The following is a 56,248-nucleotide window of genomic DNA, read 5'->3' on the forward strand; positions in this document are numbered from 1 at the left end:
CGACGGTCTGCCAGTCGCCGTTGTCGGCGTCGCCTTCGAACTTCTGGAAGAAGCAGGAGTGGCGCCCGGTGTGGCAGGCGATGCCGTCGTTCTGGGTGACCTTGAGCAGGACTACGTCTTCGTCGCAATCCAGGCGCATTTCGTGCACCTTCTGCACGTGACCGGATTCCTCGCCCTTGTGCCACAGGCGCTTGCGCGAGCGCGACCAGAATACGGCCTCGCCGATCTCCGCGGTGCGCTGGAGCGCTTCGCGGTTCATGAACGCAAACATCAGCACGTCGTTCGAGCCGACTTCCTGGACGATCACCGGCACCAGGCCGTTGTCGTCCCACTTAACCTTGTTGAGCCACTTCTTTGCCATGTCGGTTCGCCGTGTTCAGATTCGCACCGGAATGCCCTCGCGGGCCATGAATGCCTTTGCTTCGCCAACGGTGTGCTCGCCGTAGTGGAAGATGCTGGCGGCCAGCACCGCGTCGGCGTGCCCCAGCTTGATGCCGTCGGCCAGGTCCTTCAGGCCGCCCACGCCGCCCGAGGCGATCACCGGCACCGACACCGCGTCGCTGACAGCCCGCGTGAGCTCGAGGTCGAAGCCGCTCTTGGTGCCGTCGCGGTCCATGCTGGTGAGCAGCAGCTCGCCGGCGCCGCGCGCGGCCATCTCGCGTGCCCATTCCACGGCGTCCAGGCCCGTGGCCTTGCGCCCGCCGTGGGTGAAGACTTCCCAGCGCGCCGGCTCGCCGGGCGCGGAGCTGCGCTTGGCGTCGATCGCGACCACGATGCACTGCGAGCCGTAGCGCGCGGTGGCGTCAGACACCAGCTGCGGGTTGGCGATGGCCGAGGAGTTGACGCTGATCTTGTCCGCGCCGGCATTGAGCAGGCGCCGCACGTCTTCCACGGCGCGCACGCCGCCGCCCACCGTCAGCGGGATGAAGACCTGGGAGGCAACCGCCTCGATGATGTGCAGGATCAGGTCGCGGCCGTCGCTGGTCGCGGTGATGTCAAGAAAAGTGATTTCATCAGCACCCTGCTCGTCGTAACGGCGGGCGATCTCGACCGGGTCGCCCGCGTCGCGCAATTCGACGAAGTTGACACCCTTGACCACCCGCCCGTTGGTCACGTCGAGGCAGGGGATGATACGTTTGGCTAGCATGGGATTCCTTGCCCGCCACGGCGCTGCACGCATGCACAGCGCCGGTGGCTGCAATTGTCGCGCGCGAGGCGCGTTGTCTTACTGCTCGGCGCCGAGCTTGTCGGCAAGCGCCTGGGCTTCAGCGAAATTGAGGTCGCCCGAATAGATCGCGCGGCCGCAGATGACGCCTTCGACACCATCCTTTTGCACGCGGCACAGGCGTTCGATATCGGCCAGGTCGGACAGCCCGCCGCTGGCGATCACCGGAATCGTCGCCGACTGCGCCAGCTTGACGGTGGCATCGATGTTGATGCCCTGCAGCATGCCGTCGCGGCCGATGTCGGTGTAGATGATGGCTTCCACGCCGTAGTCCTCGTACTTGCGCGCGAGGTCCGCGACTTCGTGGCCGGTCAGCTTGCTCCAGCCGTCGGTGGCGACCTTGCCTTCGCGGGCGTCCAGGCCAACGATGATATGGCCGCCGAACGCCGTGCAGGCATCCTTGAGGAAACCCGGATTCTTGACCGCGGCAGTGCCGATGATCACGTACGACAGGCCGCCGTCGAGCCAGCGCTCGATAGTATTCAGGTCGCGGATGCCGCCGCCGAGCTGGATCGGGATCTCATCGCCCACCTCGGCGATGATGGCCTTGATGGCAGCTTCATTGCGGGGCTTGCCCACGAACGCACCATTGAGGTCGACCAGGTGCAGGCGCCGTGCGCCCTGCTCCACCCAGTGACGTGCCATGGCGGCGGGATCTTCGGAAAAGACGGTGGCCTGGTCCATGTCGCCTTGTTTAAGGCGTACACATTGACCGTCCTTCAGGTCGATGGCCGGAATGAGCAACATAAGTGTGACGAGCGTGATTGAGTGAAAGAGAAAATTGAGCTAGCCACCGTGGCCGGCCAACTCGGTCCCGAAAAAGCCGCTATCGAGGTTCAAGGATTCCAGTGCACAAAGTTCCGGTACAGCTGCAAGCCCATGGCGGCGCTCTTTTCCGGGTGGAACTGCGTGGCAAAAATATTATCGCGCGCCACCGCGCTCGTAAATACGACACCGTAGTCGGTTTCGCCGGCGATATGCGCCGGATCCTGCGCATGCACGTAGTAACTATGCACGAAATAGAACCAGCTTTCATCAGGAATGCCAGCCCACAGCGGATGGGAGCGCGCTTGCCGCACCCGGTTCCAGCCCATCTGCGGCACCTTGTAGCGCGAGCCGTCCGGCTGGGTCATGCCCTCCAGCTCGAAGCGGATCACCTCGCCGGGCAACAGCCCCAGGCAAGGCGTGCTGCCGTCCTGCGCCCTACTTTCCTTGCTGAAGTCGAACAGCATCTGTTCGCCAACGCACACTCCCAGCATCGGCTTGCTGGCAGCGGCCTCGATCACCGCCTGCTGCAAGCCGGAAGCGCCCAGCGCGCCCATGCAGTCGGGCATTGCCCCTTGGCCGGGCAGCACCACGCGGTCCGCCGCGCGGATCGCCTCGGGCTGGTCCACCACCTGCACGTCCGCCTCAGGCGCCGCCGCACGCAGGGCCTGCGCCACCGAGCGCAGGTTGCCCATGCCGTAATCCACAATTGCTATGGTAGTCATGATTTCAAAACAGGCAACAATGTCTTAAGCCCGTCCACAATGAATTCCACGGCCAGCGCCGACAGGATCAGTCCCATCAAGCGCGTGCCGATATTGATGCCAGTGCGGCCGATCACGCGCGCGATCGGGTCCGCGGCGCGGAACACTATATATACCACTGCGCCCAGCGCGATCCCAATTCCGACCAGAATCAGCAACTGGTACCAGTGCTGGGTCTTGCCGGCATAGACGATCACCGTGCTGATCGAGCCGGGCCCGGTCAGCAAGGGCAGCGCCAGCGGCACCACCGCGATGCTGGCCTTGGCTTCCGCCTCGTCCTCTTCCTCGGGCGTCGCCTTGGTGCGACCGGTCTGGGCATTCAGCATGTTCATCGCCATCATGATCATGATGAGGCCGCCGCCCACCTGCAGCGAGGCCACCGAGATGTTGAAGAACTCAATGATCTGCTGGCCCAGCAAGGCGGAGATGCCCACTACCGTCGCCACCGAGATCGCCGCGATCTTGATGGTATGCCGCTTTTCTTCCTCGGTCTGCTGGGTAGTCAGGCTGATGAAGAACGGGATGGCCCCGATCGGGTTGATCAGCGCCAGCAGCGAGATGAACGACTTAAGCGTATCCATCGGGTTGGGCTAATGTCGCGCTAATGCCGCGTCGGTGCCGCATCGGCACCACGTTGATCGGAGGTTTGCCGCCGGCGGCGCAGAACGCGCCGCCATGCGAGGCTGGTGGACGCCGTTCAGGCTCAGCCGACGAGGGTGCCCTTGGTCGACGGAATCGTGTTGCCGGCGCGCGGATCCATTTCCACCGCCATGCGCAGCGCACGGCCGAAGGCCTTGAACACGGTTTCGCATTGATGGTGGGCATTGATGCCGCGCAGGTTGTCGATATGCAGCGTTACCGCGGCATGGTTGACGAAGCCGCGGAAGAACTCGATGGTCAGGTCCACGTCGAAGCTGCCCACCCGCGCGCGGGTGAACGGCACGTGGAACTCCAGGCCGGGACGGCCGGAGAAGTCGATCACCACGCGCGACAGGCATTCGTCCAGCGGCACATAGCTGTGGCCGTAGCGGGTGATGCCCTTCTTGTCGCCGATAGCCTTGGCAACGGCCTGGCCAAGCGCGATGCCGACGTCTTCCACCGTGTGGTGGTCATCGATATGGGTGTCGCCGCTGGCTTCAACCTCGAGGTCGAACATGCCATGGCGGGCGATCTGGTCCAGCATGTGGTCGAGGAACGGCACGCCGGACGCCAGTTTCTGGCGGCCGGTGCCATCGAGATTCAGCGAAACGCGAATTTGCGTTTCCGAAGTATTGCGGGTGACCTCTGCAACACGCATGGTGTTAATCCTGCAACGCCGCCTGGAAGGCAGCGAGAAATTGCGCGTTCTCTTCGGGAGTGCTGACCGTGACGCGCAGACAGTTGGCCAGCAATGGGTGCATTTTACCCACGTTCTTGATCAAAACCTTGCGCGCGAGCACCCCGTCGAACACATGGGCGGAATCGGCGACGCGCACCAGCAGGAAATTCGCGGCGCTCGGGTACACCGTCACGCCCGGCAAGGCAGCCAGGGCGCTGGCCACGGTGGCGCGCTCGGCGCGCAGTTGCGCAGCCTGCTGGTCCAGCACATCGACGTGCTCCAGCACGAACAGCGCGGTGGCCTCCGTCAGCACATTGACGTTGTACGGCGGGCGCACCTTGTCGAGCTGCGAGAGCCATTCCGGCGCGCCGGCCAGGTAACCCAGCCGGATGCCGGCCAGGCCCAGCTTGGACACGGTACGCATCACCAGCAGGTTGCCGAACTCGGCCAGGCGCGGCATCCAGGTGTCCTGGGCGAATGGCTGGTAGGCCTCGTCGACCACCACCAGGCTTTGGCAAACCTCGCCCTGGGCGGCACGCACGATGGCTTCCATGTCATCCGCATCGAACAGGTTGCCGGTGGGATTGTTGGGGTAGGCCAGGTAGATGATGGCCGGCTGGTGCTCGGCCATGGCCGCGAGCATGGCGGCACGGTCGAGCGTGAAATCCGCCTTGAGCGGCACGCCGACGAATTCCAGCCCGGCAAACTGGGCGGACATGGCGTACATGACGAAGCCCGGCACCGGTGCCAGCACCTTGGCGCCCGGCCTGGCGGCGGCCAGCGACAACATGCTGATGATCTCGTCCGAGCCGTTGCCCAGCAGCACGTCCATGCCCGCGGGCACGTCCATGACCGTTTTCAGGCGCGCGCGCAGCACTTCGCTGCTAGGCACCGGGTAGCGGTTCAACGCCACCTCGGCCAGCCGCGCGGCCAGCTTTGCGCGCAGCGCGTCGGGCAGCTGGTAGGGGTTTTCCATCGCGTCCAGCTTCACCAGACCGTGCGAATCCGGCACATGGTAGGCGCCCATGGCGCGTACGTCGTCACGGATGATGCGTTCGATCAGGGAAGGCTGCACTACGGACATTGGATTACCTCTTGGGTCGGTGGTCGGTGCGGATTGCGGGTATCTGGCCGGCTCCTGGACAAACCCGGGGGAGCCCGGCCGCTTTGCCTAAAGTGCGCTTCAGTTGCGCCTCAGGCGGTATTCGGCACTCCGGGCGTGGGCCTGCAAGCCCTCGCCGTAGGCCAGCTCGGCGGCGATCTGGCCGAGCATCTGGGCGCCCTGCTCGCTCACTTCGATCAGGCTGGAGCGCTTCTGGAAGTCGTACACACCCAGCGGCGACGAGAAACGCGCGGTGCGTGAGGTCGGCAGCACATGGTTGGGCCCGGCACAGTAGTCGCCCAGCGACTCGCTGGTGTAGCGGCCCAGGAAGATGGCGCCGGCGTGGCGGATCTTCTCGGCCCAGTGGCGCGGGTTCTCGGCGGAAATCTCCAGGTGCTCCGGCGCGATCGCGTTGGCGATCTCGCAGGCCTCGTCCATGTCGCGTACCCGGATCAGCGCGCCGCGCCCGGACAGCGAGGCGCGGATGACATCGCGGCGCGGCATGGAATCAAGCTGGCGGTGGATGCTCTCCTCCACCTGGGCCAGGTAGTTCGAGTCCGGGCACAGCAGGATGGATTGCGCGAGCTCATCGTGCTCGGCCTGCGAGAACAGGTCCATCGCCACCCAGTCCGGATCGGTGGTGCCGTCGCAGATCACCAGGATCTCGGACGGGCCGGCGATCATGTCGATGCCGACGGTGCCGAACACGCGGCGCTTGGCCGCCGCCACGTAGGCGTTGCCCGGGCCAACGATCTTGTCGACCTGGGGCAGCGAGCCCGTGCCGTAGGCCAGCGCGCCAACCGCCTGCGCGCCGCCGATGGTGAACACGCGGTCCACGCCGGCTATCTGTGCGGCGGCCAGCACCAGCTCGTTGCGCACGCCGCCCGGCGTGGGCACGACCATGATGACTTCCTTGACGCCGGCCACGCGCGCGGGGATGGCGTTCATCAGCACGGACGACGGGTACGCCGCCTTGCCGCCCGGCACATAGATGCCGACGCGGTCCAGCGGGGTCACCTTCTGTCCCAGCACGGTGCCGTCGGATTCGGTGTATTCCCAGCTGTGGCTGCCGCACTCGATCTTCTGCTTCTCGTGGTAGGCGCGCACGCGCGCCGCCGCAGTCTCCAGCGCCGCGCGGCGCTTGGGCTCGAGTTCGTCGAGCGCCGCTTCGAGCTTGGCCGGCGAGATCTCCAGCGCGGCCATCGAGGCGGCTTCGACGCGGTCAAAGCGTTGCGTGTATTCCAGCACCGCGGCGTCGCCGCGTGCCTTCACATCGGCAAGGATCTGCGCCACGGCGCGATCGATGGCGTCGTCTTCACCGGCTTCAAACGCCAGCACCTTGCGCAACTCGGCGGCAAAGCCCTGCTCGGTTGAATCCAGCCGGCGGATTTCGAGGTTTTCCATAGAATTTTCGTTCATGACTCCATTCCCCAGGCTCTCTCCTGCGCGGCATCAAGCCAGCGCGGCGGAGGCCCGTTCAAACGCGTCGAGAATCGGGGCAAGCCGCTCACGCTTGAGTTTGAGAGCAGCCTGGTTGACCACCAGGCGCGACGATATCTGCACGATCTCTTCCACTTCGACCAGGTTGTTGGCACGCAGGGTCCCACCGGTGCTGACCAGGTCGACAATGGCGTCAGCCAGTCCCACCAGCGGCCCGAGTTCCATCGAGCCATACAGCTTGATCAGGTCCACGTGCACGCCCTTCTTGGCGAAGTGCTCGCGCGCGGTCTGCACATACTTGGTGGCCACGGCCAGCCGCGCGCCCTGGCGCACCGCGCTGGCGTAGTCGAAACCGGCCGAGGTCGCCACCGACATGCGGCATTTGGCGATATTCAGGTCGATCGGCGCGTACAGCCCGGCCATGCCGTGTTCCATCAGCACGTCCTTGCCCGCCACGCCGAAGTCGGCCGCGCCGTATTGCACGTAGGTCGGCACGTCGGAGGCGCGCACGATGATGACGCGCACGTCCGGATCGGAGGTGGGCAGGATCAGCTTGCGCGAGGTTTCCGGATCCTCGGTGACATGGATGCCGGCCGCCTCGAGCAGCGGCATGGTTTCGGTGAAGATCCGGCCCTTGGAGAGGGCCAGCGTCAACTGGGTCGGGGAGGGGCTCATCTGCGTCCTTTTATCTTTTCGTGCGCTCAGGCGATGCGGCGGATCTTGGCGCCCACGGCCGACAGCTTGTCTTCCATGCGGTCATAGCCACGGTCGAGGTGATAGATGCGGTCGATCACGGTTTCGCCCTCGGCCACCAGGCCGGCGATCACCAGGCTGGCAGAGGCGCGCAGGTCAGTCGCCATCACCTTGGCGCCCGACAGACGGGGCACGCCGGTGACCACCGCGGCATTGCCTTCCACCGCGATGTCGGCGCCCAGCCGGTTCAGCTCCTGCACGTGCATGAAGCGGTTTTCGAAAATGGTTTCGGTAATGCGGGCCACCCCGCCGGCCACGCTGTTCAGCGCCATGAACTGCGCCTGCATGTCGGTCGGGAAGGCCGGGTATTCTGAGGTGCGAAAGCTCACCGACTGCGGGCGCTGGGCCATCTTCAGGCGGATCCAGTCCTCGCCCGTCTCGATGGCGGCGCCGGTTTCGCGCAGCTTGTCGAGCACCGTGTCCAGGATGTGCGGCGACACGCCGCGCAGCACCACGTCGCCCAGCGTCGCGGCGGCCGCACACAGGAAGGTGCCGGCCTCGATGCGGTCGGCGATCACGGCGTGGCTGGCGCCATGCAGGCGATCCACGCCCTGCACCACCAGGCGGTCGGTGCCGATGCCCTCGATGCGGGCGCCCATCTTGACCAGCAGGTTGGCCAGGTCGGTCACCTCAGGCTCGCGCGCGGCGTTCTCGAGCACGGTCTCGCCGTCGGCCAGCGTGGCGGCCATCAGCAGGTTCTCGGTGCCGGTCACGGTGATCATGTCGGTCACCACGCGCGCGCCCTTCAAGCGCTTGGCGCGGGCATGGATAAAGCCGTGCTCGATGCTGATCTCGGCACCCATGGCCTGCAGGCCCTTGATGTGCTGGTCGACCGGGCGCGCGCCAATGGCGCAGCCGCCGGGCAACGACACTCGCGCCTCGCCGAAGCGCGCCACCAGCGGGCCCAGCACCAGGATCGAGGCGCGCATGGTCTTGACCAGTTCGTAGGGGGCCTCTGGCGAGTTGACGTCGGCGCCGTTGAGCGTCACACGCGCGCCATCCTGCTCGGCCTTCATGCCCATCTGGCGCAGCAGCTTGAGCGTGGTGCCCACGTCCTGCAGCCTGGGAACGTTGTCGAGTGAGATGGTGTCCGCGCTAAGCAGCCCGGCGCACAGGATCGGCAGCGCAGCGTTCTTGGCGCCGGATACGCGGATCTCGCCTCGCAGCGGGCCATTGCCCTGGATCTCGAGTTTGTCCATGTTCTTTCAATTCCGGCCGGCCGCCCGCTGGCGTCCGGCATGGTTCATTACGGTCCGTGGCGGTGCGTCAAGGGCGCGCCGCCGCAGCATCTGGTACCCGTGGGCCGCCGCGCGTGGTGCGGGCCCTGTTTGTCATGTCCGGCCTGTCGGGCGGCCAGCTTGTTGGTCCGTATTTTTTTGTACGGGGCCGGCTGGTTCCGGCGCTTACTGCTTGCCCTCGCCCGCCTGCGCCTGCCATTCGGCCGGCGTCAGCGTCTTCATCGACAGCGCATGGATCTCGGCGCGCATGCGGTCGCCCAGCGCGGCGTAGACCTGCTGGTGCCGCTGGATCAGGCGCTTGCCGTCAAACTGGGCGCTGACGATGGTGGCAAAGAAGTGCTGGCCGTCGCCCTCCACTTCCAGGTGTTCGCAGGACAGCCCTTGGGCGATATAGTCCCTGACTTGTTGGGGTGTAGGCAGCATGATGGTCTTTTCGCGTTGATTCGCTTGCGTTTCCGGATCTGGATAGACGGGCTCTTGGCTTTCTGCTCTTGTGCTCTTGTGCTCTTGTGCTCTTGCGGGCGGCGTTCAGTGGCGCAGCTTGTAGCCGCTCTTGAGCAGCTGCAGCGCGACCGTGGCAAGCACCACGAAAGCCGTACCCACGACTGCGAGGCTGAAGGTCGGCGCCACGTCGGAGACACCGAAGAAGCCATAGCGGAAGCCGTCGATCATGTAGAAGAACGGATTGGCATGCGACACCGCCTGCCAGAAGGGAGGCAGCGAGTGGATCGAATAAAACACGCCGGACAGGAAGGTGGCCGGCATGATCAGGAAGTTCTGGAAAGCCGCGAGCTGGTCGAACTTCTCGGCCCAGATCCCGGCGATCAGCCCCAGCGTGCCAAGGATCGCCGCACCCAGCACGGCAAACACCAGGATCCACGCGATATTGGCGAAGTGCAGGTTGGCGAACCAGGCCGTCACCAGCAGCACACCCAGGCCCACGGCCAGGCCGCGCACGATGGACGCCACCACGTAGGCGCCGAACATCTCCCAGTGCGACAGCGGCGGCAGCATGATGAACACCAGGTTGCCGGTGATCTTGGATTGGATCAGCGACGACGAACTATTGGCGAAGGCGTTCTGCAGCACGCTCATCATCACCAGGCCCGGCACCAGGAAGGCGGTATAGCTGATCTGGTCGTACACCTTCACCCGGTTCTCCAGCACATGGCCGAAAATCAGCAGGTACAGGATCGCGGTGAGCACTGGCGCGGCCACGGTCTGGAAGCTGACCTTCCAGAAACGCAGCACTTCCTTGTAGAGCAGGGTGCGAAAGCCCACCAGCCCCCCCACCGCCATCGGCGCGAGGTGCGTGTTGATGGCCTCTTGCGTGCCGTCGAATTCAGTTGGCATCTTCATGCTGCAGCCTCCACCGCCGTATCCGGCAGCGCACCCGGCATATGACCTTCGCGCCGCATGATCTGCACGAACACGTCCTCCAGGTCTGCCTTGTTGATTTCCATGTCTTCGATCTCGCAGCCGGCCTCGCGGCAAGCGGCCAGGATCGGCTCCACCGCCGGATAGCCCGACAGGCGCAGGCGCACGGCACGCTCGCCCGGATTGGAGGACGGCATGCGCAGCGGCTCGAGCGCGGCCGGCAACGTGCCTCGGGAGAACGTCAGCGCCAGCTGCAACCCGGCGAACTGGCTCAGCAGGTTGCTGGTGCGGTCCAGCGCCACCACCTCGCCGAACTTGAGCATAGCGATGCGGTCGCACAGCGCCTCGGCTTCTTCGAGGTAGTGGGTGGTGAGGATAATGGTGTGGCCTTCGCGATTCAGGCGCGAGATGAACTTCCACAGCGTCTGGCGCAACTCCACGTCGACCCCGGCGGTGGGCTCGTCGAGCACGATGACCGGCGGCCGGTGCACCAGCGCCTGGGCCACCAGCACCCGCCGCTTCATGCCGCCGGAGAGCTGGCGCATATTGGCGTCGGCCTTGTTGGTGAGATCCAGGTTGGCCATGATCTCGTCGATCCAGTCGTCATTGCGGGTCAGGCCAAAATAGCCGGACTGCAGGCGTAGCGTCTCGCGCACCGTGAAGAAGGGATCGAAGACCAGCTCCTGCGGCACCACGCCCAACATGCGCCGCGCCAGCCGGTAATCGGACACCACGTCGTGGCCGAGCACGCTGACGCTGCCGGAATCGGCACGGTTCAGGCCCGCCAGGATGGAGATCAGCGTGGTCTTGCCTGCACCGTTGGGGCCGAGCAGGCCGAAGAATTCGCCCCGCTCGACGGTGAAGCTGACGCCCTTGAGCGCTTGCAGGTTGCGGTAGCGCTTGCGAACATTTTTGAGTTCGATGGCTTTCATGGCCGGATACTGTTTGGCAGACGCGTCGGGCTTTTGTGGGCTCGCACGCCGGCCTCCTTGAAATGGCGGGGACCGCCTGGGTGCTTCGACCGTGTCTTGTCCGAGCCTTATATGCCGGAACGGTCGAACAACCCGGAATTATAGGGGATGCGGGAGCAGTCCCGCTTTGAGCGCGAGGCGTGGCGCGAGCCATCGCCCGGGCATCGCGGTAGCAAGCGCAGATCAGCAGCTTGCCACGGATGCCGGTTCAATGTCGGTGGGAAACGGTGTCTTGCGCGCCCCGCGCGCCCGTGGCGCCCGCCTGGGCGCCAACTTGCAGCAGGGAATCGACGCCGTACAGCGTGGCCAGCTCAGCCAGCTGGGCCGGTACGCCAACGAACGCGAGCGACTGGCCGCGGCTGCCGGCATCGCGCTGCCAGGCCAGCAGCACGGCGACGGCGGCGGAGTCGACCTGGGTCAGCTTGCTGCAGTCCACCTGGGCTTCGCCCTGGGCCAGGCGTGCCAGCCCGTCACGCAGCACGGTGGCGGCGTTGCGGTTGGTCAGCGAGGTGTCGAGCGAAAGCATCTGGCAGCGGTCCGGGGATGCGGGTCTGGAAAAAAGCACTCCCGCGAGTACGGGAGCGCTCATTGTAGAACACTTCGGCCAGCCATGCTGCGCCGCGGCCTGCCCTGCAGGCAGGCAAGCAGGCTCAGTTCTTGGCGTTGGCGAGCTGGCGGTTGCGGTCCTGCAGCGTCTTGATCACGCCGTCCACGCCCTGCTGGCCCACGATGGTGTTGAAGCTGCCCTTGTAGGCTTCGGTCAGCCAGGCGCCCAGCACGTTGATGTCATAGACCTTCCAGCCTTGCGGGGTCTTCTCGAGGCGGTAGTCGAGCTGGATCGGCTCGCCCTTGTTGATGACCTGAGTGCGGATGGTGGCGTCGGTATCGTCCGGGCTGCCGCGGTACGGGCGGAACTGCACGGTCTGGTCGCGGATCTGCGCGATGGCGCCCGAATAGGTCCGGATCAGCAGGGTCTTGAACTCGTCGGCAATCTGCTTTTGCTGCTCGGGCGTGGCCTTGGACCAGTTGCGGCCCATGGCGATCTGCGTGGTCTTCTGGAAATTCGCGTTGGGCAGGATCTTCTGCTCCACCAGCGCCGAGATCTTGCCGATGTTCCCGGCCTGCATGTCCTTGTCCGCCTTGACCGAAGTCATCACGTCGCCGACCACGGCCTTGACCAGCCCGTCGGGCGTGCTGGCATCCTGCGATTGGGCGTGGGCGGCACCGGCAAAGGCAACCACGGTAAGAAAAGGCAGCAACAGTCGCTTCAGCATATCTTGTCCTTATCAATTCGATAACGCAGGGGCACCGCAGTATGGCAGCCTTGCGCGTCCCGGCCCCAAGGCCGGTAATGGTCATGCGCCCAGTTGGAGTTCGGGCGAGGCCTGCGAGTTCGCGGCGCCGGAGCTTCCGGCGCCACATCTTCATACTTTGTTGCACCGCTCACAGCGGCGACACGAGCTGCAACAACGCCCGCTCAACGCAGGCGGAAATTGCCCATATTGCCAGGCATCTGCACGGGCGGCGTGGGCAGTGACTGGTTTTCCTGCGTGGCGTCCGGCGGCGGGCTGGTCGGCACGGTATCGTCATGCTTCGGCGGGTTGCCATCATAGATCTGGTACTCGCGGCGCTGCAGGTACGCGTCGCGCATGAAGGCGTACTTGTCGAGCGCCGCCATTTCGATCAGGCCCGTGGCGCCAAGCAGCGAGGCCCGGGCGTTGATGACACGCACCCCGAACAGCGAGTTGCGCAGCCACACGGGATCGATATACGCCGACGGATCGATCTGGCGGTCGACCAGCATGCCGGCAGTATCGCGCACCGTGCTCGGCCCGAACAGCGGCAGCACCAGGTACGGGCCTGCCGGCGCCCCCCATACGCCCAGCGTCTGGCCGAAATCCTCCTTGTACTTCGGCAAGCCGGCCGGCGTGGCGATGTCGATCAGGCCGCCAATGCCCAACACGCTGTTGATGACCACGCGCATGGAGTCTTCCGCCGCGCGGGTGGGCTTGCCCTGCAGCAGGTTGTTGACGGCCGAGTAGACATCGCTCACGTTGGAAAATGCGTTGTCGATCGCGGTGCGGATCGGCGACGGAACGTAATCGGCGTACACCTGGGCGACCGGGCGCAGCACGGTCCTGTCGACGGCGTCGTTGACCTTGAAGACTTCCCGGTTGAGGGGCTCGAGGGGATCCTTCGGGTTGGCCGTCGGGCCGGTTGCGCAACCTGCCGCCAGCCATGCGACCGACGCTGCCAGCAACCAGTTTCGTCCCGCACGCCAGCGCGCAGCAGCACGCTTGCCGGTCATTTCAATCCCCCCGCTGCACCGCTGGCGGCTCCGGCTCCGGCTCCAGCGGCAGCGCCGCCGGCGCTGTTGCCACCGGCCCCTGCATCGGCGGCCTTGTTGTACAGGAACTGCCCGATCAGGTTCTCCAGCACCACGGCCGATTGCGTCATGGTGATGCGCGAGCCTTCCGCCAGCATGGCGGTATCGCCGCCCGCCTCAAGGCCCAGGTACTGCTCCCCGAGCAAGCCGGAGGTCAGGATCTTGGCCGAGGTGTCCTTGGGAAACTGGTAGCGCTTTTCCAGGTTGATGGTCACGGTCGCCTGGTAGGTCTTGTCGTCGAAGCGGATATCGGCCACCCGGCCCACCACCACGCCGGCACTCTTTACCGGGGCGCGCGGCTTCAGGCCGCCGATATTATCGAAGCGCGCCTGCACCGAATAGGTCTCCTGGAACGACAGCGTACTCATGTTGCCGGCCTTTAGTGCCAGAAACAGCAGCGCCACGAAACCCGCCACAACAAACAGCCCAACCCAGAAATCGAGTGTATTTCTTTTCATCTGCGTCTCTTCTTCAAGTACTCCGGCTCCGGCGACCGCACCGGCCAAGTCAGCTGAACATCAGCGCAGTCAGCAGGAAATCCAGCGCCAGCACCGCCAGCGAGGCAATCACCACGGTGCGCGTAGTGGCGCGCGACACGCCTTCCGGTGTCGGCTTGGCCTGATAACCCTGGTACAACGCTATAAACGTCACCGCGATGCCAAAAATGAAGCTCTTTATGACGCCATTGAGCACGTCATTGCGAACATCCACCCCATTTTGCATCTGCGACCAGAACGCGCCCGCGTCCACGCCGATCATCTGCACCCCGACCACATAGCCGCCCAGGATGCCAACGGCGCTGAAAATCGCCGCCAGCACCGGCATGGCAACCACGCCAGCCCAGAAGCGCGGCGCGATCACGCGCTGCAGCGGGTTGACGGCCATCATTTCCATGGCGCTAAGCTGCTCCCCAGCCTTCATCAGGCCGATCTCGGCGGTGAGCGAGGTGCCGGCGCGGCCGGCGAACAGCAGCGCCGTCACCACCGGACCCAGCTCGCGCACCAGCGACAGCGCCACCAGCAGGCCCAGCGCCTGCTCCGAGCCGTAGCGATTCAGCGTGTAATAGCCCTGCAAACCCAGCACGAAGCCGACAAACAGGCCAGAAACCGCGATGATCACCAGCGACAGGTTCCCGACAAAGAAAATCTGGTCGCTCACCAGCCGGAAGCGGCGCAGCAGCGCCGGGGACATCGCCAGGACGGTGAAGAACATGCGCGTGGCATGGCCCAGGCCGCTGACCGACTGCCGCACCGCGGAGCCGATGCTCATGAAGAATCCCATCATCGTCCCGCCCCGCTCACGAAGTCCTCGGCCAGCGACGGCCCCGGATAGTGGAATGGAACCGGGCCGTCGGGCTCGGCATGGACGAACTGGTGCACGAAGGGATCCGTCGAGGCGCGCAGGGCCTCGGGCTCGCCTTCGGCGGCAATGCGGCCATTGGCGATGAAATAGACGTAGTCGGCAATGAGGAAGGTCTCGTTGACGTCGTGCGACACGATGATGGTGGTGGCCCCCAGCGCGTCGTTCAGGCTACGGATCAGGCGCGCGGTCAGGCCCAGCGAGATCGGGTCGAGCCCGGCAAAGGGCTCGTCGTACATCAGCAAGGCGGGATCGAGCGCGATGGCACGGGCCAGCGCCACCCGGCGCGCCATGCCGCCGGAGATCTCCGAAGGCATCAGCTCGCGCGCGCCGCGCAGGCCAACCGCATTGAGCTTCATCAGCACCAGGTCGCGGATCATCGACTCGGGCAAGTCGGTATGTTCGCGCAACGGGAAGGCAACGTTATCGAACACCGAGAGATCGGTGAACAACGCGCCAAACTGGAACAGCATGCCCATCTGCCGCCGCACGGCATACAGGTCATTGCGGTCGAGGGTGGGGATATTAGCGCCGTTGAAGAGCACCTGGCCGCTCTGCGGCCTGACCTGGCCGCCGATCAGGCGCATCACGGTGGTCTTGCCGCAGCCGGAGCCGCCCATGACAGCCACCACCTTGCCGCGCGGGAAGCGCATGCTAAGGCCTGACAGGATTGGCTTGCCGCCCGCCGTATAGGCGAAATCGACAGCTTGGAGCTCGACGAGGTTTGAGGCGTAATCGGTCACGTTGGCACCGTGTTAGGCAGTCCGCCATTATAAGGGCTACTACCTAGCGCTGCCCGAGGCAGTGTGCCGCAATCCACATCCGTTAAACGCAAATAATTGTTTCATCACATTTGCGTTGCAAACTTCAATCGCCCTTCCCGCATAAGTGCCCCTTAAGGCTCGGTCGGCCCGCCGGTTTGCCGCAAGATAACCTGCCACTGGATCGATTCCGAGCGGATCGCCGTTGCAAAGGCTTCCGGCGAATCGCGCAGCGGCGTCAGCCCGGCCGCCAGCAAGCGGTCCCGCACCTCGCGCTCGCCCATGATGCTATCCAGTTCGCTGGCGATCCGCGCCACGATGGCATGCGGCGTCTTGGCCGGGGCAATGACGCCGTACCAGGCGCCCGCGCCGTAGCCATCCAGCCCCGACTCCTGCAGCGTGGGCACCGTGGGCGCCAGTTGCGAACGCGCCACGCCAGTCACGCCGAGCAAGCGCAAATTGCCACTCTTGACCTGGGCCTGCACGGAAGCAAATGCGCAGAAGCAGGCGCTGACGCGCCCGGCAAGCATCTCCTGCACCACCGCCGCTTCGCCCTTGGCCGTGACCAGCGGCACCCCGTTCGGCACACCGTGCACGGCATATTGGGCATAGAGGTGCGAGGGGCTGCCAGCCTGGCCGGAACCGTAGCTGTAGGATCCCGGGCTGGCGTTGACCGCGGCGAGCCATTGCTGTGGCGTGCGCATCGGCAGGCGCGCATCGATCACCAGGAACAGCGGCATGGTCGCGACCCGCGCCACCGGCGTGAAGTCGCGCACCACGTCGTAAGGCACCGGCTCCAGGCCCGGCTGGATCAGCATGGTGGCCTGGTGGAACAGCAAGGTATGCCCGTCGGAACTGGCCTTGGCCACCACGTCTCCCGCGGTGGTGCCGCCCGCGCCGGGCCGGTTGTCGACGTCGACCGGCACGTCGAGGTGTACCGCCAGGCGCTCGGCCAGCAGGCGCGCGACAGCATCCGGCACGCCGCCGGCCGGAAAAGGCACGATCAGCCGGATAGGTCGGACGGGAAACGATATCGGGCGCGTAAACGCTGCCGGCGTCGCGGTAGCCGGCACTGAGGCTGGCCGGGCAAGGCCGGGTCCGCTCGCAGCAAGCAGCAGGGCAGCGAGGAACAGTGGATGCCAGACGTGCAAGAACAACTGCAGACAAGCCGGCATGGCAGCGGGGTGAAGCAACTTCGCCTTACCTCGCCAAAGCCGCGAAACAATGCGCACTTCGGACATCAATTCCTCCGGGCCACTGGCATTGCCGTGGCATCTTGATCGGCTGAAAAGGGATTAGCGAGGCAGTCGTTGTTTTTAATGTTCAGATCATTCTACGAAGAATGCCTAGAGCCGCACAGACCACGTTAACCATAGCCGGGACAACCCTGTGAGCACGGCTGGGCGCGGCTCTCCGGGCATCCACGGCCTCTCTCGTTTGGCGCCGCCTATAATCGCCCGTCATGCGTGAATACACTCTGCGGCCCATGCGGGCCACCGACCTGTCCGCCGTGCTGGAAATCCAGGCCCAGTGCTATCGCGGGATGCTGCTGGAGTCCGCCGCAGCGCTGGGCAGCCGCCTGGCGCTGTCGCCCGCCACGTGCTGCGTGGCTGCCGGGCAGGAAGGCAAATTGGCAGCCTACCTGTTTACCCATATGTGGCCGCAGGACAGCCTGCCCGCACTCGACGGCGTGCTGGAGCGGCATTGGGAGCACGCTGGTGAGCCGGCCAGCACGCTGACCTGGTTCGTGCACGACATGGCGGTGGCGCCCGCCGGCCAGGGCAAGGGCCTGGCGCCAGCGCTCTACGCTGCTGCCCGTGCGGCCGCGCTCGATGCCGGATTGCGCTCGTCGCGGTTGGTCGCCGTGCAATCGGCGGCGGCCTGGTGGCGCAGACTCGGGTACGAGAATTTGACGCCCGCCAACGCTGCCTTGTCCGCCAAACTGTCGGCTTACGGCGACGACGCCGTGCTGATGGGCAGCGCGCTGCAGCCACGCTGAGCGCGCCGCAATAAAAAAAACCGCCCGGCTTGCGCGGGGCGGGTCTTGCGACGCGATCAACGCGTCACGGCATCACCATTTCAGCAGATCAGCGCGGCAGTTCCGAATGCCCCATCAGGAAGGCATCGACCGAACGCGCGGCCTGGCGGCCTTCGCGGATCGCCCACACCACCAGCGACTGGCCGCGGCGCACGTCGCCGGCGGCGAACACCTTGGGCACGTTGGTGTGGTAAGCGCGATCGCCTTCGGTGCTGGCACGGGCGTTCTTGCGCGCGTCGGTGTCCACGCCGAAAGCGGAGAGCAGCGAGCCCACCGGGTTGGTGAAGCCCATGGCCAGCAGCACGAGGTCAGCCTTGAGGATGAACTCGCTGTCCGGCACTTCCTGCATCTTGCCGTCCTTCCACTCGACGCGGCAGGCCTTCAGCGCGGTGATCTTGCCGTTCTCGCCGATGAATTCCTTGGTGGCCACCGACCAGTCGCGGCTGCAGCCTTCGTCGTGCGAGGACGAGGTGCGCAGCTTGATCGGCCAGTACGGCCACACCAGCGCCTTGTTCTCTTCTTCCGGCGGCTGCGGCAGCAGCTCGAACTGGATGATCGATTCCGCGCCGTGGCGGTTCGAGGTGCCCACGCAGTCGGAGCCGGTGTCACCGCCGCCGATCACGATCACGTGCTTGCCATCGGCGCGCAGCGCGTTGGGCTCGTCGCCGGCCACTTCCTTGTTCTGCGGGATCAGGAATTCCAGCGCGTAGTGAATGCCGTCGAGGTCGCGCCCCGGCACCGGCAGGTCCCGCGGCACTTCCGAGCCACCCGCCAGCACCACGGCGTCAAACTGGTCTTGCAGGGCCTGGGCCGAGATGGTTTCACGCGCATAGTTCTTGATGCCTGCCGGCAGTTCGCCGTCGGTCACCATCACGCCGGCACGGAAGGTCACGCCTTCGGCCTGCATCTGCTCCATGCGGCGGTCAATCAGCCACTTCTCGAGCTTGAAATCAGGGATGCCGTAGCGCAGCAGGCCACCGATGCGGTCGTTCTTCTCGAACACGGTCACGTCGTGGCCGGCGCGTGCCAGCTGCTGGGCGACGGCCATGCCTGCGGGGCCGGAGCCGACCACGGCAACGGTCTTGCCGGTCTTGTGCTTGGGCGGTTGCGGGGCAACCCAGCCTTCTTCCCAGGCCTTGTCGATGATGGCGTGCTCGATCGACTTGATGCCGACCGGTGCTTCATTGATGCCCAGCGTGCAGGCCGCCTCGCACGGTGCCGGGCAGATGCGGCCCGTGAACTCGGGGAAGTTGTTGGTCTGGTGCAGCACCTCGATCGCCGACTTCCAGTCCTGGCGGTAAACCAGGTCGTTGAAGTCAGGAATGATGTTGTTGACCGGGCAGCCGTTGTTGCAGAACGGAATGCCGCAGTCCATGCAGCGCGCGCCCTGGATCTTCGCTTCGCTGTCGGACAGCGCGAATACGAATTCCTTGTAGTGCTTCACGCGCTTGGTTACGGGCTCGTAACCTTCGTTCTGGCGCGGAAATTCGAGAAAGCCAGTCGCCTTACCCATGTTGCGTCCTTGGTCATGCTGAGCGGCGCCGGCGCATGCGCCGGCCCCGCTGTGAGGTCAGTATCTTGTGAGGCCGGCGCGGATCCGCGACAGCGCTCATGCTTGGTCGGGCTCGCTGCCCTGCCCTTGGGGCTCAGGCGGCGATGGCTTCCCGGTCGCTGTCCTTCGCTTCCTGCTCCTTGGCGTACATCTCGCCCAGCGCGCGCTTGTACTCGGTCGGGAAGACCTTGACGAACTTGCGGCGTGCCGTGGCCCAGTCGGCCAGCAATGCTTTGGCGCGCTCGGAACCCGTGAAGCGGAAATGCTGCTCGATCAAGCCCTTGAGGATGACTTCATCCAGCTGGCGCTGGCCGTTCACCTTGTGCCAGGAAGCGGCCGACTGGCCCTTTTCCTGGTCCGCCGCGGCCAGCACGGTTTCCAGTGCCACCATCGAGGTGTTGCAGCGCTTGTCGAACAAGCCGTCCTCGTCATAGACGTAGGCCATGCCGCCCGACATGCCGGCCGCGAAATTGCGCCCGGTGCCGCCCAGCACCACCACGGTGCCGCCGGTCATGTACTCGCAACCATGATCGCCCGTGCCTTCCACTACTGCGGCGGCGCCGGAGTTGCGCACCGCGAAGCGTTCGCCGGCCACGCCGTTGAAGAAGGCTTCGCCGGCAATCGCGCCGTACAGCACGGTGTTGCCCACGATGATGTTGCGGGTCGGGTCGCCGCGGAACTCGTGCGGAGCGCGCACGATCACGCGGCCGCCCGACAGGCCCTTGCCCACGTAGTCGTTGCCATCGCCAACCAGGTCCAGCGTGACGCCGTGCGCCAGGAAAGCGCCGAAGGACTGGCCTGCGGTGCCTTGCAGCTGGATGTGAATGGTGTCGTCAGGCAAGCCTTCATGGCCATACTGCTTGGCCACCACGCCCGAGAGCATCGCGCCGACGGTACGGTTGACGTTCTTCACCGGCTGGATGAACGACACGCGCTCACCCTTGTCGATGGCCGGACGCGCCTTGGCGATCAGCACGTGGTCCAGCGCCTTGCCGGCTTCCAGCGACAGGCCGTGATCCTGCACGTCGGTGTGGAAACGCGGCACCTCGGCGGGGAACGGTGCCTGGTAGAACACGCGGGTGAAATCGAGGCCGCGTGCCTTCCAGTGCTCGATGCCGGGCTTGGTGTCGAGCAGGTCGGCGCGGCCGATCAGCTCGTCGAACGTGCGGATGCCCAGTTGCGCCATGATCTCGCGGGCTTCTTCGGCGATGAAGAAGAAGAAGTTCACCACGTGTTCGGGCTTGCCCTGGAACTTCGCGCGCAGCGCCGGATCCTGCGTTGCCACGCCCACCGGGCAGGTGTTCAGGTGGCACTTGCGCATCATGATGCAGCCTTCTGCCACCAGCGGTGCAGTAGCGAAGCCGAACTCGTCGGCACCCAGCAGCGCGCCGATGACGACGTCGCGGCCGGTCTTCATCTGGCCGTCGGCCTGCACGCGGATGCGGTTGCGCAAGCCGTTGAGCATCAGCGTCTGCTGGGTCTCGGCGAGACCCAGCTCCCACGGCGTGCCGGCGTGCTTGATCGACGACAGCGGCGAAGCGCCGGTGCCGCCGTCATGGCCGGCGATCACCACGTGATCGGCCTTGGCCTTGGCCACGCCCGCGGCCACGGTGCCCACGCCCACTTCGGACACGAGCTTGACCGAGATATCGGACGCCGGGTTGACGTTCTTCAGGTCGTGGATCAGCTGTGCCAGATCTTCGATCGAGTAGATGTCATGGTGCGGCGGCGGCGAGATCAGGCCCACGCCCGGCACCGAGTAACGCAGCTTGCCGATGTAGTCCGAGACCTTGTGGCCGGGCAGCTGGCCGCCTTCGCCAGGCTTGGCGCCCTGCGCCATCTTGATCTGGATCTGGTCGGCGGACGCCAGGTATTCGGCGGTCACGCCGAAACGGCCCGATGCCACCTGCTTGATTTTCGAGCGCAGCGAATCGCCTGCCTGCAGTTCCTGGTCGCGCACGACGGCTTCGCTACCCAGCAGGCCCTGCATCGTATCGCCCTGCTTGATGGGGATGCCGCGCAGTTCGTTGCGGTAGCGCTTCTCGTCCTCGCCGCCTTCGCCGGTGTTCGACTTGCCGCCGATGCGGTTCATCGCGACGGCCAGCGTGGCGTGAGCCTCGGTAGAGATCGAACCCAGCGACATGGCGCCGGTGGCGAAACGCTTGACGATCTCCTTGGCCGGCTCCACTTCTTCCAGCGCAATGGCGCGGGTCGGATCGACCTTGAACTCGAACAGGCCGCGCAGCGTCATGTGGCGACGGCTCTGGTCGTTGATGATGTTGGCGTATTCCTTGTACGTCTGGTACGCGCCCTTGCCGTCGTCGGCGCGCACGGCGTGCTGCAGCTTGGCCACCGAGTCAGGGGTCCACATGTGCGCTTCGCCGCGAACGCGGTAGGCGTACTCGCCGCCGGTCTCCAGCATGGTTTCCAGCACCGGGTTGTCGCCGAAGGCGTCCTGGTGCAGGCGCAGCGCTTCCTCGGCCACTTCGAAGATGCCGATGCCTTCGACATTCGATGCGGTGCCGTGGAAGTACTTCTGCACCAGTTCGCGCGACAGGCCGATGGCTTCGAAGATCTGCGCGCCGGTGTACGACATATAGGTGGAGATGCCCATCTTGGACATCACCTTCTGCAGGCCCTTGCCGATCGCCTTGACGAAGTTCTTGACCGCCTTCTCGGGCGACAGGTCGCCGGACAGGCCTTGCGCCATGTCGGCCAGCGTTTCCATCGCCAGGTACGGGTGCACGGCTTCGGCGCCGTAGCCGCCCAGCAGGGCGAAGTGATGTACCTCGCGCGCCGTGCCGGTTTCCACCACCAGGCCGGCCGAGGTGCGCAGGCCCTTGTCCACCAGGTGATGGTGGATGGCCGACGTTGCCAGCAGCGCGGGAATGGCCACGTGCTCGGCATCGACGCGGCGGTCCGACACGATCAGGATGTTGTAGCCCGAGCGCACGGCATCCACGGCTTCCGCGCACAGCGAGGCCAGGCGGGCTTCGATGCCTTCCTTGCCCCATGCCTGCGGATAGCAGATGTTCAGTTCATACGAACGGAACTTGCCGCCGGTGTAGTGCTCGATATTGCGGATCTTGGCGATATCCTTGAAGTCCAGCACGGGCTGGGACACTTCGAGGCGCATCGGCGGGTTGATGTTGTTGAGCTCGAGCAGGTTGGGCTTGGGTCCGATGAAGGACACCAGCGACATCACCATGTTTTCGCGGATCGGGTCGATCGGCGGGTTGGTGACCTGGGCGAACAGCTGCTTGAAGTAGTGATACAGCGTCTTGTTCTTGGACGACAGCACGGCCAGCGGGCTGTCATTGCCCATCGAGCCGGTGGCTTCCTCGCCGGCCAGCGCCATCGGCGCCATCAGGAACTTGACGTCCTCCTGCGTATAGCCGAAGGCTTGCTGGCGATCCAGCAGGCGTGCGTCCGGCTTCTTCTCGGCAGCCACGTCCTCGGGCTTGGCATCCAGCTCATCGAGCTTGATGCGCACGGCGTCGATCCAGCTCTTGTAGGGCTTGGCGTTGGCCAGGTTGTCCTTGAGCTCCTTGTCGTCGATGATGCGGCCTTGCTCCATGTCGATCAGGAACATCTTGCCCGGCTGCAGACGCCATTTCTGCACGATGCGCGACTCGGGGAAGGGCAGCACGCCGGCTTCCGAAGCCAGCACCACGATGTCATCCTCGGTCACGTAGAAACGCGCCGGACGCAGGCCGTTACGGTCCAGCGTGGCGCCGATCTGGCGGCCATCGGTGAAGCAGATCGCGGCGGGGCCGTCCCACGGCTCCATCATGGCAGCGTGGTACTCGTAGAAGGCGCGGCGGTTGTCGTCCATCATGGTGTGCTGTTCCCAGGCTTCCGGGATCATCATCATCATGGCGTGGACGAGCGGGTAGCCGGCCATCGTCAACAGTTCGAGGCAATTGTCGAACGATGCGGTGTCCGACTGGCCGGGATAGATCAGCGGCCACAGCTTGGGCAGGTCGTCGCCCAGCACCGGCGACGAGATGGCGCCGGTCCGTGCGTTGACCCAGTTCACATTGCCCTTGACCGTGTTGATTTCGCCGTTGTGGGCGACCATACGGTACGGGTGGGCCAGCTCCCAGGCCGGGAAGGTGTTGGTGGAGAAACGCTGGTGCACCAGGGCCAGGGCCGAGACGGCGCGCGGGTCCTGCAGGTCCAGGTAGTACTCGCCGACTTGCGTTGCCAGCAGCAGGCCCTTGTACACCACCGTGCGCGCCGACATCGACGGCACGAAGTACTCCTTGCCGTGCTTGAGCTTGAGCGCCTGGATGGCGTGGCTGGCGGTCTTGCGGATCACGTAGAGCTTACGTTCCAGCGCGTCCGTGGTCATGATGTCGCGGCCGCGCCCGATGAAGATCTGGCGGATCACCGGCTCGGTGGTGCGCACCGTCGGCGACATCGGCATGGCGGCGTCCACCGGCACATCGCGCCAGCCCAGCACGACCTGGCCTTCCAGGCGCACGGTGCGCTCGAGCTCTTGCTCGCAGGCCAGGCGGGAGGCGTGCTCCTTCGGCAGGAAGATCATGCCCACGCCGTACTCGCCGGACGGCGGCAGGGTCACGCCCTGCTTGGCCATGTCTTCGCGGTAGAACTGGTCAGGGATCTGGATCAGGATACCGGCACCGTCGCCCATCAGCGCATCGGCGCCGACCGCGCCGCGGTGATCCAGGTTCTCCAGGATCTTCAGGCCTTGCTGGACGATCTCATGGCTCTTCTTGCCCTTGATATGGGCAACCATGCCGACGCCGCAGGCGTCTTTTTCATTGGCGGGGTCGTACATGCCCTGGGCTTGCGGACGCGAGGCAGGCGCGTACGTGGCGGCGGCAGGCTCTGCGGCCTGCGCTTGGGCCATCGTTTGCTTTGATTGGGATTGCGATTGGTCCACGGGCTTGATTCCGGTGAGGGCTGCGAGCCAGCAAGGCAGACCGGAACGGGGACCGCACTCTTCCACCGGGGCCGGTTGAAAACCGGGGACGGGGAACCAGAGAGACAGCGGGGCCGCAGCGGCGTACACAGGCGTGACGCGCCGCACAATGAATGTGGGTGGAGGAACTATAAAAGAATCGTACCCGTCCCGCAAAATTTTTAAATGGGGTCAGATCATAAATATACTCGCACCACAACGGGATGGTCTTTATTTGGGGACAGATTAAGTATGGTGCAACGCGGCGCGTGCTTTATCGACCTCCGCAGCAGTCGAGCGCGCCACGCCTCACTTGCCCATGTGGGGTGGCTGGACCGTATCGGGCTCGGACTCCCGGTCCATCGCGGACCGACCCGCCGGGCGGCCCTTGGGCAACGGCTGCACGCGCCGCCCGCCCTGGCGCTCCAGTTGCGCAAGAAAGGCCGCGTCACCCAGGGGCCAGCCGCTATGCGCGTGGCTGCGCAGCGTGGCCAGGGTCATCGACGACAGCCCTTCGGCGGTGACGGCGCGGTAGTTGGATTGACGCTCGAACGGCGTATTGCCCAGCGCCCAGTACGCAGAGTGATCGCTCACAAAGGGGCTGGCCTCGATGCCGGCATGGTGGCGATAGCTGCTCCAGCGATCCCCCTCCGCTGAGGTCACCTCGCCGGCGCGCACGGCGTTGCCCTCCACGTACTGCATGGCCGGCAACATCCAGGCAGCTGGATCGAACACCGCCGAGCGAAAGCGGCCATCCCACAGCGTGCCGGTACGGCCGGCGACCCGGTTGAAATAGCGCGCATAGCGGCGCCCTACGGCTTGCATGGTGAGGCTCAGCGAATCGGCATGCCGGGGGGTTGCCACCAGGTGGACATGATTCGGCCGCAAGGCATAGGCGTGGATCGCCAGATCGTGCTCCCGCGCGGCCATGCGCAGGCAGTCCAGGTAATGGAGGTAGTCGTCGGTGCCACGGAAGACCGGCTGACGATTGTTGCCGCGTTGCAACACCAGCGCCGGCAGCGAAGCCGGGGAGAAACGAGGAAGTCGGGCCATGATGGGTGAAGAGGATCGGCGATAAGCGCTTGCCGGGCGGATGGCTCAAACGGAAGCGATGCCCGATGATAGCCTAGCCGCAGCCTGATCCGTCCCCAATTTTCCCGCCGGCCGCGCGGGCCTAGCTTCCTTCGTCGACTGCAAATATGCGGCGGTGCTCCCGGATCGCATAGCGGTCGGTCATGCCGGCAATGTAGTGCGAGATCAGCCGGGACTGGTCGCGGCCCTGCCCCGCCTGGTACTGCGGCGGCAGCAGGCGCGGATCGGCCATGAAGACATCGAACAGGTCGGTGATGATGCGCTGGGCCTTGGAGGACATGCGCATCACCAGGTAATGGCGATAGAGATGGCGGAACAAGAAGCGCTTGAGCGCCGCCGCTTCCTCGCGCACCGGCGCGCTGAAGGCCACCATCGGGCCCGCGGCCCGCACGGCCTCGATGCTACGCGGGTTGGCGGCGGCAATGTTCTGGCTGGTGGTTTCGATCAGGTCGACAATCAGCGTGTTGATCATGCGGCGTACGGTCTCGTTGATCACGCGCCGCCCGTTGATGCCGGGAAACGCCGCCATCGCCTCGGCCCGGTGGCGCCCCCACATCGGCACTTCGTCCATCTGCTCGAGCGTGAGCAGCCCTGAGCGCAGGCCGTCGTCGATATCGTGGTTGTTGTAGGCGATCTCGTCGGCCAGATTGGCCAGTTGGGCCTCCAGCGAGGGCTGCGTCCCCTCCAGGAAGCGCCGGCCCAGTTCGCCAAGCGCAGAGGCATTGACGCGTGAGCAATGCTTGAGCACGCCCTCTCGCGTCTCGAAGGTCAGGTTGAGCCCGTTGAAGCCGCCATAGCGCTCCTCCAGCTCATCCACCACCAACAGGCTCTGCAGGTTGTGCTCGAAGCCGCCGTGGTTCTTCATGCAGTTGTTCAGCGCATCCTGCCCGGCATGGCCGAAGGGCGTGTGGCCCAGGTCGTGCGCCAGCGAAATGGCTTCGACCAGGTCCTCGTTCAGGCGCAGGTTGCGGGCGATGGAGCGCGCGATCTGCGCCACTTCCAGGCTATGGGTGAGCCGGGTGCGGAACAGGTCACCCTCATGGTTGACGAAGACCTGGGTCTTGTACTCGAGCCGCCGGAAGGCCGTGCTATGGATGACGCGGTCGCGGTCGCGCTGGAACTCCGTGCGCGAGGACGAGGCCGGTTCGGCGTGCACCCGCCCAAGTGTCTGCGCGGAGCGGGCGGCATAGGGAGCGAGATGGCTTTCGAGGTCGGTCATGCGGCAATCCGGTCAGGCGTCCGGCCGGGTGGCGGTGCGCCGCCCGGCCGGGGTTGCAAGGCATAACCGATCGCGTCAGGCGACCGGCGCCTCGGTAGGCGGCCTGAGCACCGCGTGCTGCAAGGTAGCGCGCAAGTCAGGGTCCGGCACGGTGGTGATGAAGGCTTCGCCCAGCTTCCTGAGCAGGATGAACTTGATGCTGCCGGCTTCTGCCTTCTTGTCCACTTTCATCAGTTCGATGTAGCGGTCGGTGCCAAGTTCCGGCGCGACCACCGGCAGCATGGCGGCGCGGATTAGCTGCACAACGCGCGCGCGCGTTTCGATGTCGATGAAGCCGAGCCGATGCGACAGATCCGCCGCCATCACCATGCCGCAACCCACGGCCTCGCCGTGCAGCCATTCGCCGTAGCCCATGCCCGCCTCGATGGCGTGGCCGAATGTGTGGCCAAAATTAAGCATCGCGCGCAGGCCGCCCTCGCGCTCGTCCTGGGCCACCACGGCGGCCTTGATCTCGCAGGAACGCTTGACCGCCAGCGCCATGATGTCGGGATCACAGGCGTGGAGCGCGCGGATATTGCGCTCGATCCAGCCGAAATACTCGGCATCGGCCATGGCGCCGTGCTTGATCACTTCGGCCAGGCCCGCCGCGAGTTCGCGCTCCGGCAGCGTGCGCAAGGTGTCGATGTCGGCAATCACCGCATTAGGCTGGTGGAAGGCGCCGATCATGTTCTTGCCGAGCGGGTGGTTGATGCCGGTCTTGCCGCCCACCGACGAATCCACCTGCGACAGCAGGGTCGTGGGCACCTGCACGAACGGCACGCCGCGCATGTAGCAGGCGGCGGCAAATCCGGTCATGTCGCCCACCACGCCGCCACCCAAGGCGATCAGCGTGGTCTTGCGGTCAGCGCCCGCGCTCAGCAGCGCGTCGAAGATCAGGTTGAGTGTTTCCCACTGCTTGAAGGCTTCGCCGTCGGGCAGGGTCACGGTGCGCACGGTCTTGCCGAGCGCCGCCAGGCTGGCCTGGACACGGGCGGCGTATAGCGGCCCTACGGTCTCATTGGTGACGATGACGGCATGCTGGCCGCGCACATGGGGGCGGAACAACTCAGTCTGGTCAAGCAGGCCGGTGCCGATATGGATGGGGTAGCTGCGCTCCCCAAGGCTGACTTCAAGGGTGATCATTGTGATTCTGGTCCTGCGCCGGGAGGTTGTCCGCGCACTCGCCGTCTGCCCCTTCGGGCTCTTCGGCGGCAACGGTGAAACCGGCCATTTCAAGTTGCATCAACACCATATTAGCAAGCTGCGCTACTGAAGGCTTGCCGGTTTCGATGATGAAATCCGCCACCTCGCGGTAAAGCGGGTCGCGCTCGCCATAGAGCGTTTCCAGCCGTCCCTTGGGGTCTTCGGTCTGCAGCAGCGGGCGATTGCGGTCGTGACGGGTGCGCAGCCACAGGTCGTGCGGGCTGGCGCGCAGGTAGACCACGGTGCCGCGCGCCTTCAGGTGCGCCCGATTCTCCGGACGCAGCACGGCGCCGCCGCCGGTGGCCAGCACGATGCCGCGGCGCTGGGTGAGCTCGTCGATCGCCTGCGCCTCGCGGTCGCGAAAGCCCGCTTCGCCCTCGTGCTCGAAGATGATCGGGATGCGCACGCCGCAACGCGCCTCGAGTTCGTGATCCGAATCGAAGAACGGGTAGTTCAGGCGCCGGGCCACGGTGCGGCCGACGGTGGTCTTGCCGGCACCCATCAGGCCGACAAAGAAAAGGTTCGGGCGGGTGGCTGTCACTGGCGTGTGGGGCGGGAGCCGGGTCTCTGGCCGGCCCTCGCGGTGGAAAACTGCATCATCTTCTTATGTTGGGACGATCCGGGCAAGTGGCGCGGCGCAATCGGCACAAGGCAATCCGCCTCGCGACACGCCTTGCGCGCGCCTGCCACATGCCCCTCGCCCAATCTCTCTAGCCCGCCTGGACAATAAAAAAAGCCGCATCGAAACGATGCGGCCTGCCAGTCTACTGCATCCGGCGCGAGCGGGGCTATTTCAGCGACACGCTGTCGTTGAGCACGCGCGGCGTCAGGAACACCAGCAGCTCGGTCCGGTTGTTGACCTTGGCGTTGTCCTTGAACAGGTTGCCAAGCACCGGGATATCCCCCAGGAATGGCACCTTGTTCACATTGGTGGACTCGGTCTGGCTATAAATGCCGCCAATCACCACGGTGCCGCCATTCTCCACCAGCACTTGCGTCTGCACGTGCTTGGTGTCGATGGCAAAGCCCGAGGTGGTCTGGATGCCCACGCTGTCCTTGTTGACGTCGACGTCCAGCAGGACATTGCCTTCCGGCGTGATCTGCGGCGTGACTTCCAGCTTCAAGTTGGCCTTGCGGAACTGCACCGAGGTGGCGCCGCTGGAGGTGGCGGCCTGGTAGGGCAGCTCCGTGCCTTGCTCGATCAGCGCCTTGATATTGTTGGCGGTAACCACGCGTGGGCTGGAGATGATCTTGCCCCGCCCATCCGCTTCCAGCGCGGACAGCTCGAGCGCCAGGAAACGGCCGGCAGCGTTGTTGAACAGGCTGACCGCGACCGAAGCCGGATTGACGCCGTTGATCGCCGCCGCTGGCAGGCTCAGCGCCGGGCCATTGTCCCAGGTCGCGTTCTGCGTCACCGGGCTCACCACATTGGTGTAGGTGTTGCCGTAGCCGGCGCCGGCCGTCTTGGAGGCAAAGCCCAGCTTGACGCCCAGGTTGCGGCTGAAGGTATCGTTGGCCTCGACGATGCGCGCCTCGATGATGACCTGGCGCACCGGGATGTCGATCTTGCCAAGGAAGCTCTGCACCTCTTCCAGCTTGGTCGCGATATCGGAGACGAACAGCTGGTTGGTACGGGGATCGGCGGTCAGCGAGCCGCGCTTGGACAGCATGCGGGTGCTGCCCGCCGTGCCGGCCAGGCCGCCCGCCGCGCCGATCGGGCTTACGCTGCCCAGCGCGCCCGCGCCGCCGGCGGAACCTGCCGCGGCCAGCCCGAGCAGCATGCGCCGCACGTCTTCGGCACGCTGGTAGTTGAGCTGGAACACCTGGCTGCGGATCGGCTCGAGGTCATTGATCTGCTGCTGGGATTCGAGCTCGAGCTTTTCCTTGGTGGCCAGTTCAGCCTTGGGCGCCACCCACAGCACATTGCCGTTGCGGCGCGAGGCCAGGCCCTTGGCATCGAGCACGATCTGCAGGGCCTGGTCCCAAGGCACATCCTTCAGGCGCAGCGTCAGGTTGCCTTGCACGCTTTCGCTGGTGATGATGTTGAGGTTGGTGAAATCGGCGAACACCTGCAGCAGCGAACGGATGTCGATGTTCTGGAAGTTCAGCGAGAGCCGCTCGCCGCGGAAGCCTGCCCCGCTGATCAGCTTGGCCGGATCTTCCTTGACCGGGCGCACCTCCACCACGAACTGCGTATCGGTCTGGTAGGAGCTGTACTCCCAATTGCCGCGCGGCTCGATGGCAAGGCGCGTGGTGCCGTTGTTTTCGCTCGCCCGCATGCCCTGCACCGGGGTGCCGAAATCGCTCACGTCATAGCGCCGGCGCAGGGCGTCGGGCAATGACGTATTGAGGAATTCGACCACCACGTTCTGACCCTGCTGCGCGATATTGATGGCGGAGTCCCGCGATGAGAGATCCACCACGATGCGGCCCGCGCCATCCTGGCCGCGGCGAAAATCGATATTGCGCAAGGTTGACCGGTTCCACGGCGCCGCAGGCGCTTGCGCCGAGCTGACGGCGAAAGTCGGCACGGCGGCCCTGGCGGTCGGGGCGACGTTGTCGAGCAGCACCACGAACTGGTTGCCGCGCACTTCGGTGCGATAGCTGGCCACGCGGGTCAGGTCGAGGACCACGCGGGTGCGGTCGCCGATCTGCACCACATTGGCGCTCTTGAGCAACTTGCCCCCAAAGTCGTATTGCGCCCGCCCGGCCGCGAAACCGGTATCGAGGAAATCGATGGCGAGCTTGGGCGGATTCTGCGTGGTGAAGTCGGCCGGCTTCTGCGTTGGCGGCCGCTGCAGCTCGACCGTGAACACCGTCTGCTCGCCCACCGTGGTGGCATCCACGCGCTTGACCGCGTTGCCCGTTGTCGATTGCGCCTGCGCAGCCGGCGCGCCCAAGACCAGCATCATCACCGCAGCGCCAGCAAGCGCCCGGTACCAGCGACCCATGATCATGCCGACCCCTCCAGCTTCAGGCTGGTCATTTTTTCTTTCCACTCGGCTACCCCTTCCCGGACCAATTCGCGCAACACGATCTCCTGATCGTTGATGCGGACCACCCGGCCGTAGTTCTGGCCGAGATACTGACCCACCTTGACGTGGTGGATCTTGTTATCTACCTGCACGACGCCGTAGGTCTCGCCGCTCTTCTTCATGGCGCCCAGCATCTTGAAGTTCTCCAGCGGGAAATCCTCCAGCGGCTCGCGCCGACGGCCGGATTCCGGGGACTCGGACAGAACCCGGTTCAGGTCGCCGATCTTGTTCTGGGCAAAGGGCTCGGGCGCACTGCGGCCCTCGTAGTCGCGCGGCACGTACGGCTTGGGCTCGGGCAGCGGCGCCGGCGGCGGCGCCTTGGCGGCCTGGGCTTGCGCCATCCACTGGCGCAGGCCATCTTCCTCGCTGCTTCCGCAGGCTGCCAACAGCGCGACGCCGATCAGCGCGCAAGCGCAGGCACGCAGGCGCGAAGCCTGGATCGCTGGCATCATTTTTTCGCTCCCGCAGCCGTCTTGGCCGCCGCGGCGTCCGCCTTGCGCTGCGCCGCCTGTTCTTCGGGATCCAGCGCGCGGTAGGCCATTGCCACGGCCTCCATCGTCAGCCCGCCATCCTTGCCGGTGGCGAACTGCAGCCCCTGCATCGAGACGATGCGCGAGAGCGCGGCAACATCGGCATTGAACTGGGCCACGTCGTGATAGCGGCCGGTGACCTTCAGGTTGACCGGGATCTCGGCAAAGTAGGGCTTGATCACGGCGGGTTGCGGCTTGAACAACTCGAACTGCAGGCCACGCGCCACGCCAGCGTGATTGACGTCGGCCAGCAGCGCGTCCATCTCGGTCTTGTTGGGCAACTGGCGCTCGACCAGCGCCACGCGCTGCTCCACTTCGGCCTTTTGCTTGCGCAGCGCGTCCAGGTTGGCCACCTGCGCCACCTTGCTCATGTAGGACTGCTTCAGGGTGTCCTGCTCGGCATGCCGGCGATCGAGATCCTCGAGCTTGCCGCCCCAGTAGAACTGCCAGCCAAGCAGCAGCACCAGCGCCGCAGCCAGCACCGCGAACAGCACCCGCGGGGCGGCCGGCCAGGTTTCCGGCTCATTGAGGTTCAGGCCACGGAACTGCGCGGTGAGATCGTTCAACGTGGCCAGCGAGATTTCGCTATTGAGTGCCATGGTCAGCCCCCTGCGCCTGCCGGCGCACTCGCGCCGGCGGAGCCGGCCTTGCCCTTCTTGCCGTCGTCCGGTGTTTCCGGCGCACGGTAGGCGAAGCGCATCGAGAAATCGAACAGCCGCCGCTGCTCGCGCAGGTTGTTGGTCATCATCACGGCCTTGGATTCGCCCAGCTCGGCCTTGTCCAGCCACTGCACCTGGCTAAGGTTGCGCAGCAACTCCGACACGCGCTCGTTCGACTGCGCGATGCCGGTCACGGTAAAGGCGTCGCCGGTCTGCTTGAGGGTGGTCAGGTACACGCCTTCGGGCACCTGGCGCACCAGTTCCTCCAGCAGTTGCACGGGACGGTTGCGCTCGTTCTGCAGGCCCTCGATGGCCTTCTGCCGCTGCAGCAGCCCCTCGATATCCTTGCGCAGCGTATTCACCTCGCGGATCTGCCCGTCCATGCGGTTGTTCTCCGCCAGGAGCACCTGGTTCAGGCTGGCCACGGCATCGACACGGTGATCGATGTACATGCCGCCCAGCAGCACCGCCAGCGCGCCGGCGCCGGCCGCGCCCCCCAGCACGGCATAGACCTTCTTGCGCCGCGATGCCCTGCGGGCTTCGTGGTACGGCAGCAGATTAACTGTCGGGATCGAGTTGGTAGACATGCGGCTTCCCTCGCTGGCTTACTGCAGGCCGCGCAGCGCAAGCCCGGCGCTCACGATGTAGGCCGGCAGGTCGCGCTGCAGATAGCGCTCGTTGACCTTGACGGCTGTCATCATGTTGGCGAACGGGTTGGCCAGCGTGGTGGTGATCTCGGTTTGCTGCTCGATCGCGGCTTGCACGCCGACCAGCGACGCATGGCCGCCAGAGAGAAGGATCTCGTCGACCCGGCCGATGCTGGACGCCGACAGGAAGTTGCGCACGGCGCCTTGCACCTCCACCGCCAGCGCCTCCAGGCAGGGCTTGAGCAGCTGGTTGCGCCAGGCTTCGGGCAGCGTGTTCTTGCGCTTCTTGATCTCGGCCTTGAGCGCGTCCAGCGTGAACATGCGCGCCGCGCTCTGGGTGAGCTGGTCGCCGTAGCTGTTGAGCGGCTGCTCGTAGAGCTCTTTCCAGCCTTGGTAGAAAATCGCCTTGGAGCGGCTGCCGCCAAGGTGGATCACGGCCACCACGGGCAGCTCCTTGGCGTCGGTGGCGCTGATGTCGGCGGACACGCCCAGCATCTGCACCACGGAGCGCTGCACCGCGTATTCCTCGACGTCCATCACGTGCGGCTTGAGCCCGGCCATTTCGGCGGCGGTCACGCGCTCCTGCACGCGGTCGCTGTTGGCCGCGGTGACGCGCACGCCGATGCCGCCCTCGGTTTCGCTGGGGCCGATCACGGCAAAATCGAAATTGACGGCCTGCGATGGCGGATAGAGGCGATGCGCCTCGGATTCCACCTGGACGTAAAGCTCGTCCTCGGACAAGTTGTCCGGCAGGCTGACGGTCTGCGATTCGGTCAGCATCGAAGGCACGCCGAGCACCACCTCCTTGGTGCGGATGCCGGCTTTGCCGAGGGCACGCTTGAGAGCGATGCCAACGGCTTCGATATTGACCACGTTGCCATCGGCAACGGCATTACGGTCCAGCAGTTCGCTGGCACATTTTTCCAGCCGATAGTCGTTCTTGCCACTGCCCACGGACAGCTCGACTACCTTAACGCTGGACGACCCGATGTCAACGCCGACCGTCGTACGGCGCAACAACCCCGACAAGATGCCTCGCCGCAAGGTGACCCCCTGACCGTTGAACTCGCCTTGGCTTGCTTGCTCTAATTTGGCGAGTCTGTATTGTTTCTTGGATGAAACGTTTTGCTCTTTTAGTTGGTGGATTCTCACCAAAAAACTGGGCGCTGGCAATGTGCCGGTTTGACCACGATTGCTTTTCATCAACACCCCCCACAAAGCGTTGCCAAAATCCCACGGTGCCCCTCACCCGCCCCGCCGCGCCCATCTTTTCGTTTCATGCAGATCTCAATTCCATTACATCTTGTAACAGCGCGATAGCGGCGTGCGCGCCACAACGCGCCGGGTGCGGCGTATCCCGGGAGATATAATCCCGGCACCTCTAACTAGGTATTTCCCTTATGGCCACAGCACAACAGAAGCCTGCCCTGCCCGCCCGGCGTCCGATCTGGATGCGGCTAACCTTTTGGGCCCTGGGCCTGCTGGTAGCCGGGATCGTGGCGGTGGCACTGCTGGTGGGATACGCGCTGCTGGTGGCCGCCCCCAATCTGCCTTCGCTCGATACCATCACGGACTACCGCCCCAAGATCCCGCTACGGATCTACACGGCCGACAACGTGCTGATTGGTGAGTTCGGCGAGGAACGGCGCAATTTCGTGCCTATCGCGCAAATACCGGATGTGATGAAGAAGGCTGTGCTGGCCATCGAGGACGACCGCTTCTACGAACACGGCGGCGTGGACTTCGTCGGCGTGCTGCGCGCCGGGCTGGCCAACCTGCGCGGCGGCCTGTCGCAAGGCGCCTCCACCATCACCATGCAGGTGGCGCGCAACTTCTTCCTGTCCAGCGAGAAGACGTACACCCGAAAGCTGTATGAAATGCTGCTGGCCTACAAGATCGAGGCCAACCTGTCCAAGGACCAGATCCTCGAGCTGTACATGAACCAGATCTACCTGGGGCAACGCGCCTATGGCTTTGCCAGCGCGGCCCGGGTGTATTTCGGCAAGTCGATCAAGGACGTGACGCCGGCCGAGGCCGCCATGCTGGCCGGCCTGCCCAAGGCGCCGTCGGCCTACAACCCGGTGGTCAATCCCAAGCGCGCCAAGGTACGCCAGGAATACATCCTGCAGCGCATGCGTGACCTGCGCTACCTCACGCCCGAGCAATACGACCAGGCCATCCACGAAGAACTGAAGGTGCGCGGCGAAGGCAATGAGTTCTCCACCCACGCCGAGTACGTGGCCGAGATCGTGCGCCAGCTGATGTATGCCCAATACCGCGAGGAAACCTACACCCGCGGCCTGACCGTCTACACCACGCTCAACAAGCCTGACCAGGATGCCGCCTACGAGGCGGTGCGCTCGGGCATCATGAATTACGAGCGCCGCCATGGCTACCGCGGCCCCGAGGCATTTATCGACCTGCCCCCCGGCGCGGACGAGCGCGAGCAGGCCATCGACGACGCGCTGCTCGAGCACCCGGGCAGCGACGACCTGCGCTCGGCCGTGGTCACCAGCGTGACGGCCAAGCAAGTCACCGCCACGCTGCTGTCCGGCGAAGTCGCCACCATCGAAGGCCAGGCGCTGCGCTTCATCGCACCGTCGCTGGCGGCCAACGCGCAGCCCAGGGCCAAGATCCGGCCGGGCGCGATCATCCGCGTGACGCAGGACGAGAAAGGCGCATGGACGGTCACGCAGTTGCCGGAAGTTTCCGCCGCCTTTATCTCGCTCAGCCCGGAAGACGGCGAGATCCGCTCCATGGTTGGCGGCTTCGATTTCAACCGCAACAAGTTCAACCACGTGACGCAGGCCTGGCGCCAGCCCGGCTCCAGCTTCAAGCCGTTCATCTACTCTGCCGCGCTGGAAAAGGGCTTCTCCCCCGCCACCGTGATCAACGACGCGCCGATTTCGATCAGCGACAACGGCGGCCAGGTCTGGGAGCCGAAGAACTACGACGGCAAGTTCGAAGGCCCGATGACCATGCGCCGCGCGCTGGCCAAGTCCAAGAATCTGGTGTCGGTGCGCATCCTGCGCGCCATCGGCACCCAGTACGCCCAGGACTACATCACGCGCTTCGGCTTCGACGCCGACAAGCACCCGGCTTACCTGCCGATGGCGCTGGGCGCGGGCAGCGTCACCCCGCTGCAGATGGCGGGCGCCTATTCGGTGTTTGCCAACGGCGGCTTCCGCGTCAATCCCTACCTGATCCAGAAGGTGGTCGATGCCCGCGGCAACGTGATTTCCGAGACCAAGCCCCAGCGCGCCGGCGAGGATGCAGTGCGCGTACTCGACGCCCGCACCGCCTTCATCGCCGACAGCATGCTGCGTGAGGTCGTGCGCAGCGGCACGGCAAACAGCGCCAAGCAGCGCCTGGGCCGCAATGACCTGGCCGGCAAGACCGGTACCACCAACGACGCCGTCGACGCCTGGTTCGCCGGGTACACGCCCAAGCTGGTGGCCATCGCCTGGATGGGCTACGACCAGCCCAAGAGCCTGGGCGTGCGCGAGACCGGCGGCGGCCTGGCCTTGCCGATCTGGGTGGGCTACATGGGCAAGATGCTCAAGGGCGCGCCGGAAATCCCCGAACGCCAGGCTCCGGAAGGCGTGGTCATGGTGGGCAGCGACTGGACCTTCGAGGAGAACGCGGGCGGCGCCGGCGTGGCTTCGGTTGGCCTGGGCGATCCGTGGCCGGGCAAGCCGGACGAAAGCACGCAATCGCCCGCCGATGTCGAGGCGGAGAAGAAGCGCATCCTGGAGATGTTCGGCGGCGGCTGAGGCCCCGCCGGGCGCACCCAATGAAAAAGCCGGCTTCTCAAGCCGGCTTTTTCGTGCCTGCGTGCTGCGCTCAGGCCAGTTTCAGCGTCACCCCCGCCTGCTGGCTTACGTAGCCGGACAGCGCCGCGTACAGCTCCCCGCCGCCGCGCGTATCGACCCAGCGCTGGCCATCATGGCGAAAATGGAAACCGCCCGAACGCGCCGCCACCCACAGCTCCTGCATGGGCGCCTGGCTGTTGACGATGATCTTGGAGCCGTCTTCGAATTCGAGCTCCACGAGATTGCCGGCGCGGTTGATTTCGATGTCGGCATCGGCTGCGTCGGCCGCGGTTTCCACTGCGCTTTCCAGCCGGTCCAGCTCTTGCTGGGCCAGCGCCAGGAACTCACTTTCACTCAGGGGGGGCATGCTAAACTCCGAGACCGCCGGCCGGCACCGCCATAGCGATGTAGTGCCGTAGCCGGCAGCGTATTGAAAAGTACTTCGTATTTCCGATGGTCCCGCCGCGCTCCGCTTGGGGACACTCCGGGACACTCCGGGACGATCGGGGACGACTCTGGACGACATTTTAAGGACGACCCGATGTTGCGTCGTGTTGCGATTGTATCGGCGTTTGCCGCCAGCCTTGCGATGCCCCTGCTGTCGGGATGCGGCATTCGCGGCCCGCTGGTGATGCCCAAACAGCCTCCCGCACCGGCACAGCCGGGCGTACCGGATCCCGGCCTGGGCAACCCGGCCGTGCCGAATCCGGCGGCTCCCCGGGGCTCCGCCTCCACAGCGGGACCCACCACGGCCCCGGACGCAGTGCCGGCCGCCACTCCCACCGCCAAATAACCATGACCGCCTTTTTCCATCGCCACGACGGCGCCCTGACCGTCGAGCACGTACCGCTCGCGCGCATCGCCGCCGAATACGGCACCCCCACCTACGTCTACTCGCGCGCCGCGCTGACCGCCGCCTACCAGGCCTACGCCGCTGCGTGCCAGGGGCGCCGCGCGCGCGTGCAGTACGCCATGAAGGCCAACTCGAACCTGGCGATCCTGCAGGTCTTTGCCAAGCTCGGCGCGGGCTTCGACATCGTGTCCGGCGGCGAGCTGCAGCGCGTGCTGGCGGTGGGCGGCGATCCGCGCAAGGTGGTGTTCTCGGGCGTGGGCAAGACCGCCGCCGAGATGGAACTGGCGCTCCAGCACGATGTGCTGTCGTTCAACGTGGAGTCGATCCCCGAACTGGACCGCCTCAACGCCGTGGCGGGCCGCCTGGGCAAGCGCGCGCGCGTGTCGCTGCGCATCAACCCGGATGTGGACGCCAAGACGCACCCGTATATCTCCACCGGCCTGAAGGGCAACAAGTTCGGCATCGCCTTCGAGGACGTGCTGCCGACCTACCGCACCGCCGCCGCGCTGCCGCACCTGGAAGTCGCGGGCATCGACTGCCATATCGGCTCGCAGATCACCGAGGTTGCCCCTTACCTGGAAGCACTGGACAAGGTGCTTGACGTGGTGGAAGCGCTCGAGCGCGAAGGCATCAACCTTGAGCACATCGACGTGGGCGGTGGCCTTGGCATCACTTACGACGACGAAACGCCGCCGGACATCACCGGCTTTGCCCGCACGCTGCTGGAGCGCGTTGCCGAGCGTGGCCACGGCCATCGCGAGGTACTGTTCGAGCCGGGCCGCTCGCTGGTGGGCAACGCCGGCGTGCTGCTGACCCAGGTCGAGTTCCTCAAGCCGGGCGTTGCCAAGAACTTCTGCATCGTCGACGCGGCCATGAACGACCTGGCCCGCCCCGCCATGTACGAGGCCTACCACCGCATCGAGCCCGTGCAACTGCGCGAAACCGCGCAGGCAACCGCCCTGACCTACGACGTGGTCGGCCCGGTGTGCGAATCCGGCGACTGGCTCGGCCGCGATCGCGCCCTGGCGGTGCAGCCGGGCGACCTGCTGGCCGTGATGTCGGCCGGCGCCTATGGCTTCGTCATGAGCTCCAACTACAACACCCGCCCGCGCGCGGCGGAAGTCATGGTCGACGGCCACGACGTGCACCTGGTGCGCGGCCGCGAGCACGTGGTCGATCTGTTCCGCGACGAACGCCTGCTGCAAGGCTAAGCACCCGCCCTCCCCCTCCACCACTTGCCCCCAATGGCCGTCAGCGGCCTGATCCTGGGCGGGCGCGCAGTGGTGGCGGACAGCACCCCCTGCCATACGGCCGGCGCATCGCGTGCCGTTTGCGCCAACGTGCGGCTCGCGCCGGGCCGCTTTGCGGGCGGCGGCATTGCTCGACGGAGCTGGACCTGGTCCGGGGACATCTTGAAACCCTATGGCTCCCCCAAGCCGTGCAGCCGCCCCGCCGAGCGCGAGATCACGCTCTTACCTTTGAGCGCTACCGTTGCGCCTTGAGGCCCGTTGCGGGCTTGCGCCACCACCACCAGCCACGCATCGCCAGCAAGCCGAACACCACCGCGGCGTAGATCGATACCGTGCCGAAGTCGTTCTTGCCGGCCTTATGCCACCAGTAGTGCAGGATCGCCAGCACAGCGATGGCGTACACCGCCCGGTGCAGCCCTTGCCAGCGCTTGCCGCCCAGCCACTTGACCATGGCATTGGCCGAGGTGGCCGCCAGCGCCACCATCAGCACGAAGGCGGCAAACCCCACCGTGATGAAGGGGCGCTTGGCGACGTCCTTGACGATGTAGGCCACATCGAAGCCCCGGTCCACGGCAAGCCACAACAGGAAGTGCTGCAGCGCGTAGAAAAAAGCAAAGAGCCCGAGCATGCGGCGCAGGCGGATCAGCCAGTTCCAGCCGGTAAGCCGGCGCAACGGTGTCACCGCCAGCGTGACGCACAGCATGGCCAGCGTCCAGGTGCCGGTCGAGCGCGTGACGAACTCCAGCGGATTGGCGCCGAACTGATCGGTAAAGCCGAGATAAAGCAGCCGCAGGAAAGGCAGCATGACAAGCAGCCACACCGCCCCCTTCACCGTGCGCACGCGTTCTGGCGCAAGCGTCGCGAATCCGGGCTGTGCGCGCGCTCGCGCCGGGCGCACAGCCGGGCGCGACGGGGACATATCCGGGGGCGCCATCAGAAGAACTTCCGCAGGTCCATGCCCTGGTAGAGCGACGCCACCTGCTGGCCGTAGCCATTGAACGGCAGCGTCTTGCGCTTGGGCGCGAACAGCGCGCCAAAACCGCTGCCCTTGTCCTCGCCGATGCGGCGCTCAGTGGCCTGGCTCCAGCGCGGGTGGTCCACGTCCGGATTGACGTTGGAGTAGAAGCCGTACTCCTGCGCCGCGGCCAGATTCCAGCTGGTGGCGGGCTGCTTGTCGACGAAACGGATCTTGACGATGGACTTGGCACTCTTGAAGCCGTACTTCCAGGGCACCACCACGCGCACGGGCGCGCCGTTCTGGTTGGGCAGCACCTCGCCGTACAAGCCAAAGGCCAGCAAGGTCAGCGGGTGCATCGCCTCGTCCATGCGCAGCCCTTCGGTGTACGGCCAGTCCAGCACGCGGGCGCTGACACCGGGCATCTGCTTCTTGTCGTTGAGGGTGACGAACTCCACGTACTTCGCGCCGGGCTGCGGCTCGACGCGCCGAATCAGCTCGGCCAGCGAATAGCCGCTCCAGGGGATCACCATCGACCAGCCCTCGACGCAGCGCAGCCGGTAGACCCGCTCTTCCAGCGGCGTCAGGCGCACGAGCTCGTCGATGTCATAGACCTTGGGCTTCTTCACCAAGCCTTCGACCGCGACCTGCCACGGCCGGGTCCGCAGCGTGCCGGCATTGTGCGCGGGGTCCGCCTTGTCGGTGCCGAACTCGTAGTAGTTGTTGTACGTGGTGACGTCCTCGTAAGGCGTGCGCTTCTCGGGCACCACGTAGGCATTGTTGGGCGTGGCCGGCAGTTTCTGCCCGCGCGGCGCCTGGGCATGCGCATCGCGCGCGCACCATGGCGCCAGCGTGCTCCCCGCTGCGCCCGCGGCAGCCATCGCCAGCAGGCGTCGCCGCGCTTCGAAAACACCGCGCGGCGTGATCTCGCTGGCGGCGATGTCGTCGCCGCGCAGCCATTTGGGGGAGGGAATCAGCATCGTTGTTCCTCGTTGCTAGCCGTATGCAAAAGACAGTTCACCGTTCGCGCCAGGCCCGGGCGGGGCCGGCCTGCACGATTGGACTTCAGCTTGAGTCGGTTGATGCAGGGGAATCCTGACATCTTTTTTCAGGTTCTTCGCATCCCACCCATTCCCCCCCCTCAACCGCCTTGGTACTGCCGGTAAACCGCCTCCGCCAGCGCCAGCAGCGGCGCGCGCTCCAGCGGCCCGGCCAGCGCGAAGCCAAGATCCCGGTCTACCCAGTAAAAGGCCATGGTACGCGCCGCGGCGGCGGGTCGATCACCTGGCCCTGGGCCCATGCGCTCCAGCCGAAAGCCCGTATCGGGCGTATCGCGCGCCATGTGCCGCAGTTGCAGCGACAGCCGGGTGCCATCGTCGGCCTCGTACATCAGGATGGCCGACGGGCCGCCCTCGGCCACGCCGAGGCGGCCGCCGATCAGGTGGAATCCCTGGGCGCGCAGGTCGGGCACACGCAGCGGCGCGCCCAGGCGCTTGGACAGCCAGGCAACAAGATGGGCCTCATCGGTGGCGGCCACCTCGACTGGGTGGCGCACCTCCGGCGCATAGACGACATGGCTGGCCAACGCCTCGCGCGCAAAGCGCTCCACCGAGGGCGCTCCGGCCGCCAGCGTGTCCGCGCGGTCGTGTGCAACCCACCCGATCGCGCCACCCACCACCAGCGAGGCGAGGCTGGCGGCCAGCGCCATGCCCCAGCCAGCGGGCCGCCGCTGCGCATCGCGGCGGCGGCCGCGCAGCCTTGGCGGAAGTGCCGCCAGCGGCACTGTTTCGTTGAGCACGCCATCGAATGCAGCGTGCAACTCGCCCGTCTGCCGCCGCCAGCCTCCCACGCGCTCCCCGGCCTCGGGATGAGCGGCCAGGTACGCCTCCACCTCGGCGCGGCGGGCGGGATCGAGCTGGCCATCGGCGTAGGCGTGGAGATCGGCTTCGTTGACTGGGGACATCATTTGACTCGCTGCAGTCCGGCCGCGTGGCCGGCGGCCTGCGGGTTCGCATCGGCCGCCGTGGCTGGCGCGCCATCCATCAGCATGCGCATCTGCTCCCGGCCCCGCGACAGCCGGGACATCACGGTGCCCACCGGCACCTCCAGCACTTGCGCCGCCTCGGCATAGCTGAGCTGCTCCAGGCCGACCAGCAGCAGCACCGCGCGCTGGGCCTCGGGCAGCCGCGCCAGCGCCCGCGCCAGATCCAGCCGCAGGCCGGGCTCGGGCGCAGCACTGGGTACGTCGGGCAGCGTGTCGGTATAGGTCACCGGGTCCGCGCGCCGGTACGCGTTCACGCGCAGCCGGTGCATCATGGTCAGCAGCCATGACAGCAGGCCATCCGCGCCATCGCCCCACCAAGCGCCCGCGCGCAGGTGGAAGCGCCAGCGGTAGCGCAGCGCACGCTCCAGCGTGTCCTGCACCAGGTCGTCGGCGGATGCCGAGTCGCCGGTCAGGCCACGGGCGTGGCGCCGCAAGCGCGGCGCCAGCGCCACCAGCTGGCGGTCGAAGCCGTCCATGCCGTCAGGCTGCCCTAGCCCGTATCAGGGCGTAGCCGCGTGCCAGACGTTGTTGAAGTTGTCGCCCGTGCGGTCGCCCGGCTTGGCATCCTTGGAGAAACGGTAGAGCGGCTTGCCCCGATAGGCCCATTGCTTGCCGCCGTCGTCACGCGTGATGACGCTGTAGTCGCCCGTGGCGCTGGTACCGGGCGCGGCCATCAGTGGCGGCCAGTTGGTGGCGCAACCGCCATTGCAGGCGCTCTTGCCGGCCGTGTCACGGTCGAACGTATAGAGTGTCAGGCCCTGGGGATCGGTCAACGTGCCACCGGCAACCTTCACCGTGGGCGGCATATTGCCGGCGCTGCCACCCATGCCACCCATGCCACCCATGCCCGAACAGGCGGACAGCAGGACTGCGGCAGAGGCGAGCGCGAGAACAGCGGGGCGGGACAACGATGCGAGGGAAGCGACTGCGATAGGACGGGAAAGGGCCATGATGTCGATCTCCATGCGATTCGGCGCCGCCAGCCGGCACCGTCCCTTCAGTAAACACCGGATGTGACGGCTTTATTCCATTCGGGCGAAAAAAAACCTGCCGCATCGCACGGATGGGCAGGTTTTCATATTGCAGCGCAACACCCGGATCAGAGTTCGCCGTAGCTATGCAGACCGGAAAGGAACATGTTGACGCCCAGGAAGGCAAAGGTCGTGACCAGCAAACCCACCAGCGCCCACCAGGCCGCCATGGTGCCGCGCAGGCCCTTCATCAGCCGCATATGCAGCCAGGCAGCGTAGTTCAACCAGACGATCAGGGCCCAGGTCTCCTTGGGGTCCCAGCTCCAGTAGCCGCCCCAGGCTTCCGCCGCCCACAGCGCGCCAAGGATGGTGGCGATGGTGAAGAAGGCAAAGCCCACCGCGATCGACTTGTACATCACATCGTCGAGCACTTCGAGCGAGGGCAGGCGCTCGGCGAGGATGCCGTGCTGCTTGAGCAGGTAGGCCACCGACACCATGGCGGCCAGGGCGAAGGTGCCGTAGCCGATGAAATTGGCCGGCACGTGGATCTTCATCCACCAGCTCTGCAGCGCGGGCACCAGCGGCTGGATCTCGCTCGCGTCGCGGCTGACCGTATACCACAGCAGGAAACCGACTGCCGCCGATACCACCAGCATCACGAACGGCCCCAGCGCACGGGTCTTGTAGCGGCCTTCGTAATACAGGTGGAACAACGAGGTGATCAGCGTGAACAGCACGAACACTTCGTACAGGTTGGAGATGGGGATGTGGCCGATGTCCGCGCCGATCAGGTAGGACTCGTACCAGCGCACCAGCATGCCGGTAAAGCCCAGCACCACCGCTGCCCACACCATCTTGCTGCCGATTTGCAGCCCGGTCTCCGAGCGCGCCAGCAAGCCGCCCCAGTAGAACAGGGTGGACAGGAACACCAGGGCGCTCATCCACAAAATGGCCGACTGGCTCGACAGGAAGTACTTGAGGAAGAAGGCCTGCTCGGCGCGCGGCAACTGGCCCTGGTAGAGCTGGATCGCGAACAGCGCCAGCACCGTCAGCGTCACCATCAGCAACCGCGCCGGCTTCCAGTGCCATCCCAGCAGCGCAAAGGCAGGCACCGCGGCGATCAGCACGCCCTTGTCGTAGACATTCATCCACGCGCCGTAGCGTGCCAGCGCGAAGCCCGCGCCCGCCGCCAGCATCAAGGCAAAGAGCCAGTCGACCCAGCCGAGCCGGCGCAGGAACGACGGCTCCAGGTAGGCCTGCTCATCGCCACTAGCGACAACGCCCGCTGGACTCGCCTCCATGCCCGGCTTGGCCTGATTCACATTCGAAGACATATTGGTTCCTGCTTATTTGCGGGCGCCTGCCGTGCCGATGCTGCCGGCGGCGCGGCCAACATCGTCGCGCAGCGCGACAAACTCTTTCTCGAAATCCAGTGTACGGCGCTGCGTGGACATGGCCATCAGCACGTGGCTGGCGGCGCCCTGCCCGCCAGCGGTTCCGGCGGGGTCCGCGGGGTCCTTCACCCAAAGCCAGACGCGGCGCTCGCGGATGTAGAACATCGAGAACACGCCCAGCACCAACAGCAGACAGCCAAGATACACGATGTTCTTCCCTGGTGCACGGGTCATCTGGAACACGCTGGCCTTCACTTCCGTGAAGTCGTCGAGCTGCAGGAAAACCGGCGCGGTGTAGAAGAAACTGTCGGACAGCGCATTGATGGCTTGCTGCATGAAAGCGCCACTTTGGGCACTATTCGGCACCACCGGCAGCTTGTCTTGCGCGCGCGCCACCTGCCAGAGTTCCCACATCGAGCCATTGAGGATCTTCAGCAGCACGTCGGCGGCTTTCTGCTGCTCGGCCGGCGGCACGGACTTTTCCAGGAAGGCGGCAATCGCGGTGAAGCCGCCCGGCGGGGCCTGCGGGTTGCTGCGCGAGGCGCCGGCAAACAGGTCGAGCGCGCGCAAGGCGCTCTCGGCCAGCTGGCCGCGCAGTACTTCGCGGCCCTCGCCCGGCATCGAGGCGAGTGCGAAGCGGCGCGCGGCTTCGCTGCGCAGCGCGCGATCCTGCAGCGCAGCACGCAGGCGCATCCAGTCCGCCACGCTGTTTTGCTCGTCGGCCGGAATGCGCAGATAGCGGAACGGCTCGCTCGGCGTATCCCGCATGCCGGCGAGGAAGACCGACTGGCCGTCGAGTTGCACCGGCACCATGTAGTTATTGAATTCGCGAGCCTGGCCGTTGCGGTCGCGCAACTTGTATTGCACCGACGGGCCAACGTTGCGCAACTCCTTCGCGCGGTCAGGATTGACCGCCGAGCCCAGGTGGGACTCGAGCTTCTCGTTGAGCGATTTGCGCGCCACGCCACGCGCGTCGGGCTTGCCCGATGCATCCGTGACGTTCTCGATATTCATCAGGCGGAAATCGCTGAACTCGACCGTCAGCCCCTCGGCATCGGCCGCGTTGCCCGTGCCGGTCAGCGGCGAATTGGCGCCCACGGTGCCGGCAAAAGCAAAGGTCTTTTCACTGCCACCCTGCATCGGGTAGCCAACGAACTTCAGCTTGGAGCCGCCGTCCTCGAAGCTGGACTGGTAGATAGCCACGCCGTCCACCACCAGCGGCTCGTTGACCTTGATGGTGGCCTCGGTCTTGCGGCCGGTGGCGCGGTCGGTGATGACCACGTCGGAGGCGAACAGCTTGGGCATGCCGGTCGAGTAATGCTCGACGCTGAACTTCTTCAGCGTGATATTGAACGGCAGGTCCTGCACCAGCGCGCCGTCCGAGATATTCAGGATGGCGGTGGACACCGTCGAGCCTTCCGGCACGAAGGCGTTGCCACGGAAGCCCGGATTGTTGACCGACAAACGGTGCTCGGGCGGGATGTCGTTGATCACGGCGTTGCCGCCGATCGGGCTCTTGCCGCCGAACCACATCTGCGCGCGGATCAACATGTCGCCGTCGAGCAGGCCACCGATGCAGATCACCACGATAGCGGTGTGCGCGAGGATGTAGCCCAGCTTGTTGGCCGCGCCCGCCTTGGCGGCCAGCAGGGTGGCGCCTTCATGCGCAACGCTCTTGATGCGGTAGCCGCGATTGGCCAGCAGCGCGGTGAGGTGCTTCACCGCATCGGCGCGGGGGCGGCCCGAATCGAACTCGGCGCGATGATGGAAGGACCGCAGGCTGCGCTCACGCACGTGGTCCTTCCACGAGCGCATGTCCTTGATCATCTTGGGCGCGTTGCGGGTCAGGCACAGCGAGGTGGAGATCACCAGGAAGGTCAGGATCAGCAGAAACCACCAGGAGCTGTAAACCTTTTGCAACGACAGCGCGTGGAACAGGTCAGCCCAGAAAGGACCGAACTGGTTCACATAGTTGGGATAGGGCTCGTTCTGCTTGAGGACGGTCCCGACCACGCTGGCAATCGCAATCACCGTCAGCAGCGCGATAGCGAATCGCATCGAGGACAGCAGCTCAACCGCGTCGCGTAGCAGGCGGTGAGAAGTCTTCAGGTGCAGTCCTGACGTGGAAGCGGTGGACATGTGCAGTGGGGCCCTCGGCCTTGAAATGAAAAAGGGTGGACATGCTCGCGCAGGCCACCCTCTTCGATTGTTGCCGGGCTGCTTGGTTGCACCTGGGCGTGGCGCTTCGCGATGGCGAGCTCCGCTGCCGTGCTCCGGCTGCCCGGCGCGGAACGACTTAGCGAATCCCTGCGACGTAATCGGCCACGGCCTTGATCTCGGCATCCGACATCTTGGCGGCGACGGTGGTCATCACGGGATTGTTCTTGCGGGTGCCCTGGCGGAACGCAACCAGTTGCGCCTCGGTGTACTCGGACCATTGGCCGCCGATGCGCGGGTACTGGGCCGGAATGCCGGCGCCGGTGGGGCCGTGGCAAGCCGCGCAGGCCGGCACGCCCTTGGCCGCAATGCCGCCTCGGTAGATCTTCTGGCCGGCTTCGATGGTGTCCTTGTTCTTGGCGGTGGCAGGCTTGAGGCTCTGCTTGGCCAGGTAGGCGCCGACGTCCTTCATTTCCTGCTCGGACAAGGCGGCCGCGTAGGGCGACATGATGGCATTGCTGCGGCTCTTGGCCTTGAAGTCGTCGAGCTGCTTGTGCACGTATTCGGGGTGCTGGGCGGCCAGCTTCGGGTTGGCGGCGCCGCCGCTGTTGCCGTTGGCGCCGTGGCAGCTCAGGCAAGCCGGGACATTGCGATCAGCGGCACCTTGCGTGTAGAGGGTTTCGCCCTTGGCCGGATCAGCCTTTGCGGCGGCCTGCTCTGCGGCAGATGCCAGACCGGTCATGGCAGTTGCCGGCAGAGCCAGCGCCACAACAGCCAGAAGTTTCGCAATGCGGTTCATTCGCACACCTTGTCTGAATTGTTTTGAATTCCATGGGGCACGCCGTTCAGCACACTGCCCGCGGTGAGGACGCGATGGGCAGGCACTTTGACATCGGAAATTCATCACGACGGACCGCCGGCTCGCCTGAAGCCAGAAAACGCCCAGGCGAAAGCCGGATGGCACCGCCCCCATGCGAACGAGAGCGGCAGACCGTGCGAATATCCCGGTAGCAGGCCCAGACCCCCGGTTGGCCCTCTTGTGGCGGCACCACGCTTCGGCGCCGTAACAGGGACTTGACCAACAGGCTTGCTACCACAATGGAACGGACACGCAAGACTTCCCTGCCAGATAAATGCGAGGCCAAGGATGCCGCGCGTCACCTAATCGGGAGGCCGTTAACCGCGTTATTGTACAATAAATCGTGTGCCGGATAGAGGATGTGCGCGCCGCGACGCGGCCAGACGCCAGCCCCGGCCATCCAGGCGGCAGCATGTGCCGCCCACCTCACTCACATCGGCGCGGTGACGCCGGCGAACCCGCCTGAACCCAGGCGGCAGCCCGCCCCCACCCGCCCCATCGCCCAAGCGCATGTCCCTCCTACATCAGGCCCGCTTTTTCGTTACCGTCAATCACCTGCGCGACCTGCCTGCCACGGCCGTGCCGGAAGTGGCGTTCGCCGGCCGCTCCAACGCCGGCAAATCCACCGCCATCAACATCCTGTGCAACCAGAAGCGGCTGGCTTTCTCGTCGCGCACGCCGGGCCGCACCCAGCACATCAACTTCTTCGGCGTGGCCCCGGTCAAGGCGCCGGACCCGCTCGCCTTCCTCGTCGACTTGCCCGGCTACGGCTATGCGCAGGTGTCGGGATCGGCCAAGTTCCACTGGCAAGCGTTGCTGAGCGACTACGTGCAGACCCGCTCGCAACTGTCCGGCCTGGTGCTGATGATGGACGCGCGCCGCCCCTTTACCGACCTGGATTGCCAGATGGTCGAGTGGTTCCTGCCCACGGGCCGGCCCATTCACGTGCTGCTGACCAAGGCCGACAAGCTGACCAACAGCGAGAACGCCCTTGCCTTGCGCGAAACCCGCAAGGTGCTGGCCGGCTACGCCGAGCAGCTCGACACGCCCGTGCCCCTGACCGCGCAGCTGTTCTCCAGCCTGAAGCGCCGCGGCATCGAGGAAGCCCAGCGCGTGGTGGCGGGTTGGCTGTCCCTGCCCGAGGCCCTGCCACCCGCCGCCCCGGCCAACAACGCCGCGGCAGCGCCGGAAGCTGAAACGGAAGCTGAACCGAGTGCGCCTGCGGACGATACGCCGCCCGACGCGCCCGCGAACTGATCCCACGGGCGCCACGACGCGTACCCACCCCTGCGCCCGCCCTGTTGTCGAATCGGCAAATAGAATCGGCAAATGAACGGGCAAAAAAAACCCCGTTGCAAGCAACGGGGGCGAACTTTCCCACCGGTTAAGGGCGGGTACCCGCTCAGGGAGGAGTAGCGGGGGACGCCGCATCACGCAAGCGCAACGCAGAGTGTCCGCGAGTATGATAGCGGGCGAGATCAAAAGTTTAGTTTTTCTTTCACAAGCGGCCTGGTCAGGCACTTGCCAGCCACATCGCGCCAGCCGCCCGGCAGACTCCCGCACTTCTTTTCCGACTCCCCCTCTCAAGCCATGTCCACTTTTCCCGAGTACCGTCCGCGCCGCATGCGCCGTGATGATTTCTCACGCAGGCTGATGCGCGAAAACCGCTTGTCGCCGGACAACCTGATCTATCCGGTGTTCATCGTCGACGGCCATAACCAGCGCGAGAGCGTGGCATCCATGCCCGGCGTGGAGCGTCTGTCGATTGACCTGCTGCTGCCGGTGGCGCAAGACTGCGTGAAGCTTGGCATCCCGGTCATCGCGCTGTTCCCGGTAATCGACCCGGCCCTGAAGACGCCCGACGGCATCGAGGCGACCAACGCCGAAGGCCTGATCCCGCGCGCCGTGCGTGCGCTCAAGGACCGCTTCCCCGAACTGGGCGTGCTGACCGACGTGGCGCTGGATCCTTACACCAGCCACGGCCAGGACGGCGTGCTGGACGACGACGGCTACGTCATCAACGACGTCACCGTGGAGATCCTGGTCAAGCAGGCACTGACGCAGGCCGCGGCCGGCGTGGATATCGTGGCGCCCTCGGACATGATGGACGGGCGCATCGGCGCCGTGCGCGCGGCGCTGGAAGACGGCGGCTATATCCATACGCGGATCATGGCGTACTCGGCCAAGTTCGCCTCGGCCTTCTACGGCCCGTTCCGCGATGCGGTGGGCTCGGCGGCCAACCTGGGCAAGGGCAACAAGATGACCTACCAGATGGACCCGGCCAACTCCGATGAGGCCTTGCGCGAAGTGGCGCAGGACATCATGGAAGGCGCGGACATGGTGATGGTCAAGCCCGGCATGCCTTACCTCGACATCCTGCGGCGCGTGAAGGACGAGTTCCGTTTCCCCACCTACGTCTACCAGGTCAGCGGCGAGTACGCGATGCTCAAGGCCGCCGCCCAGAATGGCTGGCTGGATCACGACAAGGTCATGATGGAATCGCTGCTGGCGTTCCGCCGCGCCGGCGCCGATGGCATCCTGACCTATTTCGCACGCGACGCCGCTCGCCTGCTCACGCGCTGAACCGGCCCGGATGCAACTGCTAGGCTTTTCCGCCAGCCAGGTCCATCCGCTCGCCTCGCTCGATGCGGCGCGCGATTTCCTCGCCGGCAATGCGGCGGCCCGCTTCGTCTGGGTCGATACGCCGATCGAGGAGGTCAACGGCGCGCCGACGGCCTGGCGCGACAGCGTCCAGGCGCTGACGGGCTCCCCGGTATTGGACCTGCATCTCATCGATGCCACCAATTCGTCGCATCCGTCGTATTTCGATACGACGCATGCCTACGACATGGTGATCTTCCGCAAGCTCACGTTCGAGACCAGCCGGCTGATCGCCGAGGCTGGCGGAGAGGCGGCGGCGGCATCCGCTACCGCGACAACCGGCCAGCAGTCCGCCGCGAAACCCAGAACTGCGGCCAAGCCGCGCCGCTACCCGCCGGGCTTCCTGCCTGCGCTGGCCAAGATCGATACCCAGCCGGTCACTTTCTTCGTTTTCGATAACGTGCTACTGACGGTCCGGCCTGCGCAATCGCGCACGCTGGACCAGGTGCGCCAGCGCCTGCTTGAGCTGTGCCAGGCGCCGCGGCCGCAAGCGGCGTCAAAGACACGGGCCAACGGGAACGCCGCGCTGGTGCATGGCATCCGCCCGCCAACCCGCCCGGAAGACCTGATGCTGCGGCTGCTCAACGCCATGGTCGACCGCTACCTGGACCTGCGCGCACCGCTGACGCGCCAGCTCGACCGGTGGCAGCGCGCGCTGCTTAACGCGCGGCGCAGCTTTTCCAGCTGGGAGGGATTGCTGGACGCCCGCATCGAGCTGCGGCGCCTGGAGCACCTATGCGAGGAGCAGCACGACGCACTGCAAGAGTTCCGCGACAGCCTGCTCGACAACAGCTACAGCATCGCGAGTGAAGGGGCCGCCACAGGCACGCCAGGTGCGCCAAACACGGCAGGCCGCGACGATGCACTGCTGGTGCGCATCAACGACGTGATGGAGCACATCTCGCGTGTGCTCGCGCATGCCCGCCGGCTGGAGGACTCGATCGAGTCCGCGGTGCAGATCCACTTTTCATCGGTGGCGCACCGTACGAATCGGACCATGCGCACGCTGACGCTGATCACCGCGCTGTTCATGCCGCTCACGCTGATCACCGGCATCTTCGGCATGAACTTCGACCGCATGCCATGGCTGCGCGAGCCGCAGGGCTTCTGGTGGTCGCTGGCGCTGATGGGGGCGGTAGTGGTGGTGCTGGCCGCGGTATGGGCGCTGGGACGCCGGCTGGAGCAAAGCTAGCCGGCGCCTGCCGAAGCTGGCGCTTCGGGTATTTCAGGTACGTCTCGGATACGTCTCAGGTACGTGTCAAGTGCTGGCCTTCGCATCGAGCGCACGCGACAGCGTGTCGAGAAAGCGCGTGGCCGGCTGGTAGCCGATCGCGCGGACCGGCCGCTCGCGCCCGTCGGCGCCGTACAGGATGATGCCTGGGGGGCCGAACAGCCCGAAGCGCTTGAGCAACGCACGGTCGTCGGCGTTGTTCCGCGTGACGTCCGCCTGCAGCATCACGACCTCGGACAGCCGCGCCCGCACGCGCTTATCCGTAAAGGTGAACCGCTCCATCTCCTTGCAGCTCACGCACCAGTCCGCATAAAAATCGAGCAGCACCGGCTTGCCAGCGGCGGCGGCCTGCGCCACGCGCGCGTCGAGCTCGGCAATCGAGCGAACCCGCTCGAACCGCACGTCGGACACACCGCCGGCTGCCGCTTCCGGCGCCGAGCGCGCGGCACTCAGGTGCGCCAGCGGCTGCAGGGGATCCCGGCCACCGGATGCCAGCCCCACCAGCAGGATGGCCCCCGCCAGCGCTGCCAGCAGGCCCAGGCCCTTGCCTACCCTGGCCAAGCCATGCGCATCGGGGCCGAGCGAATCGAAGGCGCTCAGGAACACCGCGCCAACCAGCAGCAGCGCAGCCCAGCCCGCCATCAGCGCCCATGCCGGCAGCACCGGGCTCACCATCCAGAGCGCCACGCCCAGCAGCAGGAAGCCAAAGAAGCGCTTGGTCGTCTCCATCCAGCGCCCGGCGCGCGGCAGCAGGTTGCCTGCCCCCACGCCCACCAGCAGCAGCGGCACGCCCATGCCGAGCGCCATGGCAAACAGCGCACCGCCGCCGACTACGGCATCGCCGGTGCGCGCGATATAGGCCAGCGCGCCGGCCAGTGGCGCCGTCACGCACGGCCCGACGATCAGCGCCGAGATTGCGCCCATGGCTGCGGCGCCGGCGAGCTGCCCGCCCTGGCGACGGTTGGACGACGCCGTCAGCCGGGTCTGCCAGTGCTGCGGCAGCTGCAGCTCGTAGAGACCGAACATGGACAGCGACAGCGCCACCATCAGCAGCGCGAAGGCAACCAGCACCCACGGCGCCTGCAGCGCCGCCGAGAGGCCCTCGCCGAGCAGGCCCGCCGCCACGCCGATGCCGGTGTAGACCACCGCCATGCCGAGCACATAGGACAGCGACACCAGCAGGGCGCGCTTGCGCGTGACGTGCTCGCCCACCACGATCGACGACAGGATGGGCACCATGGGTAACACGCACGGCGTGAAGGTCAGCAGCAAGCCCAGGCCGAAGAACAGCGCGGCGATCACGCCGAGGTTGCGGCTGGCCAGGGCGCCGGCAATGCGGTCGTTCTCGTCGGCCGCGGGTGCCGGTTGGGCGGGGGAGGGCCCGGTCGATGCCGCAGCCCCCGCCGCGTCGCCCCTTGCGGCGGCCGGGCCGTTGCCGATGCTGCTGGAATCCGCCGGTGCCCGCTTGCCGAACAGGCTGTCGAGCACACCACCGCCGACCTTGAACACACTTTCCTGCGGCGGATAACACAGGCCCTTGTCGGCGCAGCCCTGGGAGGTCACCACCAGCGACCATTTGCCGTCGGCCGGGGCAGACTCCACCGGCACGCGGATGGTCAGCCCGCCGTGATAGGTTTCCATCTCCTTGCCGAAGGTCTCGTCGAACTTGACCTTGCCGGGCGGGAACACCGGCGCGCCCAGCTTGACGGATGCAGGCTGCGCCGCAAAGGCGAAGCGATCGCGGTAGAGGTAATAGCCGTCCGCCACATCGAAGCGAACCTCGATCGTCTTCGCATCGACCTGATGCGCGGCAAAACGGAAGGCTTGCTCAGGCGGCAGGAACTCGTCGTCGGCGGCATGCGCCACGCCGGCAAGGCATAGCCAGAGCGCGGCAAACAGCATGATCAGCAGCCGCACTGCGGCACTATGCCGCACGGCTTGCACGGCCCGGGGCCCCCTCGAAGCGTTCGCGCTCACACTGAAACTCATGCCCTGCCATTGAATTGTCATTCGTTCTGTCCGCATCGCGCTCGCGTCAGGCGCTGTCGCCCTCGTCCGCGCCCGTTCGGGTTTCATGCGCCACCCATGCCAGATAGGGCGCGAATCCGGCGACCAGCGGCAGCGCCACGATCTCCGGCACCTCGTACGGGTGCGCGAGCCGGATCGCTGCCTCCAGCGCGGCGTAGCGCTCCTGGGTGGTCTTGATCATCAGCGGCCACTCGCGTGCGCTTTCGATCTCACCTTGCCACCAGTACTCGGACTCGCACGGCGCGAGCCGGTTCACGCATGCCGCCAGCCTCGACTCCAGCACGGCCCTTGCTACACGACCCGCGGACTCGGCGTCCGGCAGCGACGTCATCACCAATATTGCTTCGCTCATCAAAACTTCCTCCCAGGCCGCAGGCTGCCCGGCGGCGGCATTCCGGCACGCCGGCCCCGGAAAACAAAAGAGCCAGGCATATAGCCTGGCTCGATTGTAAGCGGTGTCCGCGCGGCTCGCCGCGACCAAAGGTCGCAAGGGCCGGGACGGCATCAACCTTATTCGCCTGCTTCCTCAGCCGGCGCTTCGGTGATTTCCGGGCGGTCAACCAGTTCGACCAGCGCCATCGGCGCATTGTCGCCTTGGCGGAAACCGAACTTCAGGATACGGGTGTAGCCACCCGGACGTGCGTTGTAACGCGGGCCGAGTTCGTTGAACAGCTTGGTGACCATGTCGCGGTCGCGCAGGCGGGCGAAAGCCAGGCGGCGATTGGCAACGGTGTCCTTCTTGGCCAGCGTGATCAGGGGCTCGACAACCTTGCGCAGTTCCTTGGCCTTGGGCAGGGTGGTCTTGATCAGCTCGTGCTGGAACAGCGAGTTGGACATGTTGCGCAGCATCGCGAGACGGTGCGACGAAGTGCGGTTCAGTTTCCGCAAACCATGACGGTGACGCATGATGATTCCTTTATTGCTATGTTTGACCAGCTCTTCTATCGCTTGGCCGGGATGCTTCCCGGTTCGGCGCGGGCCGGTAGTCTATTAGGGCAGCCGGCACATGCCGGTCGCCGGGATGACCTGGCGCGGTGGCTGGACAAGCCCGCCACCGCGCCCGGTTATTACTTCTCCAGCCCTGCGGGCGGCCAGTTCTCGAGCTTCATGCCGAGGGTCAGGCCGCGCGAAGCCAGCACTTCCTTGATTTCGTTGAGCGACTTGCGACCCAGGTTCGGGGTCTTCAGCAGCTCATTTTCGGTACGCTGGATCAGGTCGCCGATGTAGTAGATGTTTTCGGCCTTCAGGCAGTTGGCCGAACGCACCGTCAGCTCCAGGTCGTCGACCGGGCGCAGCAGGATCGGATCGATCTGCGGCGTACGGCTCGAAGCGGCTTCCGCCGACGACTCGGTGCCTTCCAGCGCGGCGAACACCGACAACTGATCGACCAGGATGCGCGCCGATTGACGAATCGCTTCCTCGGGCGAAATCACGCCGTCGGTTTCGATGTTCATCACCAGCTTGTCGAGGTCGGTACGTTGTTCCACACGAGCCGATTCGACTGCGTACGAAACGCGGCGCACCGGCGAGAACGAAGCGTCCAGCACGATGCGCCCGATCACCTTGCCCGCTTCGTCGCCGAACTTGCGCACGTTGCCCGGCACATAACCACGGCCTTGTTCGACCTTGATCTGCATATCGAGCTTGCCGCCGGCCGACAGGTGAGCGATCACGTGGCCGGGGTTGATGATCTCGACATCGTGGGGCAGCTCGATATCGGCTGCCGTCACAACGCCTTCGCCTTCCTTGCGCAGCGAGACCGTGACTTCGTCGCGGTTGTGCAGCTTGAAGACCACACCCTTCAGATTCAGCAGCAGGTTGACTACGTCTTCCTGCACGCCATCGATGGTGGAGTACTCATGGACCACCCCAGCGATCGTGACTTCGGTCGGGGCATAACCGACCATCGACGACAGCAGCACGCGACGCAGGGCGTTACCGAGCGTATGGCCATAGCCACGCTCGAACGGCTCCATCACGACCTTGGCGTGATGGTCGCCGAGCGGCTCCACGGCAATAATTTTAGGCTTGAGTAGTGCTGTTTGCATTAGGTTGTCCTTTTCAATACCCTCGGCTCGTTACACCGATAAGGCTGACGTATGGAACCTGAAAATCCCATCGCACGATGGGCAATAAGCCCGGCGCGCGGCAGCGCGTCGGGCTGAATGTGAAGCTTGACGGGAAACGCAAGCCCCTGACCGTTCGATGGTGTCGGACAGAATTCGAGTGATTAACGCGAATACAATTCGACGATCAGGCTTTCGTTGATGTCACCCGAGATATCGGCGCGATCCGGCACTTGCTTGAATGTGCCTTCGAACTTCTTCGCGTCCACGGCAACCCATGCCGGGAAACCCGATTGCTCAGCCAGCGACAGCGCTTCAGCGATACGGACTTGCTTCTTCGACTGCTCGCGGATGGTGATGACGTCACCAGCCTTGACTTGTGCCGACGGCACGTTCAGGGCTTGACCGTTCAGCAGGATCGCCTTGTGCGACACCAGCTGGCGCGCTTCAGCGCGGGTCGAGCCAAAGCCCATGCGGTACACGACGTTGTCCAGGCGCGATTCCAGCAGTTGCAGCAGCTTCTCGCCGGTGTTGCCCTTGCGGCGGTCGGCTTCAGCGAAGTAGCGGCGGAACTGACGCTCGAGCACGCCATAGATACGCTTGACCTTCTGCTTTTCGCGCAGTTGGTTGCCATAGTCGGAGGTGCGTGCACCCGAGGTGCGGCCGTGCTGGCCCGGCTTGCTGTCCAGCTTGCACTTGTCTGCAAGCGAGCGGCGTGCGCTCTTCAGGAACAGGTCGGTACCTTCACGACGGGATAGTTTGGCCTTCGGGCCGATATAACGTGCCACTTTATCTTCCTTCCTGATCGATCGCGGCGCCTTGTTCGACGCGCCGCGAGTCCGCCTTCTCCGCCCGTTCTAGGGACGCATGAGTGGCAGACGGTGGGCTTATCCAGCGCATTCCCCTGAGGGCACGCGCAAAAGCATATGACTGACTGCTTGCACCAGGCGGCGGGCCATGAGGCCAATCGCCAAACACAAAAACGCAAAACGAAAACCTGCCGCAAAGCATATGCAGCAGGTCAACGTGCGATGCTACCACACCGGGCAGAGAGGGAGGAAGACCTCACCCACAGCCCGGGTATCACACCGGCGCTTAGATCCGACGACGCTTGGGCGGACGGCAGCCGTTGTGCGGCACTGGCGTCACGTCTTCGATAATCGAGATCTTGATGCCGAGCGCGTTCAACGCGCGCACAGCCGATTCACGGCCAGGGCCGGGACCCTTGATGCGCACGTCCAGGTTCTTGATACCCTGGTCTTGCGCCACGCGGCCGGCGTTCTCGGCAGCAACCTGAGCTGCAAAGGGCGTCGACTTACGCGAACCCTTGAAGCCCTGGCCACCCGAGGTTGCCCATGCCAGAGCGTTGCCCTGACGGTCGGTGATCGTGATGATGGTGTTGTTGAACGAAGCGTGGACGTGCGCAATGCCGTCGGCAACGTTCTTCTTGACCTTCTTACGCGCGCGCTGGGCGGCGTTATTCGGACCTTTTGCCATTAGTTTCTTCCTCTGCCTTCGGCTTTACTTCTTCAGAGCCACGCCGGCCTTACGCGGACCCTTGCGGGTA

Annotated in this window: 53 protein-coding genes (2 of these 53 running past the window's edge); 6 read left to right on the forward strand and 47 right to left on the reverse strand. The window is 65.5% G+C overall.

The window, feature by feature from the left end; translation table 11 throughout:
* From hisI to ACGLHR_RS01945, 20 genes are all read right to left on the reverse strand, one after another.
* Nucleotides 1–361, reverse strand: the 5' portion of a protein-coding gene (hisI, locus tag ACGLHR_RS01850) for a phosphoribosyl-AMP cyclohydrolase (protein WP_006159660.1). It extends 47 nt beyond the left edge of the window; only the first 361 of its 408 coding nucleotides appear in the window; it begins with the start codon at nt 359–361; its stop codon lies beyond the left edge, outside the window.
* A 15-nt stretch (nt 362–376) separates the two neighbouring features.
* The gene (hisF, locus tag ACGLHR_RS01855; protein WP_267604535.1) at nt 377–1,147 is read right to left on the reverse strand and encodes an imidazole glycerol phosphate synthase subunit HisF; all 771 of its coding nucleotides are present in this window, start codon (nt 1,145–1,147) and stop codon (nt 377–379) included.
* 78 nt (nt 1,148–1,225) lie between these two features.
* Complete coding sequence (hisA, locus tag ACGLHR_RS01860) at nt 1,226–1,972, reverse strand: 1-(5-phosphoribosyl)-5-[(5-phosphoribosylamino)methylideneamino]imidazole-4-carboxamide isomerase (RefSeq protein ID WP_318231181.1); 747 nt, start codon at nt 1,970–1,972, stop codon at nt 1,226–1,228.
* A gap of 89 nt (nt 1,973–2,061) precedes the next feature.
* On the reverse strand, nt 2,062–2,715 hold the full coding sequence (gene hisH / locus ACGLHR_RS01865) for an imidazole glycerol phosphate synthase subunit HisH (protein ID WP_267604537.1): 654 nt from the start codon (nt 2,713–2,715) through the stop codon (nt 2,062–2,064).
* A complete protein-coding gene (locus ACGLHR_RS01870) occupies nt 2,712–3,335 on the reverse strand; it encodes a YchE family NAAT transporter (protein ID WP_267604538.1) in 624 nt (207 codons plus the stop codon). Before ACGLHR_RS01870 ends, hisH begins: the two co-directional genes overlap by 4 nt.
* Before the next feature lie 122 nt (nt 3,336–3,457).
* A complete protein-coding gene (hisB, locus tag ACGLHR_RS01875; RefSeq protein WP_006159655.1) occupies nt 3,458–4,051 on the reverse strand; it encodes an imidazoleglycerol-phosphate dehydratase HisB in 594 nt (197 codons plus the stop codon).
* 4 nt (nt 4,052–4,055) lie between these two features.
* The gene (hisC, locus tag ACGLHR_RS01880; protein WP_400091544.1) at nt 4,056–5,156 is read right to left on the reverse strand and encodes a histidinol-phosphate transaminase; all 1,101 of its coding nucleotides are present in this window, start codon (nt 5,154–5,156) and stop codon (nt 4,056–4,058) included.
* A 99-nt stretch (nt 5,157–5,255) separates the two neighbouring features.
* Complete coding sequence (gene hisD / locus ACGLHR_RS01885; protein ID WP_400091545.1) at nt 5,256–6,593, reverse strand: histidinol dehydrogenase; 1,338 nt, start codon at nt 6,591–6,593, stop codon at nt 5,256–5,258.
* Nucleotides 6,594–6,626: 33 nt separating this feature from the next.
* The gene (gene hisG, locus ACGLHR_RS01890; RefSeq protein WP_150985708.1) at nt 6,627–7,289 is read right to left on the reverse strand and encodes an ATP phosphoribosyltransferase; all 663 of its coding nucleotides are present in this window, start codon (nt 7,287–7,289) and stop codon (nt 6,627–6,629) included.
* Nucleotides 7,290–7,315: 26 nt separating this feature from the next.
* Nucleotides 7,316–8,566, reverse strand: a complete 1,251-nt coding sequence (gene murA, locus ACGLHR_RS01895) for a UDP-N-acetylglucosamine 1-carboxyvinyltransferase (RefSeq protein ID WP_400091547.1) — start codon at nt 8,564–8,566, stop codon at nt 7,316–7,318.
* A gap of 204 nt (nt 8,567–8,770) precedes the next feature.
* Nucleotides 8,771–9,028: a BolA family protein gene (locus ACGLHR_RS01900; protein WP_006159650.1), complete on the reverse strand. Its 258-nt coding sequence runs from the start codon at nt 9,026–9,028 to the stop codon at nt 8,771–8,773.
* A 105-nt stretch (nt 9,029–9,133) separates the two neighbouring features.
* Nucleotides 9,134–9,904: an ABC transporter permease gene (locus ACGLHR_RS01905; RefSeq protein ID WP_400091615.1), complete on the reverse strand. Its 771-nt coding sequence runs from the start codon at nt 9,902–9,904 to the stop codon at nt 9,134–9,136.
* 56 nt (nt 9,905–9,960) lie between these two features.
* Nucleotides 9,961–10,914, reverse strand: a complete 954-nt coding sequence (locus tag ACGLHR_RS01910) for an ABC transporter ATP-binding protein (protein ID WP_267604544.1) — start codon at nt 10,912–10,914, stop codon at nt 9,961–9,963.
* 247 nt (nt 10,915–11,161) lie between these two features.
* Complete coding sequence (locus tag ACGLHR_RS01915) at nt 11,162–11,479, reverse strand: lipid asymmetry maintenance protein MlaB (protein ID WP_400091549.1); 318 nt, start codon at nt 11,477–11,479, stop codon at nt 11,162–11,164.
* A gap of 124 nt (nt 11,480–11,603) precedes the next feature.
* Nucleotides 11,604–12,227, reverse strand: a complete 624-nt coding sequence (locus ACGLHR_RS01920) for a phospholipid-binding protein MlaC (RefSeq protein WP_267604546.1) — start codon at nt 12,225–12,227, stop codon at nt 11,604–11,606.
* Nucleotides 12,228–12,430: 203 nt separating this feature from the next.
* On the reverse strand, nt 12,431–13,261 hold the full coding sequence (locus ACGLHR_RS01925) for a VacJ family lipoprotein (protein WP_400091551.1): 831 nt from the start codon (nt 13,259–13,261) through the stop codon (nt 12,431–12,433).
* Complete coding sequence (mlaD, locus tag ACGLHR_RS01930; RefSeq protein ID WP_400091553.1) at nt 13,258–13,797, reverse strand: outer membrane lipid asymmetry maintenance protein MlaD; 540 nt, start codon at nt 13,795–13,797, stop codon at nt 13,258–13,260. Before mlaD ends, ACGLHR_RS01925 begins: the two co-directional genes overlap by 4 nt.
* Nucleotides 13,798–13,846: 49 nt before the next feature.
* Nucleotides 13,847–14,623: a lipid asymmetry maintenance ABC transporter permease subunit MlaE gene (mlaE, locus tag ACGLHR_RS01935; protein WP_318231186.1), complete on the reverse strand. Its 777-nt coding sequence runs from the start codon at nt 14,621–14,623 to the stop codon at nt 13,847–13,849.
* Nucleotides 14,620–15,441 carry an ABC transporter ATP-binding protein gene (locus tag ACGLHR_RS01940; RefSeq protein ID WP_400091554.1) on the reverse strand — a complete coding sequence of 274 codons (822 nt, stop codon included), beginning with the start codon at nt 15,439–15,441 and terminating at the stop codon, nt 14,620–14,622. Before ACGLHR_RS01940 ends, mlaE begins: the two co-directional genes overlap by 4 nt.
* Nucleotides 15,442–15,593: 152 nt before the next feature.
* Nucleotides 15,594–16,634: a Bug family tripartite tricarboxylate transporter substrate binding protein gene (locus ACGLHR_RS01945; protein WP_400091617.1), complete on the reverse strand. Its 1,041-nt coding sequence runs from the start codon at nt 16,632–16,634 to the stop codon at nt 15,594–15,596.
* Between the two features lie 287 nt (nt 16,635–16,921).
* Between ACGLHR_RS01945 and ACGLHR_RS01950 the strand changes: the two genes are divergently transcribed.
* On the forward strand, nt 16,922–17,458 hold the full coding sequence (locus ACGLHR_RS01950) for a GNAT family N-acetyltransferase (protein WP_400091556.1): 537 nt from the start codon (nt 16,922–16,924) through the stop codon (nt 17,456–17,458).
* Nucleotides 17,459–17,546: 88 nt separating this feature from the next.
* On the opposite strand, the gene ACGLHR_RS01955 is transcribed toward ACGLHR_RS01950, so the two are convergent.
* The 11 genes from ACGLHR_RS01955 to pilM form a co-directional block, all read right to left on the reverse strand.
* Entirely contained in the window at nt 17,547–19,010 is a 1,464-nt protein-coding gene (locus tag ACGLHR_RS01955) for a glutamate synthase subunit beta (RefSeq protein WP_183034187.1), read from the reverse strand.
* A 133-nt stretch (nt 19,011–19,143) separates the two neighbouring features.
* Nucleotides 19,144–23,925 (reverse strand): glutamate synthase-related protein, encoded by a 4,782-nt coding sequence (locus tag ACGLHR_RS01960; RefSeq protein ID WP_400091558.1) that lies wholly within the window; start codon nt 23,923–23,925, stop codon nt 19,144–19,146.
* A gap of 360 nt (nt 23,926–24,285) precedes the next feature.
* Entirely contained in the window at nt 24,286–25,029 is a 744-nt protein-coding gene (locus tag ACGLHR_RS01965; protein WP_400091560.1) for a transposase, read from the reverse strand.
* Nucleotides 25,030–25,150: 121 nt separating this feature from the next.
* Nucleotides 25,151–26,287: a deoxyguanosinetriphosphate triphosphohydrolase gene (locus ACGLHR_RS01970; protein WP_267604552.1), complete on the reverse strand. Its 1,137-nt coding sequence runs from the start codon at nt 26,285–26,287 to the stop codon at nt 25,151–25,153.
* 75 nt (nt 26,288–26,362) lie between these two features.
* Nucleotides 26,363–27,469 (reverse strand): 3-dehydroquinate synthase, encoded by a 1,107-nt coding sequence (gene aroB / locus ACGLHR_RS01975; protein WP_400091561.1) that lies wholly within the window; start codon nt 27,467–27,469, stop codon nt 26,363–26,365.
* On the reverse strand, nt 27,456–28,070 hold the full coding sequence (locus ACGLHR_RS01980; protein WP_400091563.1) for a shikimate kinase: 615 nt from the start codon (nt 28,068–28,070) through the stop codon (nt 27,456–27,458). Before ACGLHR_RS01980 ends, aroB begins: the two co-directional genes overlap by 14 nt.
* A gap of 247 nt (nt 28,071–28,317) precedes the next feature.
* Nucleotides 28,318–30,486, reverse strand: a complete 2,169-nt coding sequence (gene pilQ, locus ACGLHR_RS01985) for a type IV pilus secretin PilQ (protein ID WP_400091566.1) — start codon at nt 30,484–30,486, stop codon at nt 28,318–28,320.
* The gene (locus ACGLHR_RS01990; RefSeq protein WP_267604555.1) at nt 30,483–31,016 is read right to left on the reverse strand and encodes a pilus assembly protein PilP; all 534 of its coding nucleotides are present in this window, start codon (nt 31,014–31,016) and stop codon (nt 30,483–30,485) included. Before ACGLHR_RS01990 ends, pilQ begins: the two co-directional genes overlap by 4 nt.
* Nucleotides 31,013–31,693: a type 4a pilus biogenesis protein PilO gene (locus tag ACGLHR_RS01995; RefSeq protein WP_318231192.1), complete on the reverse strand. Its 681-nt coding sequence runs from the start codon at nt 31,691–31,693 to the stop codon at nt 31,013–31,015. Before ACGLHR_RS01995 ends, ACGLHR_RS01990 begins: the two co-directional genes overlap by 4 nt.
* 2 nt (nt 31,694–31,695) lie before the next feature.
* The gene (locus tag ACGLHR_RS02000; RefSeq protein ID WP_400091567.1) at nt 31,696–32,340 is read right to left on the reverse strand and encodes a PilN domain-containing protein; all 645 of its coding nucleotides are present in this window, start codon (nt 32,338–32,340) and stop codon (nt 31,696–31,698) included.
* Nucleotides 32,341–32,358: 18 nt separating this feature from the next.
* The gene (gene pilM / locus ACGLHR_RS02005; protein WP_267606515.1) at nt 32,359–33,429 is read right to left on the reverse strand and encodes a type IV pilus assembly protein PilM; all 1,071 of its coding nucleotides are present in this window, start codon (nt 33,427–33,429) and stop codon (nt 32,359–32,361) included.
* A 371-nt stretch (nt 33,430–33,800) separates the two neighbouring features.
* Between pilM and ACGLHR_RS02010 the strand changes: the two genes are divergently transcribed.
* Nucleotides 33,801–36,173, forward strand: coding sequence for a penicillin-binding protein 1A (locus ACGLHR_RS02010; protein ID WP_318231193.1), 2,373 nt, complete (start codon nt 33,801–33,803; stop codon nt 36,171–36,173).
* Nucleotides 36,174–36,243: 70 nt separating this feature from the next.
* Here ACGLHR_RS02010 and cyaY read toward each other — a convergent pair whose 3' ends face one another.
* Nucleotides 36,244–36,579 (reverse strand): iron donor protein CyaY, encoded by a 336-nt coding sequence (cyaY, locus tag ACGLHR_RS02015; protein WP_400091568.1) that lies wholly within the window; start codon nt 36,577–36,579, stop codon nt 36,244–36,246.
* Nucleotides 36,580–37,007: 428 nt separating this feature from the next.
* Here cyaY and lysA point away from each other — a divergent pair, with 428 nt between their 5' ends.
* The gene (gene lysA, locus ACGLHR_RS02020) at nt 37,008–38,276 is read left to right on the forward strand and encodes a diaminopimelate decarboxylase (protein ID WP_400091569.1); all 1,269 of its coding nucleotides are present in this window, start codon (nt 37,008–37,010) and stop codon (nt 38,274–38,276) included.
* 274 nt (nt 38,277–38,550) lie between these two features.
* Here the strand turns inward: lysA and msrQ are convergent, their stop codons facing one another.
* The 8 genes from msrQ to ACGLHR_RS02060 all read right to left on the reverse strand — a co-directional run bounded on the left by msrQ (nt 38,551) and on the right by ACGLHR_RS02060 (nt 46,635).
* The gene (gene msrQ, locus ACGLHR_RS02025; RefSeq protein WP_400091571.1) at nt 38,551–39,234 is read right to left on the reverse strand and encodes a protein-methionine-sulfoxide reductase heme-binding subunit MsrQ; all 684 of its coding nucleotides are present in this window, start codon (nt 39,232–39,234) and stop codon (nt 38,551–38,553) included.
* A 14-nt stretch (nt 39,235–39,248) separates the two neighbouring features.
* Nucleotides 39,249–40,250 (reverse strand): protein-methionine-sulfoxide reductase catalytic subunit MsrP, encoded by a 1,002-nt coding sequence (gene msrP, locus ACGLHR_RS02030; RefSeq protein ID WP_400091572.1) that lies wholly within the window; start codon nt 40,248–40,250, stop codon nt 39,249–39,251.
* 161 nt (nt 40,251–40,411) lie between these two features.
* Nucleotides 40,412–41,236 carry an anti-sigma factor family protein gene (locus ACGLHR_RS02035; RefSeq protein WP_400091574.1) on the reverse strand — a complete coding sequence of 275 codons (825 nt, stop codon included), beginning with the start codon at nt 41,234–41,236 and terminating at the stop codon, nt 40,412–40,414.
* Nucleotides 41,233–41,790 (reverse strand): RNA polymerase sigma factor, encoded by a 558-nt coding sequence (locus tag ACGLHR_RS02040; RefSeq protein ID WP_400091576.1) that lies wholly within the window; start codon nt 41,788–41,790, stop codon nt 41,233–41,235. The genes ACGLHR_RS02035 and ACGLHR_RS02040 overlap by 4 nt, the downstream gene beginning before the upstream one ends.
* A 24-nt stretch (nt 41,791–41,814) precedes the next feature.
* Nucleotides 41,815–42,264, reverse strand: a complete 450-nt coding sequence (locus ACGLHR_RS02045; protein WP_400091577.1) for a hypothetical protein — start codon at nt 42,262–42,264, stop codon at nt 41,815–41,817.
* Between the two features lie 149 nt (nt 42,265–42,413).
* The gene (ccsB, locus tag ACGLHR_RS02050) at nt 42,414–43,586 is read right to left on the reverse strand and encodes a c-type cytochrome biogenesis protein CcsB (protein WP_400091619.1); all 1,173 of its coding nucleotides are present in this window, start codon (nt 43,584–43,586) and stop codon (nt 42,414–42,416) included.
* A gap of 45 nt (nt 43,587–43,631) precedes the next feature.
* Nucleotides 43,632–45,818, reverse strand: a complete 2,187-nt coding sequence (locus ACGLHR_RS02055) for a cytochrome c biogenesis protein ResB (RefSeq protein ID WP_400091579.1) — start codon at nt 45,816–45,818, stop codon at nt 43,632–43,634.
* Between the two features lie 157 nt (nt 45,819–45,975).
* Complete coding sequence (locus ACGLHR_RS02060) at nt 45,976–46,635, reverse strand: cytochrome c (protein ID WP_267604565.1); 660 nt, start codon at nt 46,633–46,635, stop codon at nt 45,976–45,978.
* A gap of 570 nt (nt 46,636–47,205) precedes the next feature.
* Here ACGLHR_RS02060 and yihA point away from each other — a divergent pair.
* The 3 genes from yihA to ACGLHR_RS02075 all read left to right on the forward strand — a co-directional run bounded on the left by yihA (nt 47,206) and on the right by ACGLHR_RS02075 (nt 50,548).
* Nucleotides 47,206–47,952 carry a ribosome biogenesis GTP-binding protein YihA/YsxC gene (yihA, locus tag ACGLHR_RS02065; protein WP_400091580.1) on the forward strand — a complete coding sequence of 249 codons (747 nt, stop codon included), beginning with the start codon at nt 47,206–47,208 and terminating at the stop codon, nt 47,950–47,952.
* 333 nt (nt 47,953–48,285) lie between these two features.
* On the forward strand, nt 48,286–49,278 hold the full coding sequence (gene hemB, locus ACGLHR_RS02070) for a porphobilinogen synthase (protein ID WP_400091581.1): 993 nt from the start codon (nt 48,286–48,288) through the stop codon (nt 49,276–49,278).
* A gap of 10 nt (nt 49,279–49,288) precedes the next feature.
* On the forward strand, nt 49,289–50,548 hold the full coding sequence (locus ACGLHR_RS02075; protein WP_400091582.1) for a magnesium transporter CorA family protein: 1,260 nt from the start codon (nt 49,289–49,291) through the stop codon (nt 50,546–50,548).
* 66 nt (nt 50,549–50,614) lie between these two features.
* Here the strand turns inward: ACGLHR_RS02075 and dsbD are convergent, their stop codons facing one another.
* From dsbD to rpsM, 7 genes are all read right to left on the reverse strand, one after another.
* Entirely contained in the window at nt 50,615–52,576 is a 1,962-nt protein-coding gene (gene dsbD, locus ACGLHR_RS02080) for a protein-disulfide reductase DsbD (protein ID WP_400091620.1), read from the reverse strand.
* 46 nt (nt 52,577–52,622) lie between these two features.
* Nucleotides 52,623–52,967: a divalent-cation tolerance protein CutA gene (cutA, locus tag ACGLHR_RS02085; protein ID WP_318231202.1), complete on the reverse strand. Its 345-nt coding sequence runs from the start codon at nt 52,965–52,967 to the stop codon at nt 52,623–52,625.
* Nucleotides 52,968–53,125: 158 nt separating this feature from the next.
* The gene (gene rplQ / locus ACGLHR_RS02090) at nt 53,126–53,521 is read right to left on the reverse strand and encodes a 50S ribosomal protein L17 (protein WP_006160427.1); all 396 of its coding nucleotides are present in this window, start codon (nt 53,519–53,521) and stop codon (nt 53,126–53,128) included.
* Nucleotides 53,522–53,682: 161 nt separating this feature from the next.
* Complete coding sequence (locus tag ACGLHR_RS02095) at nt 53,683–54,663, reverse strand: DNA-directed RNA polymerase subunit alpha (RefSeq protein WP_006160428.1); 981 nt, start codon at nt 54,661–54,663, stop codon at nt 53,683–53,685.
* 182 nt (nt 54,664–54,845) lie between these two features.
* Nucleotides 54,846–55,469, reverse strand: a complete 624-nt coding sequence (rpsD, locus tag ACGLHR_RS02100) for a 30S ribosomal protein S4 (protein WP_006160429.1) — start codon at nt 55,467–55,469, stop codon at nt 54,846–54,848.
* Between the two features lie 307 nt (nt 55,470–55,776).
* Nucleotides 55,777–56,178 (reverse strand): 30S ribosomal protein S11, encoded by a 402-nt coding sequence (rpsK, locus tag ACGLHR_RS02105; protein ID WP_006160430.1) that lies wholly within the window; start codon nt 56,176–56,178, stop codon nt 55,777–55,779.
* 24 nt (nt 56,179–56,202) lie between these two features.
* Nucleotides 56,203–56,248, reverse strand: the final stretch of a protein-coding gene (rpsM, locus tag ACGLHR_RS02110; protein WP_006160431.1) for a 30S ribosomal protein S13. It continues 320 nt past the right edge of the window; 46 of the gene's 366 nt are visible here — the last part of the coding sequence; the start codon falls outside the window, past its right edge; its stop codon occupies nt 56,203–56,205.

Source organism: Cupriavidus sp. CuC1 (assembly GCF_044627735.1).
Lineage (GTDB): Bacteria > Pseudomonadota > Gammaproteobacteria > Burkholderiales > Burkholderiaceae > Cupriavidus > Cupriavidus ulmosensis.

Bases quoted from the DNA above. Each gene is read 5' to 3' on its own strand.
- ACGLHR_RS02045 (WP_400091577.1), bottom strand. From the start codon at position 42,264: ATGGCCCTTTCCCGTCCTATCGCAGTCGCTTCCCTCGCATCGTTGTCC.
- hisG (WP_150985708.1), bottom strand. From the start codon at position 7,289: ATGAGCCCCTCCCCGACCCAGTTGACGCTGGCCCTCTCCAAGGGCCGG.
- ACGLHR_RS02035 (WP_400091574.1), bottom strand. From the start codon at position 41,236: ATGATGTCCCCAGTCAACGAAGCCGATCTCCACGCCTACGCCGATGGC.
- ACGLHR_RS01965 (WP_400091560.1), bottom strand. From the start codon at position 25,029: ATGGCCCGACTTCCTCGTTTCTCCCCGGCTTCGCTGCCGGCGCTGGTG.
- ACGLHR_RS02040 (WP_400091576.1), bottom strand. From the start codon at position 41,790: ATGGACGGCTTCGACCGCCAGCTGGTGGCGCTGGCGCCGCGCTTGCGG.
- ACGLHR_RS01910 (WP_267604544.1), bottom strand. From the start codon at position 10,914: ATGAAAGCCATCGAACTCAAAAATGTTCGCAAGCGCTACCGCAACCTG.
- mlaD (WP_400091553.1), bottom strand. From the start codon at position 13,797: ATGAAAAGAAATACACTCGATTTCTGGGTTGGGCTGTTTGTTGTGGCG.
- ACGLHR_RS01915 (WP_400091549.1), bottom strand. From the start codon at position 11,479: ATGCTTTCGCTCGACACCTCGCTGACCAACCGCAACGCCGCCACCGTG.
- aroB (WP_400091561.1), bottom strand. From the start codon at position 27,469: ATGATCACCCTTGAAGTCAGCCTTGGGGAGCGCAGCTACCCCATCCAT.
- ACGLHR_RS01950 (WP_400091556.1), top strand. From the start codon at position 16,922: ATGCGTGAATACACTCTGCGGCCCATGCGGGCCACCGACCTGTCCGCC.
- ACGLHR_RS01970 (WP_267604552.1), bottom strand. From the start codon at position 26,287: ATGACCGACCTCGAAAGCCATCTCGCTCCCTATGCCGCCCGCTCCGCG.
- lysA (WP_400091569.1), top strand. From the start codon at position 37,008: ATGACCGCCTTTTTCCATCGCCACGACGGCGCCCTGACCGTCGAGCAC.
- cutA (WP_318231202.1), bottom strand. From the start codon at position 52,967: ATGAGCGAAGCAATATTGGTGATGACGTCGCTGCCGGACGCCGAGTCC.
- msrP (WP_400091572.1), bottom strand. From the start codon at position 40,250: ATGCTGATTCCCTCCCCCAAATGGCTGCGCGGCGACGACATCGCCGCC.
- mlaE (WP_318231186.1), bottom strand. From the start codon at position 14,623: ATGATGGGATTCTTCATGAGCATCGGCTCCGCGGTGCGGCAGTCGGTC.
- ACGLHR_RS01955 (WP_183034187.1), bottom strand. From the start codon at position 19,010: ATGGGTAAGGCGACTGGCTTTCTCGAATTTCCGCGCCAGAACGAAGGT.
- ACGLHR_RS01905 (WP_400091615.1), bottom strand. From the start codon at position 9,904: ATGGCGGTGGGGGGGCTGGTGGGCTTTCGCACCCTGCTCTACAAGGAA.
- hisD (WP_400091545.1), bottom strand. From the start codon at position 6,593: ATGAACGAAAATTCTATGGAAAACCTCGAAATCCGCCGGCTGGATTCA.
- ACGLHR_RS02095 (WP_006160428.1), bottom strand. From the start codon at position 54,663: ATGCAAACAGCACTACTCAAGCCTAAAATTATTGCCGTGGAGCCGCTC.
- hisC (WP_400091544.1), bottom strand. From the start codon at position 5,156: ATGTCCGTAGTGCAGCCTTCCCTGATCGAACGCATCATCCGTGACGAC.
- hisF (WP_267604535.1), bottom strand. From the start codon at position 1,147: ATGCTAGCCAAACGTATCATCCCCTGCCTCGACGTGACCAACGGGCGG.
- ACGLHR_RS01925 (WP_400091551.1), bottom strand. From the start codon at position 13,261: ATGACCGGCAAGCGTGCTGCTGCGCGCTGGCGTGCGGGACGAAACTGG.
- yihA (WP_400091580.1), top strand. From the start codon at position 47,206: ATGTCCCTCCTACATCAGGCCCGCTTTTTCGTTACCGTCAATCACCTG.
- hemB (WP_400091581.1), top strand. From the start codon at position 48,286: ATGTCCACTTTTCCCGAGTACCGTCCGCGCCGCATGCGCCGTGATGAT.
- rplQ (WP_006160427.1), bottom strand. From the start codon at position 53,521: ATGCGTCACCGTCATGGTTTGCGGAAACTGAACCGCACTTCGTCGCAC.
- rpsK (WP_006160430.1), bottom strand. From the start codon at position 56,178: ATGGCAAAAGGTCCGAATAACGCCGCCCAGCGCGCGCGTAAGAAGGTC.
- pilQ (WP_400091566.1), bottom strand. From the start codon at position 30,486: ATGATCATGGGTCGCTGGTACCGGGCGCTTGCTGGCGCTGCGGTGATG.
- ACGLHR_RS02000 (WP_400091567.1), bottom strand. From the start codon at position 32,340: ATGTCTACCAACTCGATCCCGACAGTTAATCTGCTGCCGTACCACGAA.
- murA (WP_400091547.1), bottom strand. From the start codon at position 8,566: ATGGACAAACTCGAGATCCAGGGCAATGGCCCGCTGCGAGGCGAGATC.
- msrQ (WP_400091571.1), bottom strand. From the start codon at position 39,234: ATGTCCCCGTCGCGCCCGGCTGTGCGCCCGGCGCGAGCGCGCGCACAG.
- ACGLHR_RS02060 (WP_267604565.1), bottom strand. From the start codon at position 46,635: ATGAACCGCATTGCGAAACTTCTGGCTGTTGTGGCGCTGGCTCTGCCG.
- ACGLHR_RS01960 (WP_400091558.1), bottom strand. From the start codon at position 23,925: ATGGCCCAAGCGCAGGCCGCAGAGCCTGCCGCCGCCACGTACGCGCCT.
- ACGLHR_RS01900 (WP_006159650.1), bottom strand. From the start codon at position 9,028: ATGCTGCCTACACCCCAACAAGTCAGGGACTATATCGCCCAAGGGCTG.
- ACGLHR_RS01870 (WP_267604538.1), bottom strand. From the start codon at position 3,335: ATGGATACGCTTAAGTCGTTCATCTCGCTGCTGGCGCTGATCAACCCG.
- dsbD (WP_400091620.1), bottom strand. From the start codon at position 52,576: ATGAGTTTCAGTGTGAGCGCGAACGCTTCGAGGGGGCCCCGGGCCGTG.
- ACGLHR_RS01995 (WP_318231192.1), bottom strand. From the start codon at position 31,693: ATGGCACTCAATAGCGAAATCTCGCTGGCCACGTTGAACGATCTCACC.
- ACGLHR_RS02075 (WP_400091582.1), top strand. From the start codon at position 49,289: ATGCAACTGCTAGGCTTTTCCGCCAGCCAGGTCCATCCGCTCGCCTCG.
- hisA (WP_318231181.1), bottom strand. From the start codon at position 1,972: ATGTTGCTCATTCCGGCCATCGACCTGAAGGACGGTCAATGTGTACGC.
- cyaY (WP_400091568.1), bottom strand. From the start codon at position 36,579: ATGCCCCCCCTGAGTGAAAGTGAGTTCCTGGCGCTGGCCCAGCAAGAG.
- ACGLHR_RS01945 (WP_400091617.1), bottom strand. From the start codon at position 16,634: ATGCCGGCTTGTCTGCAGTTGTTCTTGCACGTCTGGCATCCACTGTTC.
- ACGLHR_RS02010 (WP_318231193.1), top strand. From the start codon at position 33,801: ATGGCCACAGCACAACAGAAGCCTGCCCTGCCCGCCCGGCGTCCGATC.
- hisH (WP_267604537.1), bottom strand. From the start codon at position 2,715: ATGACTACCATAGCAATTGTGGATTACGGCATGGGCAACCTGCGCTCG.
- ccsB (WP_400091619.1), bottom strand. From the start codon at position 43,586: ATGGAGGCGAGTCCAGCGGGCGTTGTCGCTAGTGGCGATGAGCAGGCC.
- hisB (WP_006159655.1), bottom strand. From the start codon at position 4,051: ATGCGTGTTGCAGAGGTCACCCGCAATACTTCGGAAACGCAAATTCGC.
- ACGLHR_RS01920 (WP_267604546.1), bottom strand. From the start codon at position 12,227: ATGCTGAAGCGACTGTTGCTGCCTTTTCTTACCGTGGTTGCCTTTGCC.
- ACGLHR_RS02055 (WP_400091579.1), bottom strand. From the start codon at position 45,818: ATGTCCACCGCTTCCACGTCAGGACTGCACCTGAAGACTTCTCACCGC.
- ACGLHR_RS01990 (WP_267604555.1), bottom strand. From the start codon at position 31,016: ATGATGCCAGCGATCCAGGCTTCGCGCCTGCGTGCCTGCGCTTGCGCG.